The organism is Paenibacillus kribbensis (assembly GCF_001705305.1).
Classification (GTDB): Bacteria; Bacillota; Bacilli; order Paenibacillales; family Paenibacillaceae; genus Paenibacillus; species Paenibacillus kribbensis_B.
Window position 1 is genome coordinate 1 of record NZ_MCBP01000015.1, and the last position, 57,671, is coordinate 57,671.

Sequence of the window (57,671 nt, forward strand, 5' to 3'; positions counted from 1 at the left end):
AGGTTTTAGTATTCCGTTTCGGTATCAGTATAAGAGCAAACTTTGGCCATTGTCAATAACTTGATCACAAAAAAGAAAATCCAATATTCATTTCTCCCATCCGTATCAGCTCATTTTTTTAAGATAAAAATGTATCATATAAAAAATGTTATCTGTTCACATGTTTGAGCGTCTTAACCTATTTCCAAAACTAAAAAAATGCTTGCAATTTTTAAAAAAGCTGTTTTATTATTGTCCGCAAAGGAAGCTTGTACATCAACTGGATTGCAACTGTTCAATCAGGCAATACCACCTCTGGCCAGAGAAGACGTATCTTCAGCTAACTTTTAAACAAATTTAGGGTTGTCACATAAGTGAATATCACTGTACAGCCTTACAGGATTGTAACCGTTGAAGGGCAAAACCTGGATTGCTGAATCTCACTACATTTATGGAGTTTTTTGGGGATTAGTGCGTGGTTCAGTCGTTCGGGTTTCTATGTTTGTTCACAGGATAAGTCTAGCTAGAGAGGGAGAACATTCATGAATTATGATCAATTGGCCAAGGATATTTTGTCTCGTGTTGGAGGTGCTGATAATGTAAACAGTGTTATCCATTGTGTCACAAGATTGCGTTTTCAATTAAAAGATGAAAGCGCGGCCAAAACCGAAGAGTTGAAAAGTCTATCTGGAGTTATTACGGTCATGCAAAGTGGGGGCCAATATCAGGTTGTCATTGGGAACGAGGTGCCTGATGTATATAAGGCCATAAGCAGAATCGGGAATTGGTCAACCGTTGACTAACAACAGATGATTCAGTGCCAAAAGGAAGCATGTTCAATCGATTTATCGACATGATTTCTGGTGTGTTTCAACCTTTGCTTGGATTATTGGCAGCAACAGGCATGATTAAAGGTTTCAATGAGATGTTTCTTTCTTTCGGTTGGATTACTGAAGCATCTGGAACTTATCAATTGTTGAAAGCTGCAGGAGATTGTCTGTTCTACTTTTTCCCCATCTTCTTAGGTTACACCGCAATGAAAAAGTTCGGCGGATCACCGTTCCTTGGTATGGCCATCGGAGCTGCCCTGGTATATCCAACTTTGTCTGGCTTAACCGTGGGAAATCCGTTATACACTTTGTTCGAAGGCACGTTATTTGAAGCACCAATTCATATCACATTTTTAGGGATTCCTGTGATTTTAATGAGTTATTCTTCTTCCGTTATACCCATTATTTTGGCATCGTTCTTCGCAGTAAAAGTAGAAAAACTCTTGAGGGAAGTAATTCCTCAAGTGGTTAGAACGTTTTTAGTTCCTTTCTTTACCATGCTTGTCATCGTTCCGACTACCTTTCTGGCTATAGGTCCGATTTCTACAGGTTGATTGGAGCAGGGGCAACAGGAATATACGAATTAAGTCCTATCATAACGGGTCTGGTTATTGGCTCATTATGGCAAATATTAGTTTTGTTCGGTCTACACTGGGGTATAATTCCGGTAGCGTTACTTAACATAGGAACACTAGGATCAGATCCAATCATGTCGTTGTCGTTCGGAGCTTCTTTTGCACAGATCGGTGCTGTGTTAGCTGTTTTAATAAAAACCAAAAACCGTAAATTCAAAGCTCTTAGCGTACCAGCGTTTATTTCCGGCATTTTCGGTGTAACTGAGCCTGCAATTTACGGGCTTACTCTCCCTTTGAAGAAGCCGTTTATCATGAGTTGTATCGCAGGCGGAATCGGTGGGGCGCTTCTAGGATATGCTGGATCGAAGTTTTACATCCTTGGCGGACTTGGCGTATTTGGCTATCCAAACTTTGTAAACAAAGAGACGGGCATTGATTTCAGCTTCTATATGTCTCTCGTAGCGACTTCAATTGCGTTCATTGTTGGTTTTATCCTGACATACTTCGTTGGTTTCAAAGATCCGATTGAAACGCCAGCAACGGAAGAATCAAAACGGGAAACGGAATCTAATTTAAACCAAAAATATGAAATAGCCAGCCCTATGGCTGGTGAAGTGGTTAAACTCAAACAAATCAAAGACGAAACTTTTGCTGGAGAGCATATATCGACTCGATCTCCGTTCTTAACAAAAGCTTTGAAATGCTGACCTTTCAATTGTACGGTATCCTGCCCGATATGGATGAGTATCTCCACGTCATCATCACTGACTAGTCCGATGGCATGCTTAGTGCGATATATCGTTTGTACAATCCCGTTGACGGGCGATACTACTCGGCCACTCGTAGGACGAATCGCTATACCTTTGCCCATGTGATGTGATTGTAGAGTTTGATCTGCAGGCCATCAAGGATGCTGGTTACGAAACGGTGACACCGATTATTGTGACTAATACGTCCGCGTATCTCGACATTGTGGGGACGAAAAACACTATTGTCAACGAAAAAGACCAATTAATAAGGGTACTTGGTTAGAGCAAGAAGCAATATAACTTAGGAGGAGTTCTAATATGTTTAAAAAAATCACTAAGTTTCCTGATAATTTCCTATGGGGAGGAGCGACTGCAGCAAATCAGATTGAAGGAGCATATTTGGCCGATGGAAAAGGTCTTACGACAATAGATCTAATGCCAACGGGTCCCAAACGAAATCAAGTCTCTATGGGAAATCTCGATTCATTCGGACCTGAAGAAGGTGAATTTTATCCTTCACATGAAGCCATCAATTTTTATCATCGCTACAAAGAAGACATTGCACTTTTTGCTGAAATGGGATTCAAGTCCTTCAGAATGTCCGTTTCTTGGGCACGAATTTTCCCCAATGGGGATGATTTAGAACCAAATGAAGCTGGATTGAAATTCTATGATGACGTCTTCGACGAGCTCTTGAAGTACGATATTGAGCCGGTCGTAACCATTTGTCATTTTGATTTACCTGTGAGCCTGGCTAAAAATTATGGTGGTTGGAAAAATCGAAAAATGGTTAGCCTGTTTGAAAGGTATGCAAAAATATTGTTTGACCGCTATAAAAACAAAGTGAAATACTGGATGACATTTAACGAAATTAACATGCTATTGCATCTTCCTTATACCGGAGCAGGTATCGTGTTTGAAGAAGGTGAGGACAAGCAACAGGTACTGTACCAAGCAGCGCATCATGAACTGGTAGCCAGTGCGCTCGCCGTGAAAGCTTGTCATGAAATGATACCTGACGCAATGATTGGATGTATGTTGGCTGCTGGAAATGCGTATCCTTACAGCAGCAATCCGGAAGATTATTGGGAAGTAATGAAAATGGAGCGCGATTCATACTTTCTGATTGATGTGCAGTCCAAAGGGGAGTATCCAGGATATGCCAAACGTTTTTTCATTGAGAATGGTATCGAATTGCAGCTCGAACCTGAAGATTTGGAGTTGTTGAGGAAGCATACCGTTGATTACATCGGCTTCAGCTATTACTCCAGCCGTTGTACCAGTGCTGATCCAGAAATTTTAAAAAATTTCACAGACGGTAATGTTTTTGGTTCCGTCATCAATCCTTATCTAGAAACTTCTGAGTGGGGATGGACCATTGACCCTAAAGGAATGCGTATTACTTGTAATCAGTTATACGACCGATATAACAAACCACTATTTATCGTTGAAAATGGTCTTGGTGCCCAAGATATTCTCTTGGTCAATAACACGGTAGAGGATGACTATCGTATTGATTATTTAGATCGCCATTTTGCCGAGATTGCTGAGGCTATTCAAGACGGTATAGACATTATGGGATATACAAGTTGGGGGCCAATAGATCTCGTAAGCAACGGTACCGGTGAAATGAAGAAACGTTATGGTTACATTTATGTCGACAGAAATAATGATGGTTCTGGCACGCTTAGAAGAATTAAAAAGAAAAGTTTTCATTGGTACAAAGAAGTTATTGCAAAAAATGGAGCACAATACTTCCAGAAATAAGTGATTTAACAACGTAAGAAGGGGAGTCAGTGCTATTTGAACTGACTTTCCTTATAAGTAGCTTGTTGAAAATGTACCTAGCAAGGGGATTAGAATGACAAAAAATAAGTACCTAACAGACTTGCAGTATGTCAAATCATTCAATAGAGAGTATCATTAAAGACTACAAAACTAAGCTTTTTGCCGATACAAATCTCTATATATACGACAACAGGGAAATGTTTCACTAGGTAATAAATCGAGTGATATCTGAGCTATGTCTCAACTATTTTTACGAATGGCTTAAAATAGCGGTACATGGAGCTGAACAAATTAGTGTTCCAAATTGGACTAAAATAGAAATGATGTTGCAAAATAGTATTCCTAGAACGATTCTAAAACATAACTCAGATGTAAGGCACAAACAAAAGATTGAAATCATCGTTCCAAGTGTAGCGAGAACTATTAATGGTATTTTTACTGGAGAACCGAAGTCAGAAACATGCGATACCCGGAGACAGACCTATCCTATATTTTTCTGCATATCTATGAGTTCATTAATGGAGTAGGCTGGGCGGAGCCATTCTGAGCGGATGGACGATCCACAAGCAGCGGCAGGCCGGATACAAAATGGTTTAAGGCAACCCAAAAGCGCGAGCCGACAGGGGAGATATCCCTGTCGGCTCGCGCTTTTTTTTGCGCTGGCCGTTATTCCTTTTGTCCCATTTTCCACTTCTTGTATTCGAGGAAGTCCTTGAACTCTTTTTTGCTGACGCCCGAAGCCATTGCTTCCTGCACCAGCTCCCACCATTCCGGGTCAAGCAGGTCCTCCGCAGGGCGGTCGCCGTACAAGAGCAGGTGGATCGAAACGTTTAAAGCATCGGCAATTTTCTCGATGAAGGAAATGGAAGGATTCGATTGAATATTTCGTTCGACATTGCTCAGGTAGGATTTTGCCACATCCGCTTTATCCGCAAGCTCGGACAAGGAATACCCCCGATCCTGGCGGATTTTTTGGATGCGGTCGCCAATACGTTCTGCCATGTAGCGATCGCCCTTCTATCAGAATAATTTGATGTCATTATATCAAAATATACGTGATAGGACAAAGGCGTAAAGTCGGAATTTCGTTAAGTAAAGAACACCTTAACCCAGGACCGGGGTAAGGTGTTCTGCTTCGGTTTGACGGCTGACTTATTTGGCTTCTCCTGCGCCTTGCTTCGCTTCGAATGTCCATTTCAGGTTCAAAGCGTCACCTTGGAACTCGTTTTGATCCTGACCGTTATCCTTGAATTCGAACTTGACGATCAGGTCGTCGGTATCTCCGGCTTTCAGGCCCCCGTGCTCTTCGAACCAGGCCACCCATTTGTTATCCACGGCGTCAGGGGCTAGATTTTGCAGATCATACAGCGAGGTTTGGTAAATGACGGTTTCATTTTTGTCGATGTTCTTCAAAAATTTAACGATGACATGTTTGCCGAAGTCATCCACGTTTTCAGGGGCGCCCGGCTTATTCGTAACCGTATAAGTCGTTTTCAGCAATACCTTGGCGATGTCGAGCGTACCGTCGTTTTTCAGTTTGAACGTGCGGATTGCGAAATCCCCCGGTTTGAGGGTGCCCACGTCAATGATCGCCGTCGGATCGGCGTTGAGATCCAAGGTGCCTGCGGCGAACGTGCCGGTCGTTTCCACGGAATCGCTAAAGTAAGCGAACGTGCCTCCGCCGATCAAAGTCAATCCAAGCGCTGCGGCGGCTACTCCAATACCCAAAGTCTTTTTGATCCCCATACAAAATACCTCCCTAATTTTAAATGATTTTTTTATATTGCACCCTTATGAAGTCATAAGGAGAACAACCGAAAGTTAGAAGCAAGCGATTTAGTGTGTTATGGGGCCTTGGTGTCCGGTTGGGATACGTTCGTGTCCGACTTCTTGTCTTCCAGCGCCGAAATGGCTTTCCATAAGGACGCTAAGGCATACAGGAACAAAAGGACCCCCGGGATGATCAACAGTGTGACGTTCCCCAATTTCGTTCCGGCGAAGTTGAGAACGTATCCTACGTAAGGGACGGTAAAGCCGGTGTAAACACCGGTGACATTGGCCGGATCAACCGGCTCCAGGTCGGCGGCATCGTTGTTGTCTCCCTTGGTCCGGTAAAGGAGCTGACCGGTTAGCTTATTGTGGGTTACTTCGACGATGCGGTGGGTAATCAGCTTCTTTTCGTCCGCCCGGAAGGTGATGACATCGCCTGCGGTAAATCGGGTCATGTCGCCTCCGGGCTTAATGGCCACGATGGAACCGGTAAGTATGGAGGGCTCCATCGAGCCGGACAATACCGTTTTCAACTGATAACCGTAGAAATTCGGTTCGCTGCCGGACATTTTCGACATGACGACGGAGCCGGCCACGGTAATAAAGACAGCCGCCATCAGAAACGTCAGCGCATTTCCCAACCATTTTCGAATCCGCAAAACTCATTCACCGCCTTTCGGATCATTTGCGGAAGAGGGGGCGGCATCGGCATCGGCGGAATCTCCAGCGGAGGAGGAATTTTCGCCCGCGTCGTCGTCGCCATCCGCAGGAGTCCGTACATCCCCGCCGCCCGTCTCGCCAACCGTCGGGGTCTCCCCATCGGCAGGCGTTTCACCCTTTGCCGGTTGTTCGTCTCCCAGCGGAGGCGTTTTGCCGTCGTCCGGGTTCTCGGTCTCGTCCGGGGCTGCCGTTTCATCCTCTCCGGCTTGCTCTTTCTGCAGCTTCTTCAGCCGTTCGATTTTCGCCAGCCGCTGCGCTTTCGTCTCCGTCAACAGCTGCGCTCTCTGCGCCTCCAGACTGGAGATGTTGGCGGTCATACCTGCTATGGCCGACTGCAGGGAGGCCTGCACGCTTTCAAAGTAAGCGAGCAGCTCTCCTCCGACGGGGTCTCCATCGACAGCGATCCGGCCATCGAAAGGTTGGGCGAAGGCAAAGGCTGCATAGCTATCGGCCTCAAAGCTGTCGGACGTCATCAATCCTAATTGATGGACGGAACGCAAGTAGTTCAGGATCTCTTGCAGCGTCCCGCTTAGCGGATCGGAAAGCAATCCGTGCCGCTTCAAAAGGTCGGTGATGCGGTCCAGCAGCGTCGTTTGCGACAGATTGGCGCAATTCGGCTCCAGCTCGTTCAGCGAGGTTAGCAGTTCATGAATCAGCGCGGAGGAGGCGGCAAGTTCCTGAAGCAGTTCCTGCCAAATGGACTGATTCAAGGCCTTTTGCTGCTCCAACTGCTGAATCATGGCGTTCAATTCACCGATTCGCTCTGACAGGTCGGCCCCGTCCGCCTCCGACCGGCTGCTGACCTCGAATCCGCTTGCGCCCATCAATCTTCCTTTTAATGAAGCGGCCCGTTCGAGGTGCTCAGCCAACAGCGAAAGTTGGCTTTCGATTTGGCTGGGGAATACCCGGCAAGCCTTAATTTCCAAATTATCCTCGCGTACGCTGGTGAATCCTCCGAAGGTGGTGCCGACTTGCTGGGAGGTCCACAATAGCAAGGTAGAAAGGATCAATCCGGATTGCAGCAATTTAACCATAGTTTGTTTCTTTCGTTTTTTGCGCAGTTTGCGGATCACGTCAGTCCGGGATCTTCGCAGAAAAGGTTCCTCCTTTCTAAGCAGGGTTTCGTCTGTTCGTTGACGTGTTCGTTATTAAGAATGAATTCCGCGACTTGAATATACACGAAATCCTAGAAGAAAGGAAAACCGGAAAATCATTAGAAAATTCTCAATAAAGAACGAAAATCTTGAATTTCCTTGATATTTTGGCCGTTTACATTTATTTTCTATGAATTTCGTTCTTTTTTAAGAACAAAATCTTGTTTTGTGGCTTGCATCAAATTTTTTACTGTAATTGACAAGGAATGTAACCTATAAACAAAATACGCTAACTTTTCCCACGAAATCTGCTTGTTTGGTCTACGTGGAGCGACATACTTTTCATATCGGGGACATTATAATAAGAACCAAGGAAGCTTTCTGGCTGAAAGCCCGTTATCCATTGGCAAACTATAGCACCAGCAAAGGGTAAACCTGCCCGGAAAGCAGGGGCACAAAGTCCCAGATCTAAGGTAGAGATACTAGGATGGCTGGTCTACCCGGGACAAGCCCAAATAATGATCTTAGGAGGGGATTGCTGTTGGAAAAGTCCGCCCAGGTTATTGTTCGTGATCGGTCCCCTGGGGAAATCGATCCTGAATGGGTGGTTCTGCTCGCTATAGCCAAGGAGGCGGGGATATCCATCGAGGAGGTTCGGCGATTTTTGTCGGGGGAACGATCATCAAATTATGCTCAATGGCATTTACATAATAAATAGCTGGAAAAGGGAGCTGGAGAATCGTCTTGAGCGGAAGTGGGACGATTCTTTTTTCGGCGATTTTTCTTTGGAGGCAAAAAGGGGCGTAAAACGCGGCGCCAGCGCGGTGCGAGGGGAAAAACGGCGATTTTTGTATGCCAAAGGCGATTCAGGGGTCAAAAAAAGACAGTCCCTAAATGTGCTGGGACTGTCCTTATTCATGTAGCAATTTCCTAATATACGTTTTAAGTAATCTTTTATATTGGGCTGCTACATTAACTTATTTATTTGATCTTCTAAAGGTCAGTTGATTCCATTTTTCGTCATACGACTCAACGTTCTTCCTCACAACGAAAGAACGATCAGTTTTGAAGAACCCTTCTATATATATGAAATGTTCCAAGTTATGTGGAAAAATATAACTGGCCGTGGGCGTATGGACCATAATTATGTTTCAGTCAAAGCATGGCTTGGGGCTGGAAGCCCGCAAGCAGTGGAAGTCGTGTCCTCTTCAGCTGGCCGCAAGCTTCGGCTACGGGTGGATCATTTTTCATTCCCGGATGCCCGTGATGAGGAACAGGCAGAGCAACTGCAAAATGCCAAAAAAGCTTACTATAATCACATTTACGAGAGCACCCACCTCAAAAAAGCCCTGATCTTCACAAATAGCCGCCCAGATGCAGAAATGACTACCCTGGAAATGAGAAGGATCGCTGCGCGACGCCATCAACCAGATGTGTTCTATGTCCATCACGGGAGTATATCGGCAATGCTTCGAGAGGAGACGGAGAACGCACTGAAAAGCGGTCCGGGACCTGCTGTAGCTGCCGCAACGCTAACATTGGAGTAGGCATTGATTTAGGTGAATTGGAGCGAATTGTCCAGCTTGGCGCTCCTTACAGTACATCCAGCTTTGTGCAACGGCTTGGCCGATCCGGCCGGAGGGAGGATATGATGTTTGTTATTCATGAGGAAGAAAGACGAAGAAGCACCGCTTCCTGCTCGAATTCCGTGGACCTTGCTGCGGGCGATTGCCGTCATCGAGCTGTATGTTCGGCATAAGGAGACTCGCAAGCTCCCGATCGGTACAATGTATCATCAGACCATGAGCATCCTAAAATCCTTATTTGACTACTTACAAAACAAAGCTGAAACAAGTGATCTAAAGCCCTATATCCAGCGTAATGTTATGGAGCAAAATGGATTTAAATGCAGTCAAAGAAAGTCAGGAGACCATTGCGAACCGTATCGAAGGAAAAATTCTCAGAGAAGAGGATTTTGAAACATTCTCAATACAAACGACTATGATCTATACACATTTAACAGATGAAGAAATGCGAAACGCGGTTAATAATATGGATAAGTGATGAGTAAATGACACAAAGTTGCCTACTTGGTTTGATAAATAAGATAAAATTACCTCATTCCCTTGGAGAAAAAGAACTAAGTCACTAATAGTACGATTAAACTGCTAAAGTAGGGAACTTTGTGTCAATGTACAAATATGTCGGGTGATAAGAACATTATCTCATTAATTGCTGCGAAAATCGCGGCTTTTTTATTTTATGGGATAAAGTTCTTGTCAAAACCAAATGACAAGAACTTTATCCCATTTCCGATTTTGACAAGAATATTATCTCATTCCTGAAGAATCAATCCGGGTTATTGAATCATTTCACGAACGAGCAGCGACTATCATAGGAGCATCCCTTAAATCACAGGCTTGATCGTTCACGGCAGAAAGTGAAAAATCTGTAATCTCAGGACATCATCGGAAGTATTGAGAAGCGGATAGGCGAATTGAAGATTTCAAACATTTATACAATAAGAAACGTCCCTGTTGTCTTCCATATCTTCAGTCTTTTTAACCGCTGGCACAAGGTTCCGCAGCTAAGTAACGTACGATATACACCTCGCCGCTTGATATACCTTGTACGTGCCATTCAATAAAGCTATCATCTGTCTGTGCTGCAAGCTAAACAACCATGAAGTAAGAGTAATCCGAGTCTAGGCATGATAACATAGGATTCATGTTTATTGTCGTTCAATTATTTATATTTGAGAGTAATCAACTCTTGGTTTGTAGAATTCAGCATGTTTTGTATGATAATGAATGCATTTTCTGCTTGCTGATCAACAGGGGGAATGAATTGTCGTCAACTCGAATAAATGGGCCACCTCGGTGGTTATCAAATCCGATAATTCTTCAACAATTATCGAAGGACAAGAATATAGTCGCATTCAAAGTCGCTAAATTAGCGGCTGTTTGTTTTATGGGAGCAAGCTCTTGTCCTGAGCTGACGCCACAATTATTCTTTAGGTGAAATTGAGGAGTTTCTTCAATATATAAGTAAATTCATATAATTTTCAAAGCACAAACATTGAAATACACTTGAGAGATAAACTCTAAAAAAGTCCGATCGAATATAACAATTAAGAGCTAAGAAATAAAAAAACTGCTCGGCCGAAAATAGACGACGAGCAGTCTTCGTTATTTAGTAAGGCAACGTCTCTTTTAAACTCCTGAATGTTCCCCCTAGTTATAGTCAAATAAATCATACTACAGTTGAATCAGATAAATAGAGAAAACAGGATTATAATAAAGAGAGAATTAAGGCAAAATGAATAAACGTCTACTTAAAAAACCGATCTTCTGAATGATTATTGGTGTAGATGCCTACTAGAGTGGATGTACAACTGGAAACTCCTAAGTGTGCACTTTCGTTAGAGGAATACGCACATGTAAGAAGCAAATGGTGCAATTATACGAGAACGGAAAGTCCAGAGCAGATTTGGTGGAGGAATATGGCCTCACAGCCTCGGCTCTAGATCGCTGGATTAAGCGTGAAGTAATTGATTGGATTCAGCTAGCTCAAAGTGGAGATAGACAGGCAGAGGCTGAGTTGATCGAGCGTTACGAACCGTTAATCAACAAGTATTCAAGACAAGACGGCAAACTCAATAAGGATTGCGGACAACAATTGGTTTTGGAGTTCATTCTAGCTGTTCGTCGCTTCGATCTCACCCGGTATGATCAATAAAAGATGTTTTGAATCTGTGCTTATTAAGTAAAAAACCTCCTCCACTACTTAAAAGCGGTGAAGGAGGTTAGCCTATTTAAGGCACAAATTGAAAACCAAAGGTAAGATTTGGCGGCTGCTGCAGGACAAAATCCTGCAGCAAGCCACCGTTATTTTCACTTTCAGTGGGGAAGGTGCCTTTATCGTGGCAACCATTCAGCCTTGTCGCTGCCAAGCTCGGGCGTTGTATTAGACCACCGTGGAGAAGTCTCGGACATCCGGATTACCGGGCCCAAACTCTTCAGATCGCCGTAAATCGTATTATTGTCGCATACCGCATAAGATTCAAATTCTGCATCGGACAGCCGGCCTGGGGCGTGCTCGAAGCTTTTCAGCAATCCTTGTCTTTGTAGGAGCATTGCGGACTGGCACAGCGATACATGCACCCGATAGCTTCCTCCTTCGCGGGCACGCCGTGCCAACGCGATCATGGCTCCAAAGCCAGCAAGAAACCCGGTAAGGAAATCACACAAGTATACCGGGGTCAACTTGGGTTGACCAGCCTTTTCCGCGATTCCCTGCGTATGACAGATCCCGGTCACCGCTTGTGCGATCTGATCCCAGCCGGCGCGCGATGCAAATGGCCCTCCAGAACCATAACAGTTTACACTCACGTATACCAGACCCGGGCGCAGCTTCATCAGATCACCGGCCCCGAAGCCATGGGCTTCAAGGCGATGTGGACGATACCCCTCAATGAACACATCGGATTCCCGAACCAAATCTCTAAGTCGGTCCGCTTCACCAACAAGGTTAAAATCAAGGAAGCAGCTGCGCTTGCCATGACTGGTGTCTCGGACGAAAGAGGGCACCTGAGGCAGATGGGGAGCGGAGACCATCAAGACATCTGCACCATGCTCAGCCATGCTGATTCCTGCTGTCGGGCCAGCCAAAATGCGGGTTAAATCCAATACTCTCACTCCCGATAACGGCTGTGGCTGAGTTCCAGGGGGAAGCGGTTCCGGAGCGCTGTCAGCAATTTTTGTAATCTCTACTACGGGACGCGATGCCAAGTAGGCCCCATGAGGATGTACCAGCCATTCTTCCGGAGTGCGAACAACCCCGCCACATGCGTTTACGGCTGCCAACGCCTCTTCAAGGTCGTCCGCCTTCCAGCGACGTACGGCCTGAGCAACGGACTCCGGCGCATTTTCGCATTTTAACACATCCAAGACCCGACGCTCAAGATGCGGAAGGTTGAAGTGCGGCACAAACCAGCGATGATCTGCCGTCTGCCAAGGCTGGGTTAACGCCACCATACGTTCCATAGCTTCCGAGATTGGGACAGGCCGATACTGTCCGTTCTCATCACGCTTGAGCGTCATGTCTTCGCCGCCGAGACATGTTGCAGCAGCAGCCCTCACATCGACATTGATAGTTTGCCGCCGGCCAGTGCGCAGTTGCCACAGATCATTAACGGCAACGGCTCTTGCCGCTAAGACGTCGGCCAACGTCTCGCCCATACGAAAGGGTGATCTAAACAACGGATCTTTACCAGTAAAGTTAACCTCGTTTTGGTCAAGCTTATTACCAGAACGAATTTCCATTAATTCCGAGAATGCACCAGTTTTTCCTAATCTATCGCTCATATTACTCACTCCCTAAAATAATGTTTGAAAAATGAATTTTTCAGTAAAATGATATTGAAATAAGGGCAATAAGATAGTGTACCTTATACAAAATCATCCAACGCTCATTTTATACAATAATTATTCTGCCCGGTCAACCTTTTTTGGGGTGTAGTAAGCTTTAAAATACTACGGAATTCTGAACTTTTATAGGTACTGTTCAAAGCGGATAAAAAGAAAAACGCCCTTTTCGACCTAAAAGGTTCGAGCGTTTTAAAGTGTTTGTTCTTCTGTGATTGAGTTTTCTACCTCGGGTTGCTCCGTATGAGAGGGAGGCTCAAGGGGGGTTACTTCTTTGGTTCGAAGAAGCCGGAATTATTCAGCATGCTCATGACTGTCTGCAAACATGCTTCCCGATAGAACTCATGAAGATCATCCCGATCCATCATTAGCCATTGGATCAGGTAGCCGTCAATAACTGCGCGAATCTGCGGAGCTGTCTGCTCAGCGGAAAGATTTAAAGCAAAAATCCCTTCTTTTTGCCCCAACTGGATAATTTCCTTCCCAATAGCGTTGCAATTATCATAAAACTGTTGATTGATTTCACGGTAAACCGGATTTCGGCTTGCTTTGGCTAGAAAGTCCAAATATACCCGATAAAATGTGCGGTTCTTCTCGGGAGAAACAAATACAGAGCTGATATACGCATGAAGCTTCTTGACGGCGGATTCTTCAAGCTTTATAGCAGCGCATTCCTTTTCATAGATTTTCATTGTCAGCCATTTCAACAGTTCAATAAGAACCGTTTCTTTACTCTCGAAATAATAATGAACAACTCCCTTACTCACCTTCGCATAATCAGCGATAACCTGAAGCGTTACGGAATCGAAGCCAAGCTCAGAAACCGCTTGAAAGGCAGCATACAGGACCAGTTTTTGTTTTTCTTCAGATTTTTTATAGCGAACCATATGACCTCCAGAAACTCCTGTATTGAATATAATCCAGTATATCACAAACTTTCGAACATTCATCATGTTCGCTTCATTGCGCCAAAATAATATTGACCAGTCGAAATAATTATTGTATAAGAAAAAGATACTATTTAATTTTTAAAAGGAGATAAATTTTGTATGGCTATTCTATTAATGTTATTTGCAATATTAGCAGGGATGGCTCTCCCCACCCAATTTAGCGTTAATGCGCAATTAAGAACCGTAGTGGGCTCGCCAATTATAGCTTCTGCCATTTCATTTATGGTTGGGGCCGTGGCTTTAATCATCGTATCGTTATTTGGAAAAGGAATTTATATTAAGAAAGAATGGTTTGAAGCACCTTGGTGGATGTGGACAGGGGGATTGTTGGGCGCTTCCTATGTGCTGGCAACCACTATACTTATGCCTAGAATAGGCGCGGCTGCCACAGTTGGATATATTCTGGCAGGACAAGTAGTGGCCTCCATTTTAATTGATCACTTTGGTTTAATTGGTGCACATACGCATACGTTGAGCTTTCCTCGATTATTAGGAGCGCTTTTGGTGATTGGAGGAATCATTTTAATTCAAAAATTTTGAATTTTAATGACTGGCCTAAGGCATAAATGACATGATCCAGAGTTAAGAAAAACTTATTTCTTAGCTCTTTTTTCCTGACCACATAGGATTATGATTCGTTAATCATCCATAAGAAAAGTTGACCAGTCAGAATAAATTTTGTATAAATGAGTTGAAGCAATTTCATACAAAGGAGAGGATTATTTCATGACTGCGACGTTTTAAGTGTATCCAGAAGGATAGATTGTTCGGTCGTAATGGTGAATTTGAATGGTCCAACATGAAAAGATTGAATATTATTTTTTTAAAATCTCAGGTGAAATAATTCACAATTTAAGCTTTTAAAATAATGTACAAACTATTTTGAGGAGGATTATTCATGAACAATTTGTTTAGCCCACTAACGCTACATTCCGGAGCTGTTTTAAAGAATCGTATAGTCATGGCACCAATGACGATTCAATCGGCGTTTTATGATGGTCGAGTGACAAATGAAATGATAGAGTATTACGCTCTACGCTCGGGGGATGTGGCGGCAATCATTGTAGAAAGTGCGTTTGTTGAGAATCATGGGCGTGGTTTTCACGGAGCCCTAGGCGTTGATACCGATGCTAAAATCGAAGGATTAAGTAAGCTTTCGAGTGCGATTCAGGAAAAAGGATCCAAGGCTATCCTGCAAATTTATCATGCAGGCCGAATGGGGAGTCCAGAACTTAATGGTGGAGCCCAGCCTATTTCCGCAAGTTCGGTAGCGGCGCTGCGCGATGGAGCGGTTACTCCGTTAGAAATGTCGGCTGAAGATGTAGAGGAGATGATCTATCGTTTTGGAGCTGCAACGAAACGGGCGATCATGGCCGGATTTGATGGTGTGGAGATCCATGGAGCAAACACTTACTTAATCCAGCAATTCTTTTCGCCACATTCCAATCGTCGTCAGGATAAGTGGGGCAGTAGTCGTGAAAAACGCACGGCATTTCCGATCGCTGTATTGGAAGAGGTTCAAAAAGTAGTAAAAGAAATGCGTGTTGACGATTTTATTATTGGGTATCGTTTTTCGCCCGAAGAAATTGAAGAACCGGGTATTCGCTTTGAAGATACAATGTATCTATTAAATACCTTAGCAGCCTATACTCCTGATTATTTCCATTTCTCTATGAATAACTGGCAAAGATCATCTATTGTAGATACAGAAGACAAAGAATTATTAATTCATAAATATCGTAAACAACAAGCAGCAGATCTGGCAAAAGTACCTATTATCGGAGTTGGAAGCATTCGACAAAAGGCCGATGCGGAAAAGGCTTTGGAAGACGGATATGACATCGTCAGTGTTGGCAAGGCCTATTTAGTTGAACCTACATGGGCCACGAAAGTTAAAAATAACGAAGAATGTAAGGTTCTTGCTGACATTGACGAGCGGGACAAATTGAAAATCCCGGCACCGCTATGGGATGTTATGGATTCACTGATTATTGACCGTCAAGAAGAAGAGCGAAAACTCGCACGCATGAAAGAATTACAAAATATTAAAGTTAGTTTTGTTCCAGGTACTTATTTTGTATCGGCTCGGGGACACAATGGCAATTTACCAATGGAAGTGACTTTTTCCGAAGATAAAATCATGAGTATCGTGGTGGATGATCGCCAAGAATCGGAAGGAATTGCGAACCCTGCTTTTGAACGATTGCCGCAATTAATTATTGATGGTCAAACGTTAAATGTGGATGTGATTTCCGGGGCTACCGTAACCAGCCAAGGGGTGATTGATGGGGTTGCTGAAGCAATAGATGCAGCTGGCGGAAATTCAGAGGCACTGCGTTATCGGCCCAAAGCCACTGTAGAATGGTCAAATAAAGTCATCGAAGAAACAGTAGATATTGTTGTTGTCGGCGGAGGAGGTGCTGGATTAAGTGCAGCGGTTTCGGCCTTAGACAAGGGGAAGTCTGTCATTTTGCTGGAGAAATTTCCGGCCATTGGTGGAAATACGGTTCGTACCGGCGGTTGGGTGAATGCTGCGCAACCTGAATGGCAAAAAACTTTTTCAAGTCTGGACGGCGAAAAAGAAACTTTAGCAGCATTGGCTAACACCCCTTATTCTGAGTTCAACGGACGATATTTAGATGATTTCAAAGTGCTGCAGCAACAAATCGCAAGCTATTTGGCTGACGTAGAACAAAGTCACAATTACTTGTTTGATTCAGTAGAATTGCATCGAATCCAAACCTACCTTGGTGGGAAACGAACAGATTTAAAAGGAAATACAATTTACGGTCAGTACGATCTGGTGGAAAATTTAACGAATCGCGCCATGGAGTCCGTGAACTGGTTGTCCGATAAAGGAGTGGGCTTCAACACAAGCGTTGTTGACATACCTGTCGGAGCATTATGGCGCCGCAGTCACAAGCCTAAACGGCCCAAAGGTGCTGAATTTATTGAGGTATTGCAGAGAAATGTAGTTGAAAAAAATGGACGAATCATGACCGATACCAAGGCTGAACACTTAATCGTTGAAGATGGAAAAGTAGTAGGCGTTGAAGCTAGCAAACCCAATGGAACAAAAGTGATTCTGCATGTAAATAACGCCGTCATTTTAACATCCGGCGGTTTTGGCGCCAATACCAAAATGCTGCAACAATACAATACCTATTGGCAGGATATCCCTGACGATATTAAAACAACAAATTCTCCGGCTATTACAGGTGACGGGATACGGATGGGAGAAGAAGTTGGCGCTGATTTGGTTGGCATGGGTTTTGCCCAACTAATGCCTGTTTCTGATCCGAAGTCAGGAGCTTTACTGACAGGGCTGATTGTTCCGCCGGCCAATTTTGTGTTTGTTAATCAGGATGGCCAACGTTTTGTTGACGAATGCGAAAGCAGAGATGTGTTGTCAAAAGCTTTCATAGATCATGGCGGATTAGTTTACATGATTGCCGATGAAGAAATCCGTAAGACAGCGGCCAACACTTCTGATGAGAAAATAGAGCGTGAAATACAGGAAGGCGTTATCTATCAAGCAGATACGCTGGAAGAACTGGCCCATCAAATTGGTGTGCCTGGCGATGCTCTGATCGAGACGATTAAGAAGTATAATCAATATGTCGATCGTGGTCATGATCCGGAATTTCATAAGAGTGCTTTTGATTTAAAAGTTGAAAAGGCTCCCTTCTATGCAACACCACGAAAGCCGGCTATCCATCATACAATGGGCGGGCTGAAAATTGACACAGAAGCTCATGTCATTAATAAGGATGGAGATGTTATTCCTGGGTTATATGCTGCTGGCGAAGTTGCTGGCGGGATACATGCCGGGAATCGTCTCGGAGGGAACGCTTTAATTGATATCTTTACGTTTGGACGTATTGCCGGTGAAAATGCGGTGGATTTAAAGTAAAACACTTTCCAATGCAAAACAAACCGAGCAAGCAACCAATCTTAATGAGGCCGCTTGCTCGGCTTGTCTTTTTTGAAGGGATTATTCACAGACACTAGATACCCAAAAATTAGAAGCTTGTTCAGTATCAACTGATTGATCAGCCATTAATCCTGAAGTGACAAACATTTTTCCGTCTTTTGCTATGATGATTCCTTCAATATTTTTTTCGGCATCCAATCGTTTAATGCTTATATTGGCTGAATCGGCAAATCCCAGCGTTGTCCAAATCTCGCCAGCAACGGAATTGTCGGAGATGATTGTTACGCTGGCAATGTCATTCTCTAATGGGTAACCAGTTTTTGAATCAAGGATATGGTGGTATGTATTATTTTTTTGATGAAAGTAACGTTCGTAGATACCTGAAGTGACAACGGATCGATTTTTAGTTAGTACAACTCCAATAATATTCCCTCTACTTTTAAAGGGATTTTGAATGCCTACATGCCAATAACCATCTCTCTGTACCGGTGAAGATCCGATGGATAGGACATTACCACCTAAATCAATAACCCCATTTTTAACTCCGTGTTCAATAAAGAATCGTTTTAGCTGGTCAGCAAAATATCCTTTAGCAATGGCGCCTAAATCAATGGCCATACCCCTCTTCATCAGATAAATGGAGTGTTGGGAATCATTCAGTTCAATTTTTTTGGGATTTATTAGTGATAAACAATCACGAATTTCCTCTTTGCTTGGTACCCTCGCATGTTTAAATCCAATATTCCATAACTTTACTAAAGGACCGATAGCAATATTAAAAATACCATTGGAATTAATACTTACTTCTTTTCCTAATTTAACTAAATCGTATAAATCCTCACCAACTGTTACAGCTTGAATGCCAGAGTTTTGATTTACTTCAATCAGTTCAGAGTAAGTTCTGTTGATGGTATAACGAGCTTCAAATTTCCTCAATATATTCTGAGCTTGATTTAGCAAGTAATCCCCATTTTCATGATAAATGCACAAATTAATAATTGTCCCCATCATTTGAAAGCATTTTGAGTGTTTGTTCATTTCTGCAATCTGTTCCTTTCTATTCGTCTAACCGTATTATACTACAAATAAAAGTTGACCGGACAGAATAAATTTTATATAAATGAGTTGAAGCAATTTCATACAAAGGAGACGATTTTATGGCTGCAACGTTTCAAGCATTAGTTGTTGAAAAAAACGACACATTTTCAGTCGGCATCAAAAATGTTCCATTCGAGCAATTGCCCGCAGGAGAAGTTTTGATTAAAGTAGCCTATTCCAGCGTAAATTACAAAGATGGTTTGGCAAGTATTCCGGAAGGAAAAATTGTTCGGTCGTATCCTTTCATACCAGGTATTGATTTGTCAGGTTGCGTAGTTTCCTCCACTGACCCTAGATTTCAAGAGGGACAGCAGGTTTTGGTCACCGGTTATGAAGTAGGTGTATCACACTACGGTGGATTTAGTGAATATGCGCGTATTCCAGCGGATTGGATTGTACCCCTTCCAGCCGGATTAACATTAAAAGAAGCCATGATCTACGGAACGGCTGGCTTTACTGCGGCTTTATCCATCATGCGTTTGGAGGATAATGGAATATCACCTGAGAAAGGAAAGATTTTGGTTACGGGAGCAACTGGTGGTGTTGGCGGCGCGGCTGTGTCCATGCTGCATAAGAAAGGCTATCAAGTTGTTGCCAGCACAGGAAAAACGGATGCTGCTGATTATTTGAAATCGCTCGGAGCAAGCGAAGTTATCTCTCGCGAGGATGTTGTCGAAAACAGCGGTAAGCCGCTCAATAAACAGCTGTGGCAAGCCGCTGTTGACTCTGTAGGCGGTAATATGCTCGCAGCCATTCTGAGCAAAATCATGTATGGAGGTTCCGTTGCTGTTAGTGGCTTGACAGGAGGAACAGAAGTGCCGACAACCGTTATGCCGTTCATCTTGCGTAGAGTTAATCTTTTAGGTATCGACTCCGTTTATTGCTCTGCAGAACGGAGAGCTAATTTATGGAAACGCATGGCACAAGATTTAAAACCGCAGCAGTTGGAGACGCTGGTGGATCGCGAGGTATCTCTGCAGGAACTGCCTGAGGCGCTTTCCGATATTTTGAAATCTAAGACTCGTGGCCGCATTCTGGTGCGTGTGTCTCAAGATTTATAAACCGTATTAAATGGTTAATGCTAAACGACGTTTACATTGCTTCTTAAGTTTATTTGATTGTGAAATAGGTATAAAGTTAAGAAAATTAATTATTCCCATTGAAAAAGATGATGACCGGTCTTTTCCAAATCAAACCATATGTAAAATCCCTTGATTTGTTCCCGTGATCATGCTATATTTATATCAAAATTAATGCGCTTCCAAAATGAATTTCATCAATTTATCTAATGAATAACGTTTGGGGTTGTGACTGTTCGGCAGGCGATACCTAAATTGTGACGATATGAAGTTGCCCATGTGCAGCAGTTATTATCGTTTCAATTTAGGTATTTTTATTATCCTACTGCGAGAAGGTATGAAGGTGAGCTAAATGAAAATCAAAAAAATTTTCAATAACAATGTGATATTATTGGCCGATGAGCATCAGAATGAAATGATCGTGATGGGAAAAGGCATCGGGTTTAACAAACACAATGCGGAATTCGTCGACTTTTCCAAGGTAGACAAAAGGTTTGTGTTGGACAAGGGAAACACCGATAAGCTGGTGGGACTGGTTAGTGAAATTCCGGCCGAGCATCTGGAGCTTTCTCATGAAATTATCGAATATGCGAAGCGGAAGCTGTCCGTGAAACTGAGCGATAACATTTATATCACGTTGACCGACCATATCAGCTTTGCTCTCGTCAGATTTGAGGAAGGCCTGCAAATTAAGAACGTCCTGCTCTGGGAAATCAAAAAATTCTATAAAGAAGAGTTCCGCATCGCGCTGGGTGCGCTGGATCTGATTGAGCGGAAGCTGGGTATTCGTCTTCCGGAAGATGAAGCGGGTTCCATTGCCTTGCATTTCGTCAACGCACAGCATACCGGGCAGGATATGAGACATACCGTGACCGTGACCCGGATTGTAAATGACTTAGCGAATATTGTGAAATACCATTATGGAATCAAGATCGATGAGGAGTCCTTGAATTATAGCCGGTTTATGACGCATTTGAAGTACTTCGCATACCGCATGCTCCAGAATGAGCTGATTCCGGAGGAACAGGATTCCCTTTATGATCAAGTCAGAGAGAAATATCCCGAGGCGTATGTTTGTACGCAAAAGCTGGTAAATTATTTGAACCATAACTACAACAAAAAGCTGACGAACGAGGAAATGTTTTATCTCGTCATTCACATTCAACGGCTGACGAGCCGGGAGATTTAACCGGCGAAGATGAAGGCAAAAACAATCGAATACAAAGGGATTGTGACTGTACGGCAGGCGAAACCTGAACTGATGCTTCTTCATGGGAATGATGTACCCGTGAAGAAGCATCAGTTCAGGTTTTTCTTTTTTGGCGAATAAATGACATGTATTTACCAAAGCTGAGCTGAGTGGATGATTGTCAAACTTATCAATAGGAGGTTATATTTCATGGATCACCCCAAATTGGCCAAAGAAATTTTGAATCTTGTCGGAGGCAAAGAAAACGTACAGAGCTTGACTCACTGTGCAACACGTCTGCGGTTCGTACTGAACAACAACGAGCGGGCTGACGCTAAAAAGCTGGAACAGACTCCAGGGGTATTGAAGGTCGTGGTAGGCGGCGGACAATTTCAAGTAGTTATCGGGAACGATGTATCGGAGGTGTATAAGCACATCGATAAAGAGGGTGGCTTCGCCAACAAGGAGGCTGCACAGGGAAACGATGTGCAAAAAACAAGCCTGACCTCCAAAATCTTCAGTGTTATCTCCGGTAGCTTGTCGCCCTTGATCCCGGTGTTCGCCGGGGCGGGCCTTGTCAAAGCGCTGCTTATTGTATTGGAGAGGTTGGGTTGGATAGCTGTAGACAGCAGCACGTATGCGATTCTTGCGGCTGCCGGAAACTCGGTATTCTATTTCCTTCCAATTCTGCTGTGTGTAACGATTGCCAGAGTTTATAATGTGAGCTCCTTCGTCGCGGCCGCAATTGGAGCCGCTTTGCTGGAGCCGAGCTTTACCGCGCTGGGAACGACCGGTGGCTCGACTTCTTTCCTCGGGATACCTGTCCCGCTGTTAGATTACGCATCATCGGTGTTTCCGATGTTTATCGCGGTTAGCCTGTATGCTGTGCTCGAACGTTTCCTGAAACGAATCATTCATAAAAACCTGCAGCTTTTTGCAGTGCCGTTTATTTCCCTGGTTATTATGGTGCCCTTGACCGCCATCCTTATCGGTCCGTTTGGCGTGTACGTTGGTCAGTGGATTGGTGTGGCGGTGAATTTTCTCATCAATGCAAACCCGGTTATTGCCGGCGCTATCCTCGGCGGAGTCTGGTTCTTTGTCGTACTGCTGGGGCTTCACTGGGCCGTAGTGCCGATCATTATGAGTAACCTGGCAACTGGCAATGGGGATGTGATAGTCCCGCTGCTCGCACCATCAAGCGCAGCAGCCATGGGAATTGCACTGGGCGTATTTCTTAAAACCAGGGACAAGGATCTGAAAGCTTTAAGTGGCTCCACTTTCCTTTCCGGTATTTTGTCAGGGGTAACAGAACCCATTATGTATGGCATCATCCTTCGTTACCGGAAAACCCTCATCTATTTGATTATCGCTGCGGCTGTCGGCGGGGCGGTCGAGGGAGCATTGGGTGTTAAGCTGATCGCTTTCAATTTCTTCGTGAACATATTTACGCTTCCAGCACAGTCGCCTGTGTTATATTTTGTTATTGGCCTTCTTGTTTCGCTGGCGCTGGCGGCCATTCTGCCTCTCTTGTTCGGGTACGATACGGACAATAAGGCAACGCCGGCAGTCGCACACACAGAACATCAGGCTGAGGCTTTGGCTCCGCAACAAAGCGAAGCGACCGTTTTAAGTCCGTTGAGTGGCCGGGTAGTTGGCCTGGAGCAGGTTGAAGACGCCGTTTTTTCTTCGGAATCGATGGGTAAAGGGATCGCGATCGAACCGGATAAAGGGGTTCTGGTCTCCCCGCTTGACGGCAAGGTTGCCGTTACCGTGGGCAGTTCGCATGCTATAGCCGTGAGAGCGGAAGATGGAGTGGAGGTGTTGATGCATATTGGCATCGATACTGTCAAACTGAAGGGACGGCATTTTTCGCAAAAGGTAAGTGAAGGCGATACGGTTCGCAAAGGGGATGTACTGATCGAATTCGATGTGGAGGGCATAAAGGCCGAAGGCTTCAAGCTGACAACGCCGATCGTCATTACGAATACACACGAGTTCGGGGATATTCGGATTGCGGCTTCGCAAGGGCCGATTCAGCCGCTGCAAGAGCTTCTAAAAATAAGCAAACAGGAGTGACTGGTAATGAAATTGATAGTAAATGCCGATGATTTCGGAATTACGACGGAGGTCAGCCGAGGGATTCTTGAGGGGATGAGGGACGGTTTCATCACCGATACCTCTGCGCTCGTCAATTCGCCTGATTTCCAGAGCTCTGTCATACTTGCCCGCGAAGCGGGAGTAACTGAGATGGGAGTTCATCTCACGATAACCTTTTTAAAGCCGGTGCTGGACGCCGCACAGGTCAGCAGTATTGTCGACCCGCAGGGGAACTTTTACCGCAAGCCGCACCTGATTCCGTCTTCATACAATAAACAGGAGATCAGGGACGAGCTACGGGCACAGATCGAAACCTTTCTGCGGACGGGGCTTAAAATGAATCACCTGGACACGCATCACGGGTTCAGCATATTGGACGAGCAGATACTGGCGATCGTCATCGGACTGGCACAGGAATATCAGGTGCCGATGCGAAGAGACGATGCCATGGCCGACGATGAGCGCCTAAAGGAGCGGATTGTCGCGTCAGGCGTGAAGGTGGCCGACAGGCTATGCTTTGATCCGTCCAGCCCCTCTGTTAGTGAAGAAAAAGTGAGATCGATACTGGAGTGCTGGCAAGACACCGACGCTGTCGTGGAAATTGCCGGCCATCCCGGCTATGCGGATGACAAGCTGCGCGCTCTGTCTTCTCTTGCCGAAGAGCGGGAGATGGATCTGAAACTGTTCATGAATCAGGATCTGTTCACGTATATCAGGGATCATCACATCGAATTGATAAGCTACGGCAAGCTGTAATCAGATCAGGCCTAAGAGATCCGGGCAGAAAGGAGAAAAAATGAAAATTTCCTTCAAAAAACAACTCATAAATCCGGAGCTACCGTGCCATATGGATGGCTACGCGGATCGGATAAGTTATGAACAGCACGATGATCTGGAAATCAATTCGTTGTTAATTGAAAGTAATGAGATTATTTTAATTCACGTGCTTGATCTTATTTTAATCGAAAAACAATTTGGCGAAAAAGTTAAAAGCATTTTATCTGAGAAATTTTCAATTTCAAAAGAAAACATCATTATCGAGGCTACACATACTCATTCAGGGCCAAAAGTTTCAACGACGTTTTATCCGGAGATTACGCCATCTAGGGATTATCTCCAATTATTGCTGGATATGATCGTTAAAAATACGGAATTTTGTTTAAATAATAAAATGGAAGCACGGGCCTATTACGGAACATGTGAAATTAATGGCTATTACTGTAATAGAAACGACAAATCGCTCCCTTTTAATAATAAAGGGTATATACTGCAATTTAGAAATAATTCAAATTGTCCTTTGGTAAGCTTAATCAATATTGCGTGCCACCCAACGGTTTTGGCAAAAGATAATCTTTTCATTTCAAGTGATTATATAGGTGAATTGAGAGAAGAATATTTTAATTTAAATCAAGCTCCAGCCATAATCATGAATGGAGAATGCGGCGACGTTAGCACACGGTTTACCCGAAAAGGTGATGATTTCGAAGAAACTCGCAGAATTGGAAAGGGTATAGCGAGAGTTCTTTCTGAGGTAAAAGACTTTAGAGAGATTTCTATGGACAATTTATCCATTTCGAGTTTTACATTGAATATTGATAAAACCATAGATCCAACAGTACATTTATATGAATTCGATGATATTAGATTTGTAACGATACCGGGTGAAATCGTTTATAACCTTGGCCAACTAATCCGCTCCCAAGATGGAAAGCCTGCATTCATCCTTGCATACGCTAATGAATATAATGGTTATGCTGTAGATAAAGAACAATACGGTAAATACTTCGAGTCATCTATTACCAATTACCCTTATGGAAAAGCTGATGAGCTTATTAGAGGAGTATTGAATCTAATTAAATCAATAAACTAATGAAATAATCTAAATAGAAACCGTTAATCTGAGAATGGTTAACGGTTTTTTGTTGCGAAAGGACCATAAGTACCTGTCGTACAAATCAGGGATAAGAATTTATTCTGATTACTGACTAGACATTAATACTTACTATAAAGATGTGGTAACTCTATCTTTAATACTCTGATTAATCAAATACTTTGTAATAAATTCAATACATTATTGAAGTGAATTTCACTCATTTGTTCTACGATCTCATCAACTGAGTGCATAGGGATGGACGGTATACATATCAACGGATGATATGGAGATGCTGTTAGGCAGAAAACCAATGTCGCTAAAAGACAGTCTTAAAGAAATTTATCGAATGTAAGATTATTGAGGGGATTGTTTTGTTAAATGATTTTGCACTAAAAGTTGCTTAACAGCGTCTTTTAGTGCTTTTTAAAAACTTTTAGACAGGATTACTATGGAAAAGTTCAATAAATTTTTGAGCAGCTGAAGTTAGAGGAAGATTTTTTTGGACAGCTATGCTTAGATACCTCTTTGGTATATTTTCTTTGATAGGTATAACAAACAATTCTTCACGGTCAACATATTCGTGAATGAAATCTTTGATGACACATGAAACACCCAACCCTTTCTTTGCAAACTCAATGAGCAATTCCATCGTGCTTAATTCTGCTTTAGGGGTTACCTTTAATTCATATGAAGCAAGAACATTCTCAATGTAATTTCTAGTGTTTAACCCCTTCTGCAGTAAATTGATTGGATAGTTTGCTACTAGCTCACGTAGTGACGTTTCCGTCTCACTTAGTTCTCTAAACCTTTCACCTACAACAAAACAATCCTCTATTTCTATTTTTCCGATCACTGATAATGAATCTTGTTTTACATCCAAGTTGATAATGCCGATATCGACTTCACCTGATTCTAGTTGTTTAACCGTCATATGAGTAGATTGGTCTTTAATAAATATCTCAATGTTGGGATATGACAAAGAATATGATTCTAAGTATTCCATTAGAAAATTGCTACAGGCGGTAGTACTTGCAGCTATTCTAAGTTCACCGGCATCCAAATTATTAAACTCCTCGAACTTTCTTTCTGCTGCTTGTAAAAGTTCGTAGCTCTGTTCAACGTATTGAAATAGGATTTTTCCTTCTGAAGTTAGAGTCACACCTTGAGCTTTTCTATGGAATAACTTCCTTCCCATTTTGCTTTCTAATAGTTTAATCGACTGGCTGACGGCTGATTGAGAAGTAAATAATTCTTTTGCTGCATTAGACATACTTCCAGCCTTTACAGTGATATAAAAAACCTTATACAGTTCAAAATTAATATTCATATAAGTTTTTAGTATACCTCCCATACTATATATTAATTTTACTAATTTATATAACTGAATTATACTCGGATTGTTAGCAAATAATCAATGGTTAAATCAGTACTCTTCATTCCAGTGTAGTCCTGAGATTAGACGGGTTATTCAAGGGTCAATATGACAGTTATTTTGCTTTCGAGAGGAGGCACTAAACCATTCAATTAGATGAAATATATGTTTTCATGTTTCATTGAATGGGAAATATTGAGAACGCTTAACTCATCTCGATTCTGGAGTGATCATTTTTCGAACGAAAGGAAAACAGAACAATGGCAATATTTTTTATGATATTTGCATTGCTGGCTGGAATGGCATTACCCACTCAATTCAGCGTAAATTCTCAGCTAAGGGCCGTTGTCGGTTCACCCATTACCGCTTCAGCCATTTCCTTCACAGTAGGAGCTGTTTCGCTAATTATGATTTCTTTTTTCACGAAAGGATCATTTGTCAAAAAAGAGTGGTTTGAAGCTCCATGGTGGATGTGGACAGGAGGACTCTTAGGAGCTTTTTACGTGTTGGCGACAACAATCCTTATGCCCAGAATCGGAGTGGCGGCTACCGTAGGTTATGTGTTGGCAGGCCAGGTTATTATTTCGATTATCATCGACCACTTTGGGTTAATTGGCGCAACGATGCATACCTTGAATGTTCCACGATTGGTGGGAGCTCTGTTGGTTATCGTAGGCGTTATTGTTGTTCAAAAATTTTAAATTAGTATTGTGAGGGAACCCACATGAGAGACATCAGAGACGATTTTTTATGGGGAGGGGCGATCGCTGCTAACCAAGCAGAAGGCGCATATCGGAAGGATAGAAGAGGTCTTAGTACTGCTGATATTCAGCCCTTTGTACCAGGTGCTAAACCTACGGATCTGCATTTCAATGATATGGATTCAGAAATTTACGAACGCTATAAAAATGGTTCCTATTATTATCCTAAACGTCAAGGGGTCCGTTTTTATGATCGCTATAAAGAATATATCGATGTTTTAGCTGAAATGCATGTAAAAACATTACGGTTATCCATTTCATGGAGTAGAATTTTTCCAAATGGGGATGATGAATTCCCAAATGAGCAAGGCTTAGCCTTCTATGAACAATTGTTCGATTACATGAAACAAAAGAATATTGAGCCCATCGTCACCATGTTCCATTACGAAATGCCATTAAATTTGGTAGAGCAATACGGAGGTTGGACGAATCCCAAACTGATCGATTATTTTGTGAAGTATGGGCAAACATTACTACAAAGATTTCAAAAGACAGTGAAGTACTGGATTATCATTAACCAGATTAACTTAGTTCACAAAGAGGCATTTGCTTCTCTAGGGATACTAAAGGATAAAGTTGATGACTATGAACAGGCGAAATTCCAGGCTATACATCATCAGTTCATTGCTTCTTCGAAGATAACAGAGTTTGGCCACAAACTGAATTCAACCCTTCAGTTAGGTATGATGTTAGCCGACACTTTAACAGCACCGTATTCATGTGAGCCTGAAGATGTAAAATTGAACTTTAAACGGAACCGGATGCAATATTTTTATAGCGATGTGCTCATACGAGGAGAATATCCAGAATACGCATACGCTTACTTTGAGGAAAACGGTATTCAACTGAATATCAAGGAAGCGGAAAAAGAACTTCTCAGAAACAATACAGCGGATTTCCTTGCCGTATCCTATTATTGGTCCAACACGGTCAAGGCGAGTGAAAATTCAATGGACCCGAATTCAACCGTCAAGAATCCCCATTTAAAAGCGAATCGTTGGGGCTGGTCTATCAATGCATCGGGGCTGTATCTCTGCATGTCCAACTATTGGGATAGATATCATGTTCCAATGATGATTGCAGAAAACGGCATTGGATTCAAAGATGTATTAACAGATGATAATCAGGTTCATGACGACTATCGTATTGAATACCATCAGGATCATATTGCCGCCATGAAAGAAGCGATACGTGAAGGAGCGGACATTTTTGCTTATTGTTCATGGGCTCCGTTCGATATTATCAGTGCAGGCACTGCAGAAATGAGCAAACGATATGGCTTTATTTATGTCGATTATGATGATGAAGGAAACGGCAGTGGTCAATTTCATTATAAAGATAGTTTCTACTGGTATAAGCAGGTTATTGATTCAAACGGTAAGGAATGCTCCTATCCATGTGTGAATAGTTCAAATGAGAATTAACAAAAATGAATAAGGCAACCCCGGATCAGCTTCTGTGTTCAAAGTGATATGGAATTAACAGAGATGATCCGGGCATTTAACTAGGGGGGAAAACAATGAGTTATCAAAAGTTGGCAAAGGAAATACTTGATGGTGTAGGTGGTAAAGAAAACGTCAACGCGGTTTGGCATTGTGCTACAAGATTGCGGTTTAAATTAGAAGATGTCAATGCTGCAGATACGAAAAAGATTGAAAACACCGATGGGGTCATAACCGTTGTGAATAGTGCTGGTCAGTATCAGGTTGTCGTTGGTAACTCTGTAGCTCAAGTCTATGAAGAACTGACCTCGTTACCAGGAATGGCCACACATGCTGCTGCTAACCATGAAAGCGCTTCAGATAAGAAAAATGAAAAATTTAATCCAATAAGTCAATTGATGGACTTCGTATCCGCTGTGTTTACCCCTTTCCTTGGAGCTCTTGCAGGTGCGGGGATTTTAAAAGGAATCTTGGCTTTGGTTACAACACTAAACTGGTTGTCCAACGACAGTGGTGCATATAAAGTGTGGAATGCAGCAAGCGATGCCATTTTTTACTTCTTGCCCATATTCTTGGCATTTACAGCGGCCAAAAAGCTAAAGGTGAATCAATTCGTAGCAGTGTCGTTGGCTGGGGCACTCATTCACCCTTCCTTGGTGGAACTTGTTTCTAACTCACAAACCATTGATTTCTTTGGTATACCGCTTGTACCGATTACGTACACTGCCTCTGTATTTCCTATATTGTTGTCTATCTGGGGTCTTTCCTACTTGGAACCGTTCTTGAACAAAATTTTCCCGGAATCGATTCGCAACATGTTGACCCCACTGGCTTCACTGGTAATCATGTTGCCTGTAACCTTGGCCGTCATTGGGCCGGTGGGAACCAAAATTAGTGATGTGTTTGCCTGGATATTGTTAGCGATCTATGGTTTTTCTCCGTTACTGGCCGGATTAGTATTAGGGGCGTTCCACCAATCCATCGTTATCTTCGGAGTACATTGGGCATTAATTACCCTTATGATCAACAACGTTGCTAACCAAGGATACGATCAATGGTTGCCTATTGTATGTGCAGCTGTACTTTCTCAAGCCGGTGCAGCCCTCGGTGTGTTTTTGAGAACCAAGGATCAAAAGCTAAAAGGATTATCCGGCTCAGCAGCAATAACAGCTATTTTTGGGATCACAGAACCAGCAATCTACGGTGTAACTTTGAAATTAAAACGCCCATTTTACTGCGCAATGATAGCTGCTGGTATTGGTGGTGCCGTAATTGGTTCTTTTGAAGTGCACGCATCCACATTCACATTCCCAAGTTTGTTGGCGATTCCAACCTATTTAGGCCAAGGTTTCCTAGGGGAAGTGATCGGATTGATCATTGCTTTCTTTGGAGCTGTTATTCTAACGTATTTCTTCGGCGTAACTAATAAAAATGTGATTCAGCCCACCACAACGGCTCTTCCTAATGAGGTTTTGGTGCCTGTGGAAGGCCAAGTAGTTCCCCTAACTACTGTAAACGATGAAGTGTTTGCTTCTGAAGCAATGGGTAAGGGGGCTGGTATTGTACCAGCAAATGGAATAGTTAGTGCACCTGTAAATGGTAAGGTAACCAGTGTGTACAAAACAGGACATGCGATCGGTATTGTATCTGATTCTGGAATTGAGCTTTTGATTCATATTGGCATTAATACAGTAAAATTAAAAGGACAGCATTTCAAACCTGTAGTGAAGGAAAACGACCAAATTACGATTGGTGACAAATTGGTTGAGTTTGATTTGAAGCAAATCGTAGCTGCAGGCTATGATCCAACAGTAATGATCGTTGTTACGAATTCATTTAATTATGATCAGGTCCAAATCAATTTTAAAAACCCAAACTCGAATCAATTGTTACTATTAACTTCTGAAGAAGCTAAAGGATGATATCCTTCATTCAGTGGATTAATGAAATATGATTCTATAGAAACCGTAGTCCGCTAGAAGGCTGCGGTTTCTATAAGTTAATACACAGTATGGTTTGTTCTCGTTAATATGGTGCTCTAAAATGTAGGATATTATCGATAACTTTCGCTGGCAGGTTAAGTAAGGTTGAACCTCTGTTTTGAAATCCGGATAAATTCGGACGTAGCTGCAGTTTCATAAGTATCTTTACGACGTATGAATAGAATCGGTGTTATATAGGATTTATCCGATATCTTATGAGAGCGTAAGTTATATTGAACCATGGCTCTCTCAATTACCGAGCGAGGTAAAAGGGAGACACCGAGGCCAGCGTGAATACATCCGAGGATTCCCTCCAATGTTCCGAATTCCATGATCTTTGCGGGTATAATTCCTTTCAGACGTAACCAGTCCTCGAGTTTTTGACGATAAGAACAACCAGCACGAAAAACCAGTAAAGTCAAATTTCGTAATTGTTCCGGTTGATCGATTGAGGGAAATTGTCCTCCTGATATGAGTGCAAGTTCCTCAACCCCAACCTCTATAATATCGAGCTCTGGGTGCTGGACTGGTGCAGCTACGAAAGCACCGTCCAACTCGTATTTCAACACTAAATGGATAAGTTCTTCCGTCGTGCCAGTTTTTAATGCCAAATCCACCTCTGGATAAGATTTATGGTAATCGGTGAGAATAGACGGTAGCCGAATCGCAGCTGTCGTTTCGGGCGATCCGATCCGAAGCGGCCCTCTTGGGATCGAGTTATCTGACACGACTCGTTCCGCCTCTTGAGTAAGAAAGACAATTTTCTCAGCATAGGACTTGAGTGTCTCTCCGGATGTTGTGAGCCGAACCCCTTGCCGCCCACGACGAAATAGCGCTGTTTTCAGCTCTTTTTCAAGCTGCTGGATACGGATGCTTATACTCGACTGAACATATTCCATTTTTTCAGCTGCTTTGGTAATACTTCCTTCGTTCGCAACTGCCAGAAAAATCTGCAAGTCCCGGATGTCCACCGTCATTCCTCCATTTTATTATTGATAATTTTGATATTACAAATCGTATAAATTCATTTTACACGATATTTGTGAGGAGTTACAATTAGTTTAGTAAGCGGCAGGTCTTATGAAGAAAACAGGAGGTTGTAGTATGACGACTTATCATTCATTAGAGATAGAAGGATTAAACGTATTTTATCGTGAGGCTGGTAATCCGAATAATCCAGTCATTTTATTGCTTCATGGCTTTCCGTCCGCAAGTCATATGTTTAGAGAGCTAATACCTATTTTAGAAAAAGACTACTATTTAATTGCTCCTGATTATCCGGGGTTCGGGAATACCTCATCACCTGACAGAGAAGATTTCCAGTATACATTTGACCATATTACTGAAATTATCGAAACTTTCATCGATAAACTAGGGCTTGCTAAATATGCGTTATATGTCTTTGACTACGGAGCCCCTATTGGCTTTCGTATAGCTATGCACCATCCAGAACGTGTAACAGCAATAATAAGCCAAAATGGCAACATTTATCGTGAAGGACTAGGGGAAAAATGGGCGGCACGAGAAGATTATTGGCGTTATCCTACACAAGAAAAAAGAGAAAGTTATAGGGCAGCATTTGCGACTAACACGATCAAGGGCCAATATGTTGATGGAACAAAGGAAAGCCAAGTTTCCCCAGATGGCTATACTCTTGATATTGCTTATATGTCCCGGCTGGGAAATGATGAGAAACAATTGGATTTAATTTTTGATTACCAAAATAATGTAAAAATGTATCCGGAGTTTCAGCAGTATCTTCGCGAATATCAGCCGCCCTTATTAGCAACGTGGGGTAAAAATGATGTTTCATTTATTCCGGCTGGTGCTGAAGCTTTTAAAAAGGATTTACCTAAAACCGAGATTCATTTATTAGATACTGGGCACTTTGCATTGGAAACACATGCATATGAAATCGGAAAGCAAATGTTGGATTTTTTGAAAAACAATAAAAGGGTGGAATAGGGATAATTTGAATTTAGAAGGGTGACAAGTCAGTCTCATGGAGAATTCAGGAGCTAAAAATGCGAAATTGTTTAATTCCACAAAGACCATGATCGGTGGATTAGTTATGCTCATCATTTCAATGGGGATCGGACGTTTTTCATATACTTCCATACTTCCATTGATGCAATCACAAGCTCATCTATCCGCTACGGGATCCGGATATTTGGCAGGGAGTAATAACTTGGGTTACCTTATCGCTGCCTTTGGTGCAGGTTTCATAACATGGGGGTCCCGAAGAGCCTATCATCTCCGGATGCAATTGGTACTCTGCATTATTTTAACAGGACTTATGGGAATCACTTCATCATTTTTATGGTGGATGATTTTGCGCTTTCTGGCTGGATTTAGCAGTGGTCTTATTTTCGTTCTATCATCAAGTTTAGTGTTGGATGCGCTGTTTTCAGATAAACGTGAAAAATGGGTAGGTATATTTTACGGCGGGGTTGGTATAGGCATTGTTTTAGCTGGGTTACTTACGCCAGTTCTTAGCTTTTTCACTTGGAGGGGAACTTGGATCGGGCTTTTGATCATCAGTATCATCCTCATCATACCTGTTTGGTCATTTATCCACGATAAAGAGCCAAAACCTATAACTCAAAATGCTGAATCCCTGAGTTCATCAGCGGAAAATCCATCTATCTTCGGCTGGCTACTTGTTGCTTATGGACTTGAGGGGTTAGGTTATATAGTAAGCGCGACGTTTCTTGTGGCGATGGTTAAGCAAATGCCTTATATGTCAATTTTTGCTGACTTTAGCTGGATTATCGTTGGGATAGCGGCGGTACCATCAACAGTGATCTGGTCCTGGTGGGCGAGTAAAGTTGGTTACATCAAACCATTGATTATTGCACTTATCCTGCAAGCTGTTGGGATCATACTGCCTGTATGGCTTCCCAATATATTCGGCGTGACATTAGGATCTGTCCTTTTTGGAGGCACGTTTATGGGCATTTCCATGCTTGCTCTCGCCGCGGCTCGTATGTCTAGACCATCCAGTGGTAATAGAGCAATTGCTTTGATGACAGGATTTTATGGTATAGGTCAAATACTCGGTCCAATCGGAGCCGGAATTGTGTTGGAAGTGGCGCATAGCTACAACCTATCATTACTTCTTTCCGCTTTGGTGCTTGTTGCTGCTGCAATTATATTGCTATCCGGTGCAGTTAATTCAAGTAAAAAAAGAGCGGCAGGAAATTTGGACCATGCTCGTATTCATCCTGATCAAGAGCTTAGTTAGATCTTGGACAAATGGAATTGGTGAATTGATTCCTTTATTGGAGGAATAAAAAATGCAAATAGTTTTTTTTGATTCTGGTATTGGAGGCATTACTGTATTGCATGATACATTAAATGTTCCATATGGGAGCAAAACGAAAGATGATACTTAAAAAGTATGTTTTAAATGCTATAGAATTTATTAGCCAGCAAAAAGTAAAAGCGATAGTGATTGCTTGTAATACTGCCACAAGCGCAGCAATCGAAGAAATAAGGGCAAAATACAGTATTCCAATCATTGGTATGGAGCCTGCCGTAAAACCAGCTGTTAAAACAAAAAAATATAGATAAACGAGTTTTAGTAACTGCTACTGCTTTGACTCTAAGGGAAGAAAGACTTCAAAATCTTATTACTAAATTAGATAACGAACATGTTGTTGATTTATTACCTCTTCCGAAATTAGTTCAGTTTGCAGAAAGTTTTGAGTTTAACGAGCAAATAGTGCTGCCTTATCTTCAAGAACAATTATCTATATATGATTTAAGTAAGTATGAAACTATTGTTTTAGGATGTACTCACTTTTCTTACTATAAAGATATATTTAGAAAATTATTTTCATCGGATGTTAATATAATTGATGGAAATAATGGTACTGCAAAAAATCTAAAAAAAGTACTGGAAGAAATGAATTCTTTAGATGAAGGCAACGGTAATATTTCTTTCTATTGTTCAGGGGTCAAAGTCGAGGATAAGGCTAAATTAAAAGATCTGTTCAAAAGATTGGACGCTATTAACGAATGTAATTGAAAAGTCTGAGATTTTACAATAAAAGGAGGTTTTTAAAGGTGTTTGAGACTGATTTGACGCGTGCTCTTAAAATTCGATACCCGATTTTTCAAGCGCCGATGGCTGGTGGCGTTTCGACGCCCGAATTAGTAGCGGCAGTTTCAAATGCCGGTGGGCTAGGCAACTTGGGGGGCGGATACTTAACACCGGAGCAACTCCGTAGCGAGATCCAAAAGATCAAGCAACGAACGGACCAGCCTTTTGGAGTAAACTTGTTTGTGCCTGAGCAATCAGAAGATTCGGAAGAAGCAATTTACCGGATGACAGATTATCTGAATAAATACCGCATCAAATTTGGCACTGCTCAAAATCCAGCGATTATGAAGTTTTCAGAATCATTTGAGGAGCAGGTACAGGTACTGTTGGAGGAGCGTGTCCCCGTATTTAGTTTCACTTTTGGCATACCATCTCAAGACGTGATCCAAACCATGAAACAGCATGGAATATTCATCATTGGAACTGCAACAACTGTTGATGAAGCCAAGCAATTGGAAGCAGCTGGTGCAGATGCAATTGTGGCTCAGGGGAGCGAAGCAGGCGGGCATAGGGGGACCTTCATGAAAGACCCTTCCCATGCTTTGATAGGAACCATGGCTATTGTTCCGCAGATCGTTGACCATGTGTCGATCCCGGTCATCGCAGCGGGGGGAATCATGGATGGGCGGGGACTTGCAGCAAGCCTTGCATTAGGAGCCGCTGCAGTACAGATGGGCACTGCGTTTCTAGCCTGCCCCGAGAGCGGCGCCCACGAAACGTACAAACAGAAAATCCTCTCCACAAATGAGGACTCCACTGAAATTACACGTGCATACTCCGGAAAAGCTTCAAGAGGCATTCAAACAAAATTTATGATTGACATGCATCAGTACCCAGGAACAATTCCGGCTTACCCCATTCAAAACGCGATGACCCGGGACATTCGTCAGGCGGCTGCAAAAGCGAACAAACCCGAGTATATGTCACTTTGGGCGGGCCAGGGTCTTCGGTTAGCAGGCGACCAACCTGCCGCTTCAATTGTAAAACAAACCATTGATCAAGCCAGTGTTCTTGTCCGGAAATTTTCTTTTATTAGAATGGTTGATAATAAATAGGGAAAAATAATTTTTATTAAAAGGAGGAAGTTAAAATGCCATTACTTCGTTTTGATCTTATTAAAGGACGAGATAAAGCAAGCCTGAAAAAACTTTTGGATGTTGCCCACCAAGTTGTTGTGGAAGCCTTTGACGTTCCTGAGCGAGATCGTTATCAAATCGTTCACGAACACCCGGCGGACCATATGATTATTGAGGATACTGGGCTAGGATTTAACCGTACCGATAGTCTAGTTATTCTCTCTATAATAAGCAAAGCCCGGCCAAAAGAGAAGAAACAAAAGCTCTATTCCTTACTGGCTGAAAGGTTAGAAGCTGAATGCGGCATCGCACCAACCGATTTAATGGTATCTATTGTTGAAAATAATGATGATGATTGGAGTTTTGGACTAGGGGAGGCACAATTTTTGACCGGTAAGTTAAGCTGATTCAACGCTAGCCGTTTCGATCTCAATCGGTAATATAACCAATATTAATCGCCCTTAAATTGGCCTGGTAGGCTAGTTGAAGGGCGATTTCCATGAGTCTTGGTATTGAGATGGTAAAATAGGCTTATGGATGTTCAAAAATTACAATTACATACAAAGGGCAGCATCTGAATTTGAGTTTCGATTCTTACTGATGCCGGATATCACCAGAATCTCTTCAGAATGTTCTACGGCTAGATGGAGAACGCGAAAAAGACGTTCATTCTGAGTAAGATAAGCATAGTTACCAATTGAGCCTAAAAATAAGGTATCTTGTTGCGGCTTACAATACAGCATCTCTTCCTCATTGACCGAGTATAGGCAAAACTATCTTGAATTTTGGGGACAAAAGGCTATAACCATAAATCATAATTATTCCGATAGTAGAGATCTGAATTATCTGGTCTCTAACCATCGGAGGTGTTTTTTTGCATATGGCAAATCCCTTTGTACTCAATTTTCCTTTATAACTGCAAATTGGAAATCTATCGTGTTATTCAGTAGAGCTAACGGTGCACCGCCAATGGTTTAACGGGCAGGGCAAGCAAACAATATGTTTATCCAATCATTCTGATGTGTAACAACCCAATTCATAGTAAGTATTATTGTTGAAATCAAAGCTTTTAATCACGTCAAGACCAAGCTTTTTGGTATGGGCAGCGTATGATCTGTGATTGATGTGGTTTATAAAAGTTATCAATATCGGATATTTTTTACTCATTTGCATTCTGGAAAAATCAAAAACCTTTCGGAGTACTACCGTACCCCTGTAATCCATATCAATGCAAATTGGCCCATACTGATAAGTGTTTTCAGTAGAAAGCGTAATTCCCTTATATTCTGTATCTTTCAAATCGTCAATCATATATTGAAAAAGAGGCCACTTAGCCCAATACTTCCACGAGGCAGCCATTGCATAAGCAACAATCTTCTTGCCATGACATGCAATTGTAATTCCATTTTCCTTTTCAATTAATTCCTTAAACTGTTCTTCTGTAAATAAGGTTGTTACGAAGCCATCGGGTTTGTCTTTTTCACTAATGGTTGTAATGTGATATTTTTTTTGTAATTCCACTATAGCAGATATATCATCAACAGTAGCGTTTCTATAAATCATTGTTATCCTCCTATATGAAATGAGCTAAAAAACTTATACCTCAGCATACATCATAATTGAAACCATTTTAAATGACAATTATTGAATTGTTTATGGGTACAGCGCCTACACATTTGGTTTGCAGTTATTTCATTCATTCCAGTCGATTGCTATCCGCTTCCCGAAACCTTGAAATCAAGGCAGACGTAATTTTACTAAAGTTATATGAGTGTTTTGGACATTATAAAATATATTTTAGCACCCCCGGATTTCTTCCCGTAACGGATCGATATCTTCTGTAATTGCAATATTCGTAATGTCCGCTTGTGTCAATTGAAACAGGAAAGGGAGGCATTTTTTTAGAACCGCTTTTTGTATCATGTTCAGTGCAGGCAGGTAGAGATTAAAGAAAATTTCAAAATTTTTTAGATGCAACGCCATATCCGACATCCCATGACCTTCATCCTTGTAAAGCGGGTGTTCTTCGCCATCTTCTCGCGTAGAGTGGGGCAAATCTCCATGGGGTTCATTCTGCCATTGAAGTCGCCCCCGCATTGATCCAGTCCCCATTCAGGTTCATACACGGTTCCCGATATTCGGATTCAGGATCGACAAAGATAATCTTAATCAGGATTTCTATACAAATAAGTCGCTGAAATCGCGGCTTTTTTTGTTTTAACGATGCAAGTTCTTGTACCGAGCTAATGACCTGCGCCACCATGAAAATCAGAAGAGGGAAATTATAGATTTAGATTCAACTATGCATGCCGAAATAGAAAAAAATGGCATTTTAGCTACAATAGCTACAGAAGAATTGATTGATGTTGCTATGGTAAAGCTTAAAACAATTTGGGATACAGATGATCGTGTTGGTTTGTATCAGGTTCAACTATGAAGAAATCGTTATTTAAGATGAAAAGTTTTAAACCAATAAGTGTGACAATGAAAATTCACGAAAATCCAAGTGATGAAAATAAAAGAATTCAATCTTACGTTGATCAATATATAGCAAAGTTAAGGACATAAAAACAAGCATTTTAAAATCGCCTTTAGTAGGCGATTTTTTATTTTTGACTGGAATAATATTCATCGATTATAGTTAAATGGTGGGGAATGAGATAATGTTCTTGTCATCGACAAGTGTACAGTGACAACAAGTTTCCCTCTATTAAGTCCTGATATTATCAGGATTTTTTTATATTTAGGGGAGACTTGTTGTCACTAAATTGCGACAACAAGTTTACCCCTTTTGAGGAGAATGACAACAAGTTTACCTCTTTCGAGGAGTTTGTAATATTTAAAGCGGCGGCTATGGTTAGAGTTACTTTGTGGAAAGACATAATTATTTTTTGTTCCAATCTAAAATACATATCGATGCTTTGTATCTGCTACATTTAATTTTTCTGTCCAATTAAAGCGAAGAAGATACAGGTTCTATCATCCACTACTATGAAAGTATAAAAAAAATTCGGTCTACCGTAACTTTTATACAATTCGTCCTAAAATGAAGATTAAAGGCGATCAAAATGCCGCGTAAATACCTGCTTATTCGAATGAATCCATATCATCAACCGTATGATGTTGCTCGTCGTTTCTAATATGGGTGTAAAGTGTGGTTGTTTTGGGATCAGAATGACCGAGTATATCTTGGACAAGTCTCAGATTCTTTTTCTTTTTATACAGTTGAGTTCCAAAAGTGTGCCGTAGTATATGAGCACTCAAAGGTTTTCCATAGGCACGAGAATATTTATTCACCATTTTTTGCATTGCGTTTTTCGTCATAGGTTTACCGCCTTTAGTTAGAAACAGGGCCGTTTCTGAAACCGTCGGTTGGTATCTAGAATTGCGGATCCTCAGGTATTCTTCAAGATCCAGCTTTGAACGCATCGAGAAGGGGACTGATTGCATTTTTTTTCCTTTGCGGGTCACAAGGACGCATCTCGCTTCCCAATCGATGTCTATAAGGATTAAGTTAACTACTTCATTTACGCGAAGTCCTGAGCCTAATATGAGGCTTACAATGGCAGTGTCCCGTTCGCGGTTATCTTCGTACCAGGATAGATGTCTTTTATTGAGTTCAGGTTGCTTGCCATAATCGTAAGCTACAAAACGGAGAAATTCTTCTACGGCTTCTTCGGAAACAAGTATTTTATGATGGACGATTTTAGCTTGGTCTTGAATGTCAATTTTTGTTGTAGAAAACTCAATTTTTTCAATAACATTCCTTTTAAGCAACGGCATATGTTTTTCGTCTTCAGCAAAATTTTGCAGGTAGTTAAACAATGACTTAAGGGAAGCCATTTTGCGAGCGATCGTTTTCTCGTTGTTCTGTTTTCGTCGTGTGCTACCAGTGACTATTTGTTTTTCCAAGAACTTCGGGTAGGTATCGGCCGTTTTAAGGTCTAAATTCTCCAAGAAGGAGAGGGGGACATCCTTAATCTTCTCAACTGGGCATCCTGCTTCAGCGATCAACCAACCGAAAAAAATCTCATAATCGAATAGATACCCGAGTAGTGTAGAGGATGAAAGCTTATTTGATTTACACTCTACAAAATTGTTAACGTACCAGGGAAAATATATAATCTTTTGCTCTAATTTTTCTTTGTCTCTTTCTCGCTGGGATTTAAGTGGCATGGCGCGAACCTCCTTTTATATAATTCAACAAATTTAGATTTTATGGAAACTTATATTTCATCTTCATGTGTGGAAGATTTACAACAAATTATTCGTGTTCAGTGGCAATAAATGTACAGTGACAACAAGTTTATCCCTTACGAGGAGTTTTTAATTTAAAGCGGTGATTATAGCAAGAGTTACTTTGGGAAATAACATAAGATTCTTTCTTTCAATTGAAATTATTGGATATATTTTTACATAGCTAGTTTATCTTAGAAAAAGGAATATTGAAATATTTGACGAATCATTTTATTGATAGAATTTCTTCCATAATGAGGTGAATGTATGTATACACCTATTAAGTTAAATAAGATCGGGGTAAATAGATGGTTTGCTTTTAGTAAAAAACTTAACAGAGAAGTCACGTTTTATGGAGAGCTAGAATATGACCACTGGGTATTAATTGAAATGGATCCGGAGGTAACAAATTATTGCGAAAAACCATTTGAAATCAACCACTCATATTTTGATAAATCTGACAAGGCTATGATTGATATGTGGGTAAGAAGGAAGAATTCTGAGGAATTTGTTAATATCACACATACTGATAAAATCGATCCTCATAATGGAAATTTCAGTATCAGCGTTATTGAGAAAATTAATGCTGTAAAGCTGTGGGCACAGTTTAATAAACACAAACACATTATTGCAACGGAGAAAGAGATATATTCAAACCGAATCCTGTTAGAAAATAAAAAACGTCTGCTTCCCTATAATTTTGATATCTCTTCAATAAATATGGAGTTAAAAAACAGAATAATTAACCAGATCCAAGAAGGTGTAAACAACATAATGGATCTTGAGACGCAATTATCAGAAAATTCAAATATATATGAATTTCAAAAGACACTATATATATTGATCATCCAGCAATTAGTTTCAAGTAACATTGATCAAAAGCCTCTTGGTCCCGAAACGGAGGTGTATTTACGTTGAGTAGAAAACGTCTATTACAATTGTTCCAAATGCACGAGAAATATCTTGATTTATCAAATTGGCCGATAGTAAATAAGTTATTATTGAATCAAGATGATCTTAAATTATATGAAAGACGTGAACTTGCGGTTAGTTTATACATGGAGCAGAAGTTAACGAACAAAGAAATTTTTGAAGCTGCGGGTATTAATGAAAAAGAGATTACTCGTCTGATAAAAAGATGCTTGATGTGGGATAAGGATACAAACATCATTTGGGGATTTCGTGCTCTCATACCACAAAAAAGAACTACTAATTATCAAAGAAAAGCCCAAACATCTGTGGATTTGAATATAAATACTATAGAAGATCATGCCAAAAAGTTACCCGGAGCTTTTTCAAAACTAATGGATGATTATCCGGCAATAAAAGAAAAGATTAGCAAAGCACACTTGCGAAAAATTGGTTCAGGTAAAGAACCGCAATTTGTAAGAGGGAAAGATATTCATAGTTACTTTATAGAACTATGTAAAAAAGAAGGATTAGGTGAAAGAGACTATCCACTTAATACATCAGATCGTGGAAAGAGATCTTTATACAGATATTTTAAAACAAATGAATTCAATCATTTTGCTGCAGCTGCAAGTCTGTATGGTTCAGAAGCATCACGAAATGCAAAGAAAATAAATTCAAATAATTTTGAGTTCACAACTCCCTTGCTAGTTCGGCCATACCAAAGAGTTCAATTTGATGGACATCGAATTGATGCTTTTTTTACAATTACTTATAAAACTCCTGAAGGAGATTGGGTAACTGACACAATAGAGCGTATATGGTTACTGGTTATTATTGATGTAGCCACTCGAGTTATAATTGGCTATCATCTAAGCTTTAATAAAGAATATACGCAATACGATGTCCTTAAGTGTATTAAAAATGCAATTGTGCCTTATTCAAAAAGGGTATTATTCATAGATGGCTTAGTTTATCACGAATCAGGTGGATTCCCATCTGAAGTAATACCGCAAGCAGAATGGGCGTTATGGGATGAATTAAGTTGCGACAATGCAAAGGCTAATTTATCTCTTATGGTTCGTGATCGGCTATATCATGTGGTTGATTGCAGGATAAATCCTGGTCCTGCTGGAGTACCTGAGTTCAGAGGAATTATTGAACGTTTTTTTCGTACGTTTGAAAACCGGGGGTTTCATAATTTGATAAGTACAACAGGAAGTCATCCAAATGATCCAATTAGAAAAGAACCAGAGAGAGCAGCCAAAAGGTATGAAATCTCCTTAGAAGACTTAGAAGAACTCACAGATGTTCTTATCTCAGATTATAATGGTACGCCTCATAAAGGTATAAACAACTTTTCACCTCTTGAACTAATGAAACAAAGAATAGAATTAAGAAATATGAGTCCTCGAACACTAGAACCTTTTAAAAGGAAGGATATACTTTTCTTTTCTTTACAGCAGAAAAGAAATATACGAGGTAATGTGAAGAATGGAAAGCGTCCATTTATTCATTATGAAGGCGTAGACTATCGAAGTACTGTTCTTTCTAATAGTCCTTTTTTAATAGGAATAGAATTAACACTGGTTATAAATACTGAAGATTTACGAGTTATTCGAGCATTTCTGTCAGATGGCAGTGAGTTTGGGTATCTAACCGCTTCTGGAAAATGGGGAGTAAGTCCCCATTCTTTAGTTGAACGTAAGGCAATAAACAAATTGCGTAATGATGGAAAAATATCGTTTACTCAGTATCAAAATCCAGTTGTGGTCTATCACGAATTTATAAAGAAAAAAAGTCTTAAGAGCAAACGTTATCGGAATCGTCATGCAGAGGTTTTACGAAAAACTAAAGAAGAAGAGAGACGGCAGCTTGAAATTCAAGAAAGTGAGCATGTCATAGAGAGAAAAGTACGTGAAAATAACCAATCTTCAACTCAGTCTTCATCGTTAAAACAAAATGAAGTGAATTTAAAACCCTTAAAAACTTTCAACTATTAAATTGGAGGTGGTTATATGAGTGCTATTGAACGTCCTCACGTTCTTTTGGGAAGTCACCCGGTTGAAAGAACAACGTATCTTATTGGTACTAAGGAAGTTGCAAAAATGTATGAAGAAATTAAGCAGTGGATAGAAAATCGTTCACCTGGTGGACTGGCTTATGGGCGGCCCAGACTAGGAAAATCGAGAGCTATTCGCTACTTATCCCAAGCACTCCCGTATGATTTTGGAGAAAATTTACCGATATATCATATGTTATGTGACTTGGGGAATAAGACAATGAACGAGAATAAATATTTAGAAGAACTATTAATAGGAGTAGGCCATGCAATTCCTTATTCAGGTAAAACTATCATGAAAAGAGAGCGACTAATTAAGTTTTTAAAGGAGAAGGCTGAGACATCTGGAACTCATCGAATTATTTTCTTTATTGACGACGCTCAAAGCCTTGTGGAATTACAATATGAGATTCTTATGGATATTTATAATAAGTTGGAAGCGGACGGAATTAGTTTAACTGTAATTCTGGTTGGACAAGAGGAGCTGATTTATCAACGAACGGCTTTTTTAAGTGCAAAAAAAGCTCAAATTGTTGGACGATTTATGGTGCATGAATATAAATTTTCGGGAATTAAAAAAATGGATGATATAGAAACCTGCTTAGATGGTTACGACGTAGAATCGGAATATCCTATTGGAAGTGGTTGGTCGTACACAAGATATTATTTTCCTGACTCCTTTGAAGATAATTTTAGACTTAAAAATTATGCAAAAGATATTTATGATATTTTCAATGAATTAAGAACCGAAAATGGTTTACATGGTGAGTTTGAGATTCCGATGCAATACTTTACCTTGTCTGTTGAATATGTTTTAAAAAAATTTGGTATGGATGGGAGATCTGTAGATTATCTAACCAAGGTACACTGGCAAGAAGCTATCCAAAAATCAGGTTATATCGAAAACGAAATATATATGGATGTCTTATCTTAATCAGGTGAGGTAAAAATGGCAACTATTTTTCAATTAGAAGAAAAAAAGGTTGATAAAACTATGTATGCTAAGATTTGTTGGAGATCAGATTGGATTTCTCCCTTTGAATCTCCATGGGGGTTATTTGAAAAGTTCAAACACGCTAATGAGGCAGATATGAAGGACATTCTTCATATCTTTGGAAATGAGAGGGTTAAGGCTTTGAAAAATCCTTCAAGTAATCTAATTAGAGATCTAATTAATCTAAATGCTTTTGATCCTAGTAAACTTTTAGAGGGCTTACAATATGACCTTATCTCAACAAATGAAAGGTATGTGAAGAGCATTGTAGGAGTAATGCCGGATTGGTACTTTGACGGTCCAAAGAAATTCGAAAGCCCAATTTTTTTTCGGAGAGAACTTGCTTACTGTGAACAATGCTTTAAAAAGGGTTATCATAGTATATTTCACCAATTTGTCCTTTTAAGCGACTGCCCATTTCATCTAACACCTTTAAAATACGAGTGTCCATCTTGTAGTTCTAAGATTCCCTATCTGTTGCTGCGCAATGAATTTAGAGCCCCCTTTATTTGCAGATGTGGATACAAATTCCTATCATATAATGATTATTCCTTAATTGACTGGAAGCCTACTTCTATAAAAGAGTTACGCTCGGAAGTAGTGAAAAAATGGATAAATATAAATGATTCTCAGGTTGAACGATTGGCGAGCCTTTTTATTGATCCTAATTTTGATTGGGCTTCAATGCCTAACGCACTTGAAAAAGTGTACGATTTAATTAAGAAGGAAGATGAATGTAAATCTTTAACTGATGAATTTGATAAACATAATCATTACGTAGTATCTAGCTCCTCATATATTAAAAATATAAGAGGAATAAAAGAGAAGCTCGAAGATCAAGTTTATACCAAAAAGTATTTTCCAAAAATTAATAGTGATTATATATGGAAAATGAAGTATCTTGAATTCATCAAAGAACTGAATCAGTCATTTGAAATAACAATTAGCGGGTTAGCAAAGCATATTAGAAAAGAATTATCGGATCATAAAACTTGCATTAAACATTTTTTGAGAAGCTTAGAAGAAAAAAATAATGAACCTATTTGTCCTTATGCTTATGCATACTTAAACTGGCGACATTCTTTACAAAATTTTTCTTTTCTTAGAGGAGTAGATAATCGCAGAACTCCTGACCGAAGTGAAGGACCCTATTTACGTTTGCCTCCTTATTTTTCGTATCAACTTTCAGAGCTATATCGCTACTTTAGAAGAGAAACCGAAGATATAACACTAGAAAGTCGGGCATCTCTAAAATGGGGACTTAATCGAATTATTGTTCACTTTGCCTATCATTATTTTTTGAATTGGTTGGAGAAATCAGAGGATTTTGCAACTAGACGTGTTGAAGTCGGTACTATTCCATTCGATCAGAACGATGTTCCATTTTACATCGCTAAATTACCCTGGGCAGATAATGAGAGTTATGAATTTCACTGGTGGAAAGAAAAAAAAAAGAAAAGGAGTTGCATCTTCTGTGTCCATATAATTCTGTTAAGAAAAGACGAATAAAACAAAAAGCCTACAAGAGAAATCGAATAGATTAGAAATAATAAATCACTTTTCCGATATTAGTTATGAGTGACTTATCTAGAACAGACAAACGAAAAATATGGTATTTTGTAAATGAGAATAAAAAGGGACTAATGTATCTATGTTTACTGAGAAGTAAGGGTCACAAAATTTTGTATACTTGATAAGATAGAAATTAGAACCAATCATTTTAGAATATCACATTAGGAATTCAGAGAACTATTATTTTTTTTAATAATGTTCATGAAATAATGAATACGTTTTTTAATGGCTCATTGTGTACTAATTGGACATTAAGAATGAGCGAGGTAATTGTTGTTTCTAATGATCGGATCGAAATGAAGTTTGGTAGATACTCAATTAATGGTAAAGTCTGTCACAAGTCAATATTTTTGAAATCACTCAGAAAAATCAATTAAACCAAAAGAGCACTGCAGATTCATTCAATTCTGCAGGCTCTTTTAATTATTTAGCCATGATGTCTGCAAGTTCAGTTGCTAAAGACTTAGATCCAGACAATCCCTTAAGATATCGAAGGTGTCCAGTTGAAGACCAATCTATATCCTTTAGTTTTTGTACAGCTTGGGCTAGTGACGTGTAGTCAATTTTCTTTTTTTCAATTAAAAGAAACTTGTCTAGCACAATTCCCGCAGCTATAGATAATGCATCTAGACAAACTATATGAGTTATACGATGACCGCCATAATCTAACCATTCATAAGAGAACGTGTCTTTTAATGTATTGTAATAATGCAGGGCAATATTGAGTTTTTCCTCTTTTGAAATTAGTGCTACATCATCCTTTTTAAATAAAAAATGAAGAGTACGATATAGATTCTGCAAGGTAATGTGACGACCTTTAACTCGTTTCCCAATAATACTGCCAATATTATAAAACGGACTTTCTTTGCGTACAAGTAATTCGGTGGCAACCCAGCTCAGCTCATCAGAGTCACGCCTTAAGTATTTACTGAGGGAAGGGCCGATCCCTTTGGCTTTAGTGTTAATGGTATCAAACAACTGAATCTCCTCATCTTCGTCTAGAGAATGAAACGCTAAGAAAGGAACCATAATATCTGCGTTTGTTTCTTGGATATACCTCTGAATGCCACCAAGCCGATGCTGTCCATCCATTAGAGAAGCCTTCCCTTTACATAATAGACGGCCATAATTAGGCCGTAGTTTGTCATAAGCGCTAAACTCCCAGTTAGAACAAGCATTTAACAACACAGGTGTGAATAAAGCATCATCGCCTTTGGATAAGTACAAAGCAAAATCATGACAACGTTTAGGATCTACTGGGCGTTGGTATCCTTTTCCTGACTTATCGTCATAAGGTTTAACAAAAGTAAGGTTTAACGCTATTGTGGCTGACACGTTACTTTGATAGATAACCTTTCCACGCATTTTGCTCTGGATCACGTTTTCAATAACAACTTGTTGCGGTATTCTTTGGTCCATAATATTGTCACTCCATTATGTTTGATGAATAAAATAAATATAGAACTTATAAGTTCTTTTTACAATGGTATTTATAGTATATTGATCTGTTTTGATTTCACTCATCTATTTAGGCTTATTGTAGGTGGTGGTATCAGTGACTGATTTAGCTAAACTTATTGGGGTTCGTATTCGGCAAATAAGGAAATTGAGCGGCTTAACCCAAGAGCAACTTGGCGAGCGTGCTCAGTTACAAAGTACATATATAGGAGGAGTAGAGAGAGGGGAGCGGAATATTTCTATTGAAACACTTGAAAAGCTGATTAGAGCTTTAGAAATGAGTCCTTCTGAGTTTTTTTATTTTGGCGACAATCCTATTGAAAAAAATACAGATAAAAATGAGCTAATACACATCTTTATTTCGAAACTTATGACACAAGAAAACAAGAATATTCGCAAAATGATTAATATTTATAAAGAGATTTTTGAATAGCAATTCAGTTGAAACCATCAATTGTGTTGCTATGGAGTTAACTCTTGGATCGTAATAAAGAGTCGTTCTCCTATATTGGAAAATATGAGTTTGTGACGTCCTGTGACCACTCGGTAGAGAAGTATCTATATAAAGTAGAACCACAACACATATCAGAGGGCAAAAACAAATCATTCGAAGAGTCCAGTTCTTCTCCTTAACCCAAATGAATTGATCAGAAAGTAATTCTCTCATATTACTCTAATTGTTCCGCTAAAATTCGAAACAAATTATCGATTCTTATCAAAGTGACAAGTAAACGAGCCACTAAACTAAGTGGTAAATCCAAAAGAATATTTTGTAACTTAAAAACGTATAACAACTGGTTATAGCTGGTTGTTTTTTGGTAGATGTTCTGTCGCTAACGTAGAAAAGGATTGAGATATTACGAATGCTTGGGTAGTTCAGCAAAGTATTTCTTGGCGAGAGGAGATTATCTCATCCTGACGGTAAGAAAAGATGGAGGTAATGGGATCGAGCGCGTGTCATTTTAATGGATGTCTACGACTCTGAGCAGATCTCTAAACGGGATTAAGGTAGCTTATCAAAGTTTTGACCAAATTGATTTCTTCTTGTAAAAAATTACTTATATGGATTATCATTGAACAGCTAGGGGAATAACGTTACGTCACCTACGCCAACAACTGTACATCACTTGAAGTATCGACCTACTTAAACAAGCAACGAAATATGCACTAGCTAAAAAAGAAGAAACGAGGAAAATCTGTTTCTTCTTTTTTATGCTTTTTTAAAAGAGTTTGAGTTAATATGAGTCCTTAGACCAGCTTTTGTTTCATTAGATTTTGTTTACATAGATTTCCTTTGAATGTAGAATTACATAATAAAGTATTACTAAAGCCTTATTTATTGTGCGAAAATATACAGTGAGTAGTTCTATAGACTCTGAACGATTTGAAACAAGAATAATAGAGTTGTTTATAATCTTAATAGGTAGAAAGTAGAGGTGCGCCACATTATGAGACTTAGTAAATTAATTATTAGTAACTTTCGTTGTTATGGTTCTGAGGAGACGTCTATCGACTTTGAAGATATTACAACATTTATTGGCTCTAATAGTAGTGGGAAAAGTGCGGCATTACAGGCATTGACTAAGTTGTTTGGTGAGACTAATGCGGAAAAAATGCTGGAGAAAACCGATTTTCACGTCCCTCATAATGAAGTGTTGGAAGACTCCGTAAAGAGGGAGTTGTATATTGAAGCGAATTTTTCCTTCCCAGAGGTTGAGGACGAGAGTGATGAAATTCAATATGCAGTACCGACCTTTTTTGAACATTTTGTAGTAGACAAAACAGGAGAGGCGCCCTACCTAAGGATAAGACTGGAAGCATCTTGGGAACAGGGTAACACACCAGACGGATTAATAGAAAGTAGAATATTTTATGTGTCTACCAATGACGTTACTACAAAAATTCCACAGAGCGATCTTTCTCAAATCAAACTCATCTATGTTCCAGCGATTCGAAATCCCTCTACACTTCTAAGGAATGCTACAGGGACTTTGTTGTGGAGGGTGCTAAAAGGAATCAATTGGTCAAGTGAAACCAAAGAAAATATAAAAAATCAGCTAAAAGAAGCCGAGGATTCATTATTTGAAGAAGCAGGTTTGGAAAGGGTTAGGAGTTCCTTGAAGGACCATTGGAGGTTGTACTATAAAGATGCTAGATACTCAGAGGCGAATATAAGATTCAATAGTACGGATCTGGATCAGTTGATTAAAAAATTTGAGGTTGATTTCATGCCTTCTGTAACACAAAAGGCGTATTCAATGGATTCACTAGGAGACGGTCTCCGGTCTTTATTTTACTTGTCGCTTGTAGACACTTTTTTGGAGATTGAGCAGCAAGCTTTAGAGGGAATCGAAGAAGAAGGTGGTCCAGTTTTTAATCTTCAGATTCCAGCTATCACGATTCTGGCTATCGAAGAACCTGAGAATCACGTATCACCTCATTTACTCGGTAGTATTATTTTAAATCTGAAGAGGATCGCATCTAAGAAGAATTCTCAGGTAATACTTACATCTCATACCGCTTCTATTGTAAAAAGGGTGTCACCTGAATCCATTAGATATTTCAGTATTTCGTTAAAAGAATTAATTACAAAGGTGAAAAAAATTATCCTACCTTTAAAAAATGGATCTCCTGAAAATGAAGAAGCCTACAAGTATGTTAAAGAAGCAGTGAGGGCTTATCCGGAGATGTATTTCTCTAAATTAGTCATTTTAGGTGAGGGAGATAGTGAAGAAATAATTATCCCTAAAATCATTGAACTAGAAGATGAGGAGCATCTCGATAGTTTATCCATTTCTGTAGTACCACTTGGAGGAAGACATGTAAATCATTTTTGGAAACTTTTAAAAGAATTAGGCATCCCTTTTGTTACATTATTAGATTTAGATAAAGAACGGTATGGGGGAGGATGGGGGAGAGTAAAGTATGCTTTGGAGCAACTAATTGAAATTGGTATGAGCAGAGATAAGTTGCTGAAAATGAAAAATGGAGCTATCGCTAATTTAAATGAGATGAGCAATTGGGATGAAAAGAATGTCGAAACTCAACAATCTTGGATAAATTTTTTGGAAAGCCACAACATTTATTTTTCAAGCCCTCTAGACCTAGATTTTATGATGCTGGAGGCATTCCCGGATGCTTATAAGAACATATTGAGAGGGAATGAAGGTCCTTACATAGATGGGGCCGGGAAAGTCATAGACATTGAGGATGAAGATCCTGCTCTGACAAGTTATGGAGAACGGTTAACATTGTCAATGAATCACACATTGAAAAAAAGAGGAGGTAGTGGAGACACTTATTGTTATCACCAAAAGAAGTTAATGGTTTGGTACGATTATTTCTTCTTACAACGCGGAAAGCCTGTTACTCATCGACTAGCTTTAATTCATATCACAGATGAAAATTTAAAAACGCATTTACCAGAACCATTAAAGCGGATGCTCTCCAAAGTCAAACAAATACTTAATATGGCCAAGAGAGAAGATTAATATGAAATACATCAACAAAGACACTTGGATGCCTTCAGATAATTTGATACTGGAACCAGCTGCATTAGATGCAGTGAAAAGTGAACAAAATGCTTTAGTTATAGCTGGGCCTGGAGCTGGGAAAACAGAATTACTTGCTCAAAGAGCAAGTTTCCTACTTGAGACGAATTCATGCAGGGGCTCTAAAAAAATTCTAGCCATAAGCTTTAAAAGGGATGCAGCCAAAAATCTTGCAGAAAGAGTGGAGAAGCGGTGTGGGGCAGAACTCTCGAGGCGTTTTAAATCGATGACATATGATGCATTTGCTAAAAGCCTTGTAGATCAGTTTTATATGGCCATCCCTGAAGCCTTTCGCCCAAACGCTTTTTATGAAATTGCAGTGACAGATCGTAATCAAAATGATATTAGAAGAGCGTATGACCTTGCCGGGTTTGAGCCTGGCGGAATGGACCGCAGAAATATTAATAGTTTTTTGGAAAGGGAGATTGCAAAGTATCCGTTGCCAATTCCTTCTGAAGTTGATTTCCCTACACAGGCTGCTTGGAATATATTATTGAAGGGGCAGTACATGGAATCTGCTAGGTTATCGTTTACAATGCTTACAAGATTAGCAGCGTATTTATTAGAGGTTAATCATACACTAAAAAAGTCTCTCCAGATGACCTATAGCCACGTCTTTTTGGATGAATTTCAAGATACAACAAGTATTCAGTATCATTTGGTTAAAACATGCTTTTTTAAATCTGATTGCGTTCTCACGGCGGTAGGCGATAAGAAGCAGAGGATCATGGTATGGGCTGGGGCAATGCAGGAGATATTCCCAACCTTTACGTCTGACTTCCATTCCCGAATTTATCGTTTAGTAATGAATCATCGCTCTGCCCCTAGGCTTGTAGAGATTCAAAAGATGTTTTTTTCTAGACTGGACGAGCCTATTTCTCTTATACAAACTAATTCCAAATGGCAATCTACTGACGGGGAGGCTTTTATTCATTTATTTGATAACCATGTTCAGGAAGCACAGATCATATCGGAAATCGTTCAAGGTTATATCTCTGATGGGAGTCATGAACCTAATGATATATGTATCCTTTTAAAGCGATCGGTTGATGATTATTCCGGTGAAATTATTACCGCTTTAAACAAACTTGGAATACAAGCCCGTAATGAGGTTATCTACCAGGATTTTCTTAAAGAAGATTTTATAATGTTATGTATTAATACTCTGATTTTGGCTGTGCGACGTGAAGCTGCTGCCTGGAGCTATTGTAAAAAAGTCTTGTTTGATCTTAGGATGGTAGACGATGATTCTGAGGATAACTATAAAACTCAACAAGAATTTGGCCAATTTTTAAACCTAATCAAATCCAATATAAAAGCTCTCGCAGATGTGAATGATTTAATGGTACTTGTTGATAAAGTTTCGGATTTTTACTCAATTGATGCTATAAAAGCATATTACCCGCAGTATTTGAGGTCCAATTACATTCAGGTATTAAAAAACAAACTTGTTGGATTTTTATGGGATGAATATAGTGCCTCATCAGGCTCAATGAATGTAGCAATCAATAATCTTCTTGGGAACGATACCGTTTCAATTATGACTATTCACAAGAGTAAGGGATTAGAATTCAAAACGGTTATCTTTCTTGGATTAGAGGATACTGCCTTTTTTAATTATGCGAACCAGAGGAGTGAAGATACTTCCGCTTTTTTTGTCGCTCTTACACGGGCAAAGAATATAGTTCATTTTACTTTTAGTTCAATAAGACCAATAGGAAGGAATCACAAACAAAAAAGAATTATCATCGACGACTTCTACCAAGCGCTATATGAATCGGGAACCGTAGAATTGATTGATCATACTAGTACTAATTATTAACTTACAGAAGGGATTGTTATCACTGAGTAGAATTTTTATTATCTTGTTAAGTTTGACGTTCTTGATTACACCGATCACGCCTATCAGCATTACAAATGCAGCCCAGGAAAATGTAGTAGAGACAAAAGTATATCCCTATAAAGATCAAAAATATGTTCAAATTACCGGTGGAGATCAGAATGTAAGAAATAAAATCAATAAAATCTTGAAAATCCATGCAGTGAATGCGGCACAGGAAAATGCAACTTTAAAAAAACAACAGAGCCACTATTATAGGACGTCTACAGTTGAAACAAAATATAATGCTAAGGAACTCCTTTCAGTTGTGTACAAAGATTCTTATTACAAAGGAGGAGTGCATGGCTATGAAGAAGCTACCACATACAATTTTGACTTAAAAACAGGCACACAACTGTTTTTAAACAATGTCGTCAAAACTAATAAACAAGCCTTTCACTTATTTGAAGGTATTGAATTTGCGCTCCAAGCGAATAAAAATGTTTTCGCTGAGAAGGCAAGAAATTTTCCTCTGATCAATAAATCAAACTTTTATTTTTATAATGAAGGAATAGGAGTAATCTTTAACCCATATGAGGTAGGTTCATATGTAGCGGGTTTTATTGAGGTGAAGGTTCCTTATTCCAAAATTCAATCTGAATCTGGAATGTTTCTCGATATAAATAAAAACTTTGCTGCTGAACTGCAACATGGCAAATTACCTGGCTTTAATAGTATAAGTTTCGGGCAGACAAAGGCTCAAGTAATGGAAACACTAAACGCAAGGAAGGGTGAATCTTATTATGAAATGGGAAGTCTTTTTTGGTACTTTGAAGAGCTGGACTATATTTCATTTCATTTTGGTGAAGGAGCCACGGATTCACTTAGCCATATTCAATTTAGTTCAAAGTCCTTTCCGATGAAAACATTTAGTGATGTGGAAAAGATATTAGGAAAGGGTGAAAAAACTGAGAGTTCAAATTATGACAAGGTAAAAATACTTTCATATGATTTTGGAGATGTGCACGTTGATTTTGAATCTAGCTTAGAAAATACAACTATTAGTGGTATTAACATTTGGAAAAAGTGAAATAGTAATAAGAAAAGAGTGATCACATTTTGATTGCTCTTTTCCTATATGAATAAGGGCTAACCAAATATATCTTGTGAGGGAGATATTGAGGTTGTCATTTAAATCGTCCGTTTTTAATGGGTTAATATCCCACATTGAATAACATAGTGGGATTTAATGGAAATAAATACTTGGTCAGGTATGATATTAATTAAAAATATTCCATAGCGCTGATTGGCATCTTGGAAAACTGGTGCAAGGAGTTTATATGACAGAGGAACAGAAATTTATTCTTGCTGAATTCATTAAAGAAATAGAAGTAGAAAGGCCCGATGCTATTGTTATCGCGGGTGATTTATATAATCGAGCAGTTCCTCCAACAGAAGCTGTGCAATTGCTAGATAGTGTGTTAGAAACCATTACTCTATAATTGAAAATTCCTGTATTAGCTATTTCGGGTAACCATGATAGTCCGAGCCGTCTTGATTTTGGCAGCAGTATTTTGAAAGCATCAGAATTACATATCGTAGGTGAATTTTCACATCCATTCGAACCAGTGATACTACATGACAAACATGGAGAAGTTCATTTTCAACTCAACCTTGTGTGTTCTAAACTTAATTGTGGCCGTATTAGAAGATGGGTTAAACGTAGGCTGTCCCCCCAACAAATCATTAATGGATCTCAAAGGCACCATAGCGAGTGTTCTGATCAATATAAGGTGCCTTAGACGAAAATCTCTATATCCTCCGGGGAACAAAATAGGCTATCGTCGTGGCGATATAAGGAACGTCCGTAGCAAGTAAAGTTGCTCCTCAGTATATAAGGCTTCTTCGTCAAATACCACGCCAAGGATACGGCATCCTTGATGTTAATCGGGGTTAGCACCGTGTTGGTCCGAACCTTTATTCCCGCCTCACCTAAGTAATCGAGGGATTGCAGTATTTTCTCCCCATAACCGGAAAGGTCCATAAGACGGTCAATGATATCCGTTTAAGAGCGTCAATACTAACTCCATTTTATACTGTCTATTCACTGAATCATAATTTTAATGGAGGCATCCAAGTAATGAAAAAGAGTCTGTTTGTATGTAACTTAATATTAAGTTTGGCAATGTTAACCACAAATGCAATGGCGGCTTGAAGTCAGAAAGATCTATCTTTAAATATTAATGGTAGCTTGGCGAACGGGCAAAATCCCATTGTCATTAAGAGTGTTACTTTAGTTCCTATACGTACAGTTTCTCTTATTCCGAATCTAAAAGTGGACTGGGACAATAAAATTAAGACGGTTACGGTTACCGATTCAGAAACGAAAAGTAAACTGAAACTAACCGTGGGTAGTAATAGTACCTATGTCAACGATAAGAAGGTTTCTGTCGGGGTAAATCCTACTGTTAAAGAAGGTGCTGTATATGTACCTTTTCGTTTTATAGGGGAAGCATTAAATGCAAAAGTACTGTGGAATCCTAATACCAAAACAGTTGTTATTTATAAGCCTAGTCAAACTCTACTCCAACGCTTTGCCAGCAATAAACTAGAAGAATCCAGAAACGCAGCTATCCAATTACCAAGGATTTCTCGTAAGCGTCAAAACCAGCCCACCTTTAACAGCCAAATCATCCATGAGAAAATGAAGGCAACTCATTAACAGGAGGTTGCCGGATGACCGACAGAGACAAACGTCGCCACGAATGGACAATTCGTGTGGCAGATTACAAAGCCAGCGGTCTCACCATGTCCACGTGGTGTACCGCAAATCACCGCTCGAAAGAATCATTAAAATATTGGCTCCGCAAATTGAAACAGGATTCCTCTTCATCATCTACGCATTCAACGAACTAGCTGCCGATCACCGTTGCCGATCCGCCCAGTGCTGCAATCGTCAACGCTTCGACCCTCGTCGTTCGGATCGGACAAGCAAGTATCGAGCTCCACCGAGCAAGGCTTCGAGATCAATCGCAAGCGTGTACGCCGTCTAATGCAGCTGATGGGCTTAGAAGCAATCTATCCGAAGCCAAACCTTAGCAAGCGTCTGCACGCCAAGTACACCCGTCCCTATCTGCTGCATGGGTTAACCATTGAACGCCCTAATCAGGTCTGGGGAATCGACATTACTTATATCCGGATGGGCAAAGGGTTCATGTACTTGTTCAACATCATCGGCTGGTACAGCCGCAAGGTCATTACAGCACTTTAATGAACCTGGACGAGAACGTTTAACTGATGAGAATATTAAACGAAGAACGTTAGTTCAATAAAACAGCGGCAGTCTAGGACTTTATTTTTCAGTCCGAAGCTGCCGCTGTTTGGCGATGATCTAAATGAGGGCATCCAATTTTGCTGGTGTTGATGGAGGCAACTTGAGAAACGTTTGCTCAGAAAAGCTTTTCTTCGTGGATATGAATGGTGAACTGGACTTTAACACGGCTAGGTGACTAAAATTCTTGTCAAAACTAAATGACAAGAACTTTAACCCATTCCCGACAGGTACCTGGAAAGGAGGGTTAAGGTTTGTCCTCAACGCGATGAAAGATTATATGAAAATCACATCTTTATTATACTAACGCGCGGCTTTCCTGAAATAAGAAAGCTATTTTATTCAATAAATGGTTAGTTAAAAAAGCGTTGCAAAAAAATACTTGACTCTCCTCATTAGGGGAGACATTAAACTCAATTTGTAAGCTAACTAATTTAAAGGAGGAAGTCAAAATGAACTTAGTTATTAGAGACATTAAAAAAGAGGATTTAGAGCATGTTAAATCAATTATTATAGATACTTGGAATGCAAAGGATTTTATAGAGGATGAAGGCATAATAAATGCAGCAGTTACAATGATGTTTATAAACCCAATATTAAATAAAAGTACTTTTGGAAGAGTAGCTACGTTAGATGGAGAAGTCATTGGTGTAATTTTTGGTTCAAGAGTTGGTGAGACAACATCTTATAGATTGCTACAAGAAGATTATACAAGTGAATTGCTACAACTCCTAAATCTAAATGACATAGAACGAAAAGTTTTTATTGAACTCACCTCCATGACTAATGAGGCATACAGCAAGTTAATTAGAGGAAAAGAAAATGAGTTTCAGGGTTGCTTAGAATTTTTTGCTGTTTCTGAAGAAGCTAGAGGAAAAAAAGTAGGGAAAAAATTATTCAATGAGCTCATCTCTTACTTAAGAGATACAAAAGCAACTAAAATTTATGTGTATACAGACACAATGAGTAGCTATGGATTCTATGACCATAATGAATTTGTCCGTCTTGATGAAGAACTAACGGTATTTAATCTACCTATCGGTAAACTCGAAAATACTAATTTTATTTATGAATACAAACTTTAAGCTAAAAGTCAGTCTATCTCATTTATGGGGTGGGCTTTAGACTAATTTGAAATTGGGAGAAATGATTATATTGATTAAAAACATCTGTCACTAAATAAAACATGTAAACCTTATTACACGCCAAACTGTTTTTCTCCAAATACTCTTTCACCAACTGAAATGTTTCAATTTCAGTATCTCCTGTACAATTAACAGTTAAATATTCTCCCTTGGGTAATTCAGATACAGTAGAGGTATCTTTAAGTAATCTATAATCATCTGATGTTATTAGACGAAATACATCGCTGATTTCCCAATTATTATAGTAATTTGAAAAAATCAATCCATACTGGAACGTATGGGTTGCAAATTCGCCTAATTTTTCATCTAATTTGTCGAATGACTTTATTTCATTAAGCTCTCCACCTTGTGTAGGTAAACTTAAAAAGTATCTGTTTTCAAATGTCTGAATATTAAATCCATTGTTCATAAGTTCATCTTCAGATGAATGAATAGCAGTCCTTAATATTTGTATTTGTTTATTAAGTTTCTCTAATTTCTTTATTTCTTTATGAATTTCTTCATTTTTCTGCTCTAAGTAAAGCTTAAGGTAATTAGTATCGGCTTTAGCAAATAAGGCTTTAATTTCTTTAACACTTACATTGCTTTGCTTACAAATTTTTATAATATCCAGATAGATGAATTGATTAATTGTGTAATAGCGATAACCGTTATCAGGATTAATGTATGTAGGTATTAACAAGCCAATATTATGATAATAACGTA

General features: G+C 40.1%; 47 protein-coding genes, 6 pseudogenes and 1 riboswitch (1 of these 54 running past the window's edge). Of the genes and pseudogenes, 38 read left to right on the forward strand and 15 right to left on the reverse strand.

The window, feature by feature from the left end; all coding sequences use genetic code 11:
* The first annotated feature begins 521 nt into the window (after positions 1-521).
* Genes BAZ21_RS30310 through BAZ21_RS30320 form a run of 3 tightly spaced genes read left to right on the forward strand, consistent with a single transcriptional unit; the run spans position 522 to position 2,091 of the window.
* A complete protein-coding gene (locus BAZ21_RS30310; RefSeq protein WP_373441568.1) occupies positions 522-782 on the forward strand; it encodes a PTS transporter subunit EIIB in 261 nt (86 codons plus the stop codon).
* A 50-nt stretch (positions 783-832) separates the two neighbouring features.
* Complete coding sequence (locus BAZ21_RS30315; protein WP_373441569.1) at positions 833-1,363, forward strand: PTS transporter subunit EIIC; 531 nt, start codon at positions 833-835, stop codon at positions 1,361-1,363.
* Complete coding sequence (locus BAZ21_RS30320) at positions 1,360-2,091, forward strand: PTS transporter subunit EIIC (protein WP_373441570.1); 732 nt, start codon at positions 1,360-1,362, stop codon at positions 2,089-2,091. Before BAZ21_RS30315 ends, BAZ21_RS30320 begins: the two co-directional genes overlap by 4 nt.
* A gap of 17 nt (positions 2,092-2,108) precedes the next feature.
* On the opposite strand, the pseudogene BAZ21_RS28165 reads toward BAZ21_RS30320, so the two are convergent.
* Positions 2,109-2,255, reverse strand: a pseudogene (locus BAZ21_RS28165) (PTS glucose transporter subunit IIA); the annotation flags it as partial.
* 196 nt (positions 2,256-2,451) lie between these two features.
* Here BAZ21_RS28165 and BAZ21_RS22145 point away from each other — a divergent pair.
* Together BAZ21_RS22145 and BAZ21_RS30325 are read left to right on the forward strand one after the other, a co-directional pair.
* Complete coding sequence (locus tag BAZ21_RS22145) at positions 2,452-3,900, forward strand: 6-phospho-beta-glucosidase (RefSeq protein WP_068505092.1); 1,449 nt, start codon at positions 2,452-2,454, stop codon at positions 3,898-3,900.
* A 460-nt stretch (positions 3,901-4,360) separates the two neighbouring features.
* Positions 4,361-4,468: pseudogene (locus BAZ21_RS30325) on the forward strand (TerB N-terminal domain-containing protein); the annotation flags it as partial.
* A gap of 119 nt (positions 4,469-4,587) precedes the next feature.
* Here BAZ21_RS30325 and BAZ21_RS22150 read toward each other — a convergent pair.
* From BAZ21_RS22150 to BAZ21_RS22165, 4 genes are all read right to left on the reverse strand, one after another.
* Positions 4,588-4,923, reverse strand: coding sequence for a helix-turn-helix domain-containing protein (locus BAZ21_RS22150; protein WP_068505093.1), 336 nt, complete (start codon positions 4,921-4,923; stop codon positions 4,588-4,590).
* 150 nt (positions 4,924-5,073) lie between these two features.
* Positions 5,074-5,667: a TasA family protein gene (locus BAZ21_RS22155; protein WP_068505094.1), complete on the reverse strand. Its 594-nt coding sequence runs from the start codon at positions 5,665-5,667 to the stop codon at positions 5,074-5,076.
* 98 nt (positions 5,668-5,765) lie between these two features.
* Entirely contained in the window at positions 5,766-6,350 is a 585-nt protein-coding gene (gene sipW, locus BAZ21_RS22160; RefSeq protein WP_068505095.1) for a signal peptidase I SipW, read from the reverse strand.
* Positions 6,351-6,353: 3 nt separating this feature from the next.
* A complete protein-coding gene (locus BAZ21_RS22165) occupies positions 6,354-7,484 on the reverse strand; it encodes a hypothetical protein (protein WP_256022322.1) in 1,131 nt (376 codons plus the stop codon).
* 439 nt (positions 7,485-7,923) lie between these two features.
* Positions 7,924-8,009: riboswitch (cyclic di-GMP riboswitch) on the forward strand.
* 37 nt (positions 8,010-8,046) lie between these two features.
* Between BAZ21_RS22165 and BAZ21_RS28180 the strand changes: the two genes are divergently transcribed.
* The 3 genes and pseudogenes from BAZ21_RS28180 to BAZ21_RS30330 all read left to right on the forward strand — a co-directional run bounded on the left by BAZ21_RS28180 (position 8,047) and on the right by BAZ21_RS30330 (position 11,243).
* Positions 8,047-8,223: an anti-repressor SinI family protein gene (locus BAZ21_RS28180; RefSeq protein WP_084011834.1), complete on the forward strand. Its 177-nt coding sequence runs from the start codon at positions 8,047-8,049 to the stop codon at positions 8,221-8,223.
* A 424-nt stretch (positions 8,224-8,647) separates the two neighbouring features.
* A pseudogene (locus BAZ21_RS29425) lies at positions 8,648-9,367 on the forward strand (helicase-related protein); the annotation flags it as partial.
* 1,591 nt (positions 9,368-10,958) lie between these two features.
* Positions 10,959-11,243, forward strand: a complete 285-nt coding sequence (locus BAZ21_RS30330; RefSeq protein WP_373441571.1) for a helix-turn-helix domain-containing protein — start codon at positions 10,959-10,961, stop codon at positions 11,241-11,243.
* A gap of 179 nt (positions 11,244-11,422) precedes the next feature.
* Here the strand turns inward: BAZ21_RS30330 and BAZ21_RS22195 are convergent, their stop codons facing one another.
* Both BAZ21_RS22195 and BAZ21_RS22200 read right to left on the reverse strand, forming a co-directional pair.
* A complete protein-coding gene (locus BAZ21_RS22195) occupies positions 11,423-12,766 on the reverse strand; it encodes a CoA transferase (protein ID WP_256022323.1) in 1,344 nt (447 codons plus the stop codon).
* A 431-nt stretch (positions 12,767-13,197) separates the two neighbouring features.
* Positions 13,198-13,818 (reverse strand): TetR/AcrR family transcriptional regulator, encoded by a 621-nt coding sequence (locus tag BAZ21_RS22200; protein ID WP_068505100.1) that lies wholly within the window; start codon positions 13,816-13,818, stop codon positions 13,198-13,200.
* Between the two features lie 162 nt (positions 13,819-13,980).
* Between BAZ21_RS22200 and BAZ21_RS22205 the strand changes: the two genes are divergently transcribed.
* Complete coding sequence (locus BAZ21_RS22205) at positions 13,981-14,421, forward strand: DMT family transporter (RefSeq protein ID WP_068505101.1); 441 nt, start codon at positions 13,981-13,983, stop codon at positions 14,419-14,421.
* A gap of 358 nt (positions 14,422-14,779) precedes the next feature.
* Complete coding sequence (locus BAZ21_RS22210) at positions 14,780-17,794, forward strand: flavocytochrome c (protein ID WP_068505102.1); 3,015 nt, start codon at positions 14,780-14,782, stop codon at positions 17,792-17,794.
* A gap of 81 nt (positions 17,795-17,875) precedes the next feature.
* On the opposite strand, the gene BAZ21_RS22215 is transcribed toward BAZ21_RS22210, so the two are convergent.
* Entirely contained in the window at positions 17,876-18,853 is a 978-nt protein-coding gene (locus BAZ21_RS22215) for an FAD:protein FMN transferase (protein WP_068505103.1), read from the reverse strand.
* A gap of 119 nt (positions 18,854-18,972) precedes the next feature.
* Here BAZ21_RS22215 and BAZ21_RS22220 point away from each other — a divergent pair, with 119 nt between their 5' ends.
* From BAZ21_RS22220 to BAZ21_RS22240, 6 genes are all read left to right on the forward strand, one after another.
* Positions 18,973-19,974, forward strand: coding sequence for an acrylyl-CoA reductase family protein (locus tag BAZ21_RS22220; protein WP_068505104.1), 1,002 nt, complete (start codon positions 18,973-18,975; stop codon positions 19,972-19,974).
* Between the two features lie 370 nt (positions 19,975-20,344).
* Positions 20,345-21,181 (forward strand): BglG family transcription antiterminator LicT, encoded by an 837-nt coding sequence (gene licT / locus BAZ21_RS22225; RefSeq protein WP_068505105.1) that lies wholly within the window; start codon positions 20,345-20,347, stop codon positions 21,179-21,181.
* A gap of 9 nt (positions 21,182-21,190) precedes the next feature.
* On the forward strand, positions 21,191-21,322 hold the full coding sequence (locus tag BAZ21_RS29895) for a hypothetical protein (RefSeq protein WP_256022324.1): 132 nt from the start codon (positions 21,191-21,193) through the stop codon (positions 21,320-21,322).
* Between the two features lie 69 nt (positions 21,323-21,391).
* Positions 21,392-23,257 (forward strand): beta-glucoside-specific PTS transporter subunit IIABC, encoded by a 1,866-nt coding sequence (locus tag BAZ21_RS22230; RefSeq protein WP_068505106.1) that lies wholly within the window; start codon positions 21,392-21,394, stop codon positions 23,255-23,257.
* A gap of 6 nt (positions 23,258-23,263) precedes the next feature.
* Positions 23,264-24,034 carry a carbohydrate deacetylase gene (locus tag BAZ21_RS22235; RefSeq protein ID WP_068505107.1) on the forward strand — a complete coding sequence of 257 codons (771 nt, stop codon included), beginning with the start codon at positions 23,264-23,266 and terminating at the stop codon, positions 24,032-24,034.
* A gap of 40 nt (positions 24,035-24,074) precedes the next feature.
* Entirely contained in the window at positions 24,075-25,148 is a 1,074-nt protein-coding gene (locus tag BAZ21_RS22240) for a hypothetical protein (RefSeq protein ID WP_068505108.1), read from the forward strand.
* 436 nt (positions 25,149-25,584) lie between these two features.
* On the opposite strand, the gene BAZ21_RS22245 is transcribed toward BAZ21_RS22240, so the two are convergent.
* Positions 25,585-26,478, reverse strand: coding sequence for a LysR family transcriptional regulator (locus BAZ21_RS22245; RefSeq protein ID WP_068505109.1), 894 nt, complete (start codon positions 26,476-26,478; stop codon positions 25,585-25,587).
* A 305-nt stretch (positions 26,479-26,783) separates the two neighbouring features.
* Here BAZ21_RS22245 and BAZ21_RS22250 point away from each other — a divergent pair, with 305 nt between their 5' ends.
* The 3 genes from BAZ21_RS22250 (at position 26,784) to BAZ21_RS22260 (ending at position 30,648) form a co-directional block, all read left to right on the forward strand.
* Positions 26,784-27,224, forward strand: a complete 441-nt coding sequence (locus BAZ21_RS22250) for a DMT family transporter (RefSeq protein WP_068505110.1) — start codon at positions 26,784-26,786, stop codon at positions 27,222-27,224.
* A 23-nt stretch (positions 27,225-27,247) separates the two neighbouring features.
* The gene (locus tag BAZ21_RS22255; RefSeq protein ID WP_068505111.1) at positions 27,248-28,708 is read left to right on the forward strand and encodes a glycoside hydrolase family 1 protein; all 1,461 of its coding nucleotides are present in this window, start codon (positions 27,248-27,250) and stop codon (positions 28,706-28,708) included.
* A gap of 95 nt (positions 28,709-28,803) precedes the next feature.
* Positions 28,804-30,648 (forward strand): beta-glucoside-specific PTS transporter subunit IIABC, encoded by a 1,845-nt coding sequence (locus tag BAZ21_RS22260; RefSeq protein ID WP_068505112.1) that lies wholly within the window; start codon positions 28,804-28,806, stop codon positions 30,646-30,648.
* Positions 30,649-30,803: 155 nt separating this feature from the next.
* On the opposite strand, the gene BAZ21_RS22265 is transcribed toward BAZ21_RS22260, so the two are convergent.
* On the reverse strand, positions 30,804-31,679 hold the full coding sequence (locus tag BAZ21_RS22265) for a LysR family transcriptional regulator (protein ID WP_068505113.1): 876 nt from the start codon (positions 31,677-31,679) through the stop codon (positions 30,804-30,806).
* A 133-nt stretch (positions 31,680-31,812) separates the two neighbouring features.
* Here BAZ21_RS22265 and BAZ21_RS22270 point away from each other — a divergent pair, with 133 nt between their 5' ends.
* The 5 genes and pseudogenes from BAZ21_RS22270 to BAZ21_RS22290 all read left to right on the forward strand — a co-directional run bounded on the left by BAZ21_RS22270 (position 31,813) and on the right by BAZ21_RS22290 (position 36,296).
* Positions 31,813-32,673 carry an alpha/beta fold hydrolase gene (locus BAZ21_RS22270; RefSeq protein ID WP_068505114.1) on the forward strand — a complete coding sequence of 287 codons (861 nt, stop codon included), beginning with the start codon at positions 31,813-31,815 and terminating at the stop codon, positions 32,671-32,673.
* 37 nt (positions 32,674-32,710) lie between these two features.
* Positions 32,711-33,952, forward strand: a complete 1,242-nt coding sequence (locus BAZ21_RS22275) for a YbfB/YjiJ family MFS transporter (RefSeq protein ID WP_068505115.1) — start codon at positions 32,711-32,713, stop codon at positions 33,950-33,952.
* A 52-nt stretch (positions 33,953-34,004) separates the two neighbouring features.
* A pseudogene (gene murI, locus BAZ21_RS22280) lies at positions 34,005-34,738 on the forward strand (glutamate racemase).
* A 38-nt stretch (positions 34,739-34,776) separates the two neighbouring features.
* Complete coding sequence (locus BAZ21_RS22285) at positions 34,777-35,868, forward strand: NAD(P)H-dependent flavin oxidoreductase (protein WP_068505116.1); 1,092 nt, start codon at positions 34,777-34,779, stop codon at positions 35,866-35,868.
* 35 nt (positions 35,869-35,903) lie between these two features.
* Positions 35,904-36,296: a tautomerase family protein gene (locus BAZ21_RS22290; protein ID WP_013371236.1), complete on the forward strand. Its 393-nt coding sequence runs from the start codon at positions 35,904-35,906 to the stop codon at positions 36,294-36,296.
* A gap of 604 nt (positions 36,297-36,900) precedes the next feature.
* Here BAZ21_RS22290 and BAZ21_RS22295 read toward each other — a convergent pair.
* Together BAZ21_RS22295 and BAZ21_RS22300 are read right to left on the reverse strand one after the other, a co-directional pair.
* Positions 36,901-37,452, reverse strand: coding sequence for a GNAT family acetyltransferase (locus BAZ21_RS22295; protein ID WP_068505117.1), 552 nt, complete (start codon positions 37,450-37,452; stop codon positions 36,901-36,903).
* 234 nt (positions 37,453-37,686) lie between these two features.
* Positions 37,687-37,986 carry a hypothetical protein gene (locus BAZ21_RS22300; protein WP_068505118.1) on the reverse strand — a complete coding sequence of 100 codons (300 nt, stop codon included), beginning with the start codon at positions 37,984-37,986 and terminating at the stop codon, positions 37,687-37,689.
* A 205-nt stretch (positions 37,987-38,191) separates the two neighbouring features.
* Between BAZ21_RS22300 and BAZ21_RS29900 the strand changes: the two genes are divergently transcribed.
* Positions 38,192-38,326 carry a hypothetical protein gene (locus BAZ21_RS29900; RefSeq protein ID WP_256022326.1) on the forward strand — a complete coding sequence of 45 codons (135 nt, stop codon included), beginning with the start codon at positions 38,192-38,194 and terminating at the stop codon, positions 38,324-38,326.
* Between the two features lie 650 nt (positions 38,327-38,976).
* Here the strand turns inward: BAZ21_RS29900 and xerS are convergent.
* A complete protein-coding gene (gene xerS / locus BAZ21_RS22310) occupies positions 38,977-40,065 on the reverse strand; it encodes a tyrosine recombinase XerS (protein ID WP_068505120.1) in 1,089 nt (362 codons plus the stop codon).
* 327 nt (positions 40,066-40,392) lie between these two features.
* On the opposite strand from xerS, the gene BAZ21_RS22315 reads away from it, so the two are divergent.
* Genes BAZ21_RS22315 through BAZ21_RS22330 form a run of 4 tightly spaced genes read left to right on the forward strand, consistent with a single transcriptional unit; the run spans position 40,393 to position 45,599 of the window.
* Positions 40,393-41,043, forward strand: coding sequence for a hypothetical protein (locus BAZ21_RS22315; RefSeq protein ID WP_068505121.1), 651 nt, complete (start codon positions 40,393-40,395; stop codon positions 41,041-41,043).
* On the forward strand, positions 41,040-43,037 hold the full coding sequence (locus BAZ21_RS22320) for a DDE-type integrase/transposase/recombinase (RefSeq protein WP_068505122.1): 1,998 nt from the start codon (positions 41,040-41,042) through the stop codon (positions 43,035-43,037). The genes BAZ21_RS22315 and BAZ21_RS22320 overlap by 4 nt, the downstream gene beginning before the upstream one ends.
* Positions 43,038-43,052: 15 nt before the next feature.
* Entirely contained in the window at positions 43,053-44,030 is a 978-nt protein-coding gene (locus tag BAZ21_RS22325) for an ATP-binding protein (protein ID WP_068505123.1), read from the forward strand.
* 15 nt (positions 44,031-44,045) lie between these two features.
* Positions 44,046-45,599 carry a hypothetical protein gene (locus BAZ21_RS22330; protein ID WP_068505124.1) on the forward strand — a complete coding sequence of 518 codons (1,554 nt, stop codon included), beginning with the start codon at positions 44,046-44,048 and terminating at the stop codon, positions 45,597-45,599.
* 486 nt (positions 45,600-46,085) lie between these two features.
* Here the strand turns inward: BAZ21_RS22330 and BAZ21_RS22335 are convergent, their stop codons facing one another.
* On the reverse strand, positions 46,086-47,081 hold the full coding sequence (locus BAZ21_RS22335; protein WP_068505125.1) for a DGQHR domain-containing protein: 996 nt from the start codon (positions 47,079-47,081) through the stop codon (positions 46,086-46,088).
* Positions 47,082-47,217: 136 nt separating this feature from the next.
* Here BAZ21_RS22335 and BAZ21_RS22340 point away from each other — a divergent pair, with 136 nt between their 5' ends.
* From BAZ21_RS22340 to BAZ21_RS22375, 9 genes and pseudogenes are all read left to right on the forward strand, one after another.
* Complete coding sequence (locus BAZ21_RS22340; protein WP_068505126.1) at positions 47,218-47,553, forward strand: helix-turn-helix domain-containing protein; 336 nt, start codon at positions 47,218-47,220, stop codon at positions 47,551-47,553.
* 1,015 nt (positions 47,554-48,568) lie between these two features.
* Positions 48,569-50,611, forward strand: a complete 2,043-nt coding sequence (locus BAZ21_RS22345) for an ATP-dependent nuclease (RefSeq protein WP_068505127.1) — start codon at positions 48,569-48,571, stop codon at positions 50,609-50,611.
* A 1-nt stretch (position 50,612) separates the two neighbouring features.
* Complete coding sequence (locus BAZ21_RS22350; protein WP_068505128.1) at positions 50,613-52,493, forward strand: UvrD-helicase domain-containing protein; 1,881 nt, start codon at positions 50,613-50,615, stop codon at positions 52,491-52,493.
* A gap of 61 nt (positions 52,494-52,554) precedes the next feature.
* Positions 52,555-53,580: a DUF3298 and DUF4163 domain-containing protein gene (locus BAZ21_RS22355; RefSeq protein WP_176718195.1), complete on the forward strand. Its 1,026-nt coding sequence runs from the start codon at positions 52,555-52,557 to the stop codon at positions 53,578-53,580.
* Positions 53,581-53,830: 250 nt separating this feature from the next.
* Positions 53,831-54,160 (forward strand): annotated as a pseudogene (locus BAZ21_RS28675) (metallophosphoesterase family protein); the annotation flags it as partial.
* A 581-nt stretch (positions 54,161-54,741) separates the two neighbouring features.
* The gene (locus BAZ21_RS22360; protein ID WP_068505130.1) at positions 54,742-55,212 is read left to right on the forward strand and encodes a copper amine oxidase N-terminal domain-containing protein; all 471 of its coding nucleotides are present in this window, start codon (positions 54,742-54,744) and stop codon (positions 55,210-55,212) included.
* 14 nt (positions 55,213-55,226) lie between these two features.
* Entirely contained in the window at positions 55,227-55,406 is a 180-nt protein-coding gene (tnpA, locus tag BAZ21_RS22365) for an IS66 family insertion sequence element accessory protein TnpA (protein WP_068505131.1), read from the forward strand.
* Positions 55,407-55,512: 106 nt separating this feature from the next.
* Positions 55,513-55,752, forward strand: a pseudogene (locus BAZ21_RS22370) (IS3 family transposase); the annotation flags it as partial.
* 521 nt (positions 55,753-56,273) lie between these two features.
* Complete coding sequence (locus tag BAZ21_RS22375) at positions 56,274-56,906, forward strand: GNAT family N-acetyltransferase (RefSeq protein WP_068505133.1); 633 nt, start codon at positions 56,274-56,276, stop codon at positions 56,904-56,906.
* Positions 56,907-56,928: 22 nt separating this feature from the next.
* On the opposite strand, the gene BAZ21_RS22380 is transcribed toward BAZ21_RS22375, so the two are convergent.
* Positions 56,929-57,671 carry the 3' portion of a MerR family transcriptional regulator gene (locus tag BAZ21_RS22380; RefSeq protein ID WP_068505134.1) on the reverse strand. It continues 67 nt past the right edge of the window, so only the last 743 of its 810 coding nucleotides appear in the window; its start codon lies beyond the right edge, outside the window — the gene reads right to left on this strand; the stop codon is at positions 56,929-56,931.

Excerpts from the sequence above, each read along its gene's own strand:
- BAZ21_RS30310 (WP_373441568.1), top strand. The coding sequence starts at position 522 with ATGAATTATGATCAATTGGCCAAGGATATTTTGTCTCGTGTTGGAGGT.
- BAZ21_RS30315 (WP_373441569.1), top strand. The coding sequence starts at position 833 with ATGATTTCTGGTGTGTTTCAACCTTTGCTTGGATTATTGGCAGCAACA.
- BAZ21_RS22145 (WP_068505092.1), top strand. The coding sequence starts at position 2,452 with ATGTTTAAAAAAATCACTAAGTTTCCTGATAATTTCCTATGGGGAGGA.
- BAZ21_RS22150 (WP_068505093.1), bottom strand. The coding sequence starts at position 4,923 with ATGGCAGAACGTATTGGCGACCGCATCCAAAAAATCCGCCAGGATCGG.
- BAZ21_RS22155 (WP_068505094.1), bottom strand. The coding sequence starts at position 5,667 with ATGGGGATCAAAAAGACTTTGGGTATTGGAGTAGCCGCCGCAGCGCTT.
- BAZ21_RS22200 (WP_068505100.1), bottom strand. The coding sequence starts at position 13,818 with ATGGTTCGCTATAAAAAATCTGAAGAAAAACAAAAACTGGTCCTGTAT.
- BAZ21_RS22205 (WP_068505101.1), top strand. The coding sequence starts at position 13,981 with ATGGCTATTCTATTAATGTTATTTGCAATATTAGCAGGGATGGCTCTC.
- BAZ21_RS22210 (WP_068505102.1), top strand. The coding sequence starts at position 14,780 with ATGAACAATTTGTTTAGCCCACTAACGCTACATTCCGGAGCTGTTTTA.
- BAZ21_RS22215 (WP_068505103.1), bottom strand. The coding sequence starts at position 18,853 with ATGAACAAACACTCAAAATGCTTTCAAATGATGGGGACAATTATTAAT.
- BAZ21_RS22220 (WP_068505104.1), top strand. The coding sequence starts at position 18,973 with ATGGCTGCAACGTTTCAAGCATTAGTTGTTGAAAAAAACGACACATTT.
- licT (WP_068505105.1), top strand. The coding sequence starts at position 20,345 with ATGAAAATCAAAAAAATTTTCAATAACAATGTGATATTATTGGCCGAT.
- BAZ21_RS29895 (WP_256022324.1), top strand. The coding sequence starts at position 21,191 with ATGAAGGCAAAAACAATCGAATACAAAGGGATTGTGACTGTACGGCAG.
- BAZ21_RS22230 (WP_068505106.1), top strand. The coding sequence starts at position 21,392 with ATGGATCACCCCAAATTGGCCAAAGAAATTTTGAATCTTGTCGGAGGC.
- BAZ21_RS22235 (WP_068505107.1), top strand. The coding sequence starts at position 23,264 with ATGAAATTGATAGTAAATGCCGATGATTTCGGAATTACGACGGAGGTC.
- BAZ21_RS22240 (WP_068505108.1), top strand. The coding sequence starts at position 24,075 with ATGAAAATTTCCTTCAAAAAACAACTCATAAATCCGGAGCTACCGTGC.
- BAZ21_RS22245 (WP_068505109.1), bottom strand. The coding sequence starts at position 26,478 with ATGAATATTAATTTTGAACTGTATAAGGTTTTTTATATCACTGTAAAG.
- BAZ21_RS22250 (WP_068505110.1), top strand. The coding sequence starts at position 26,784 with ATGGCAATATTTTTTATGATATTTGCATTGCTGGCTGGAATGGCATTA.
- BAZ21_RS22255 (WP_068505111.1), top strand. The coding sequence starts at position 27,248 with ATGAGAGACATCAGAGACGATTTTTTATGGGGAGGGGCGATCGCTGCT.
- BAZ21_RS22260 (WP_068505112.1), top strand. The coding sequence starts at position 28,804 with ATGAGTTATCAAAAGTTGGCAAAGGAAATACTTGATGGTGTAGGTGGT.
- BAZ21_RS22270 (WP_068505114.1), top strand. The coding sequence starts at position 31,813 with ATGACGACTTATCATTCATTAGAGATAGAAGGATTAAACGTATTTTAT.
- BAZ21_RS22275 (WP_068505115.1), top strand. The coding sequence starts at position 32,711 with ATGGAGAATTCAGGAGCTAAAAATGCGAAATTGTTTAATTCCACAAAG.
- BAZ21_RS22290 (WP_013371236.1), top strand. The coding sequence starts at position 35,904 with ATGCCATTACTTCGTTTTGATCTTATTAAAGGACGAGATAAAGCAAGC.
- BAZ21_RS22295 (WP_068505117.1), bottom strand. The coding sequence starts at position 37,452 with ATGATTTATAGAAACGCTACTGTTGATGATATATCTGCTATAGTGGAA.
- BAZ21_RS22300 (WP_068505118.1), bottom strand. The coding sequence starts at position 37,986 with ATGCGGGGGCGACTTCAATGGCAGAATGAACCCCATGGAGATTTGCCC.
- BAZ21_RS29900 (WP_256022326.1), top strand. The coding sequence starts at position 38,192 with ATGCATGCCGAAATAGAAAAAAATGGCATTTTAGCTACAATAGCTACA.
- xerS (WP_068505120.1), bottom strand. The coding sequence starts at position 40,065 with ATGCCACTTAAATCCCAGCGAGAAAGAGACAAAGAAAAATTAGAGCAA.
- BAZ21_RS22315 (WP_068505121.1), top strand. The coding sequence starts at position 40,393 with ATGTATACACCTATTAAGTTAAATAAGATCGGGGTAAATAGATGGTTT.
- BAZ21_RS22325 (WP_068505123.1), top strand. The coding sequence starts at position 43,053 with ATGAGTGCTATTGAACGTCCTCACGTTCTTTTGGGAAGTCACCCGGTT.
- BAZ21_RS22330 (WP_068505124.1), top strand. The coding sequence starts at position 44,046 with ATGGCAACTATTTTTCAATTAGAAGAAAAAAAGGTTGATAAAACTATG.
- BAZ21_RS22335 (WP_068505125.1), bottom strand. The coding sequence starts at position 47,081 with ATGGACCAAAGAATACCGCAACAAGTTGTTATTGAAAACGTGATCCAG.
- BAZ21_RS22345 (WP_068505127.1), top strand. The coding sequence starts at position 48,569 with ATGAGACTTAGTAAATTAATTATTAGTAACTTTCGTTGTTATGGTTCT.
- BAZ21_RS22350 (WP_068505128.1), top strand. The coding sequence starts at position 50,613 with ATGAAATACATCAACAAAGACACTTGGATGCCTTCAGATAATTTGATA.
- tnpA (WP_068505131.1), top strand. The coding sequence starts at position 55,227 with ATGACCGACAGAGACAAACGTCGCCACGAATGGACAATTCGTGTGGCA.
- BAZ21_RS22375 (WP_068505133.1), top strand. The coding sequence starts at position 56,274 with ATGAACTTAGTTATTAGAGACATTAAAAAAGAGGATTTAGAGCATGTT.